Below are 41,025 nucleotides of genomic sequence, written 5' to 3' on the forward strand. Positions count from 1 at the left end.
GTCGTAATTCCAAATTTCCTCAGGAATTTCTACGATATCTGACCCATAAAGAAAGTTGAGGACATCTTGGTCCGGTAAAAGGAGCTCGTTTTGGTGTTCTTCGATCATCTTGGTGATGTCGTCTAACTTGATTTTGGCTCGTGCTTGGTCGAGGTCAATCACCAATACACCGGAATTAAAGTAGCTGGTCGTGGTCCCCAGTCGCAGCTGATTCACGCTGTCGACCAGGTTGGTGACGCCGCGATGGACAGCAGCTGCCAGCATATGGCCGTCCAGATCTAGCTCCCAGAGTGGTCGCAACGGGTTGATGACTAGCAAATCGGGGTCCAAATAGATGACCCGTTTGACCGTTGGTGGCAGAATCTGTCCGCTCAGTAACCGGAAGTACATTTCCTTCGGGTAGCGCTTGATCAGCGGCACCCCGGCGGCGAAATCCGTTTGTACCCGTTCGTTGCTGAACTGCCAGTCGAACGCGGCGGTCAGGTTCCGCACGTCGTCGACTTCGGCCGCCGTCAGACTGGCGTGTACCAACCACAAGTGAATCTGTTCATCCGGATTATTCGCGTGTACCGAGTAGAGCATCACCTTTAACGGCGCCAAATAGCCCGCGTTGAGGGTGACCAGGAGATTGATTTCATCAGACAAAATCTTCCACCGACTTTCGTTGTTATTTTGACTTCTCTTCTATAGTTAATCATTTTTGGTCGAAATAAACACGGATTGTGACCCAGACGGCCATTTTTCTTGGTGATGGTTTATTCCAGACGACTTGCCTAGGCGAAATATCCCTCACTAGGTATACTGAAAGCATTACAGCTAAGGAGTGTGTCTCGACTATGGAGTTAACGTTATTTTATGCGGCAAGTGCGAGTCCCATGGCGCCCCACATATTAACCAGCAGAACCAAACGAACAAAGAAGGAGTAAAACCAGATGTTTTCTGGCCTTACTCCTTCTTTTAATTAAACTACCAATTAGCTCCTAATCAGCTAGTGACGCTTACGAACAAACGGCGTTACCAACAATGACAGTAGCAACGCACCCAAAGCGGTCAAGAAGCTCTCGTCTTGCTGTCCCGTTTGTGGCAGTTCAGCTTGCTGTTGCTTCGTTAACTTCTGTTGAGACGGTGTCTGTCCAGTTGTAGCAATGTCCCGTGCCTGTCCCGCACTAACAAGTGCCGGTGACTGTGCACGACGTCGCTTCATGTCAGCCTTCAAGGTCGTTCTTTGTCCGTTCAGGCCTCTATGTTGACCTGCTCCGGCGTTCTTTTTCAGCGCCTTCTTCAAAGGCTGTTTCCGTGACGTGGCGTGGCGACTATTCGATGCGCCAGCAAGCTGACGCGTAAAGGTCGGTACCGTGCCAGACGCATCAAACTTAACGATGGTCTCACCACCCATGCCATCCGATAAAATTGCGAGTAAGGCACCGGGCGCAATCGTTCGCTGCTCGATAACGTGCCCATTTTTCAGCTCACTAATAATCCGTTTACCGGTGATTGGATCGTAAGTGTAGATGACGCCACTGCCATCTGGCCACTGCTTGGTGATCTTCACGGTCTTATCAGCATCATCTGTCGGTGCCACATCGTAGCTGGCTGGATAGTGCGTAAACGTTGGCATCGTGGCTGACTGACTGAACTCGATAACTGTTCTGCCACCAGCACCGTCCGGCAACGTGACTTCCGTATCGCCGGGCGCAAGCGTCCGTTGGTCAACTATTTTGCCGTTCTTTTGCTCACTGATTGTCCGTTTGCCAGTCGCTGGATCGTTGGTATAGGTTGTCTCACTGCCATCTGGCCACTGCTTGGTTACTTTGACGATGTTACCAGCGGCGTCCTTGGTCGTGGCCGTGACGTTACCCGCCTTGTCAGTCGTCTTCTGCGTCGTGTAGTGGTCAAACGTTGGCATCGTGGCTGGCGAACTAAACTTGGCAATCATTTCACCATCAGCATCATCCTTCAATGTCACTTCCGTCGTATCTGGCGCAAGCGTCTGTTCGTCGACTGTCTTGCCGTCCTTTTGCTCACTGATTGTCCGTTTGCCAGTCGCTGGATCGTTGGTATAGGTTGTCTCACTGCCATCTGGCCACTGCTTGGTTACTTTGACGATGTTACCAGCGGCGTCCTTGGTCGTGGCTGTGACAGTGCCCGCCTTGTCGGTCGTCTGCTGCGTCGTGTAGTGTTCAAACGTTGGCGCTGTTGCTGGTGAACTAATCTTGACAACCGTTTCACCCCCAACATCATCCGGCAACGTGACTTCCGTATCACCGGGCGCAAGTGTCCGCTGAGTAACGGTCTTGCCGTTCTTCTGCTCAGTGACCGTCTGCTTGCCGGTCGCTGGATCGTTGGTGTAAATCGTGGTACTGCCGTCATTCCAGTCTTTCACGACTTTGACGACATCACCCTTGGCGTCTTTCGTGGTCGTTGTGGCGTTACCCGCCTTGTCAACATCTTTCTTCGTTGTGTAGTGTTCAAACGTTGGGGCAGAACCCGGTTGCCCGGCATTGACAATGGTCTCACCACCATCGCCGCTTGGCAAAGTGGCCTTCCCGGAGTTCGGTTCAATCGTCTGTTCGGCGACTGTCTTACCGTCCTTCTGTTCAGTAACCGTTCGTTTGCCAGTAGCTGGATCGTTGGTGTAAATCGTGGTGCTGCCGTCATTCCAGTCTTTCACGACCTTAACGACATCGCCCTTAGCGTCTTTCGTGGTCGTCGTGGCGTTGCCCGACTTGTCGACATCTTTCTTGGTCGTGTAATGCTCAAACGTTGGATCAGATCCTGGTTGCCCAGCATCGACAGTGGTTTCACCGCCATCACCGCTTGGCAACGTGGCCTTCCCGGAGTTCGGTTCAATCGTCTGTTCGGCGACTGTCTTACCATCCTTCTGTTCAGTGACCGTTTGTTTACCAGTAGCCGGATCATTGGTGTAAGTCGTGGTGCTACCGTCATTCCAGTCTTTCACGACCTTAACGACATCGCCCTTAGCGTCTTTCGTAGTCGTCGTGGCGTTACCCGACTTGTCGACATCCTTATCAGTCGTAAAGTGGTCAAACGTTGGCTGCTTGGTTGTCGGGTCGAGATCAACAACGCTGACCGTATTGCCACCATCAGGTAACGTTGCCTTCGCAGATTCCGGCGTGATTGTTTGTTGACCAACAGTCTTACCATCCTTCTGCTCCTGCACGGTCCGATCGCCCGTTGTTGGACTATAGTGATAGATTGTCTCGCTACCATCCGTCCACTGTTGATCAACCTGGACCACGTTTCCATCCGGATCTTTTTCAGTGATCGTCACGTTGCCTTTAGCATCAGTATCCTTGCCCAAGACCTTCAGCTGACCAGGGACGACTGTTACCGCATAATTAGGATTACCGGCAACTCCGTCAATCGCATAAGTCCCGACTTCCTTGCTATCCGGTTCCACGTAATGCAGGTCTAATTTCGAGTTGTCACTGACTAGTGACCCCTTAACCAGTTCTGCCCGGTTCTCAGGATTCTGGTGGCCAGCGAACATCTCTTGGCTAGCCACACGAACCGTCACCGCCCGCTTAGCAACATTTAACTGACCCAGACTAAACGTCGTAAACTTATAGTTTGGATTCTTTTTGGCTAAGTTCTTCTGTGCTTGCTTCGTCAACTGAACCGTGTAGTCACCGGCCTGTAAGTCAGCCGGAGCAACGACTTGTTTCTGCTGGTTGATCAGTTCCAAGTCACTCAGAGCGAAGGCCGAGTCCATACGAAGAAAACTAAATCTCCCCATAAACCTTGGCATATAGCCATAAACAATGTTTGCCTCATTAATTGTGACCTTGGCCTCAGCCGGATTAATCGTGAACGTCCCAGGTAAAACAACCGTCGTATAATTCTGATTAGTTGCTGTTCCCGTAATCGCATACGTCCCAACCGTTTCACCGGCCTCACGCGTCAATTTGACACCTAAAGCGGATTCTTGGTCGCCTCTTACTAATTGTTCAGATGGGTCTACCAAAGTTAGCGTAGGGTCAGTCTCACCAAATTTCTTGGATTGATCAGCCGCGGTGACCGTAACCACTCGTTTCGCAATCTTTAACGCCCCGGGATTGACGGTTACCAGATAGTTCTTACTGTCCGCCGACCCGCTGATGACATAGGTGCCGGCATTTTCGCCAGCAACCCGCGTCAAGGTCACGCCCAGTGCGCTTTCGTCATCGTTATTGACTAAGACTTCATCACTGGCGGTCGTCAAAGTTAATGTCGGATCAGCTTCACCATAGGTTTTAAGCTGACTGTCAGCTGTCACCTTTACCGCACGCTTGTTGATGGTAAATGTCCCCGGCGTGACCGTGACCGCGTAGTTCTGGCTGGCCGCTGTCCCGTCGATGGCGTAGGTTCCGGTGTCTTCACCGGCTTTTCGCGTCAACGTGACGCCTAAATCAGCTTCGGTGTCGCCATTTACGACGACGTCTTTGCCATTGGTCAACGTCAACGGCTTGTCGGCATCGCCATAGGTCTTGCTCTGATCAGCAGCGATAACCGTGACGGGCCGTGGCGTAACGGTCAGCACACCATTTGTCACTGTGACTGCGAAGTTCGGATTAGTTGCGTTTCCGGAAATGGTATAGGTCCCAACATTAGCCGCCGTTCTACAGCTTAACTGCAGGTGTAGGTCAGCTGGCTGCTGCATAATTGTTAAGTGCGTAGCAGCAGATATTTTCCAAGTCAATTCAGGGTTGGCATCCCCATAAAGCTTCTGCTGATTGTCAATCAATACGTTGACTGGCCGTGGATCGATAAGGAGGTCGGCCTTAGTAAACGTGACCGCATAATCTTTGTTGTTACCGGTTCCGGTAATGTCATAACGGCCAATATTTTCGCCAGCAGTTCGTTTCAAAGCAACTTTCAAGCTACGCGAATTATCATTAAACCCTAACGGTGTCTCAGTAGCAACTTGCCACGTCTTTACCGGTTCGTTGTCCCCGTAGACTTTACGTTGATTATCAATGATGACTGTGATAGGCCGCGGCGTGATGGTCAATTCACCATCCGTCACAACCACTGTGTAGTTATTGTTCTTTGAAACGCCCTTAATCGTATAGGTGCCGACATCTTCACCAAGATCTCGCGTCAAAGTTACCAAGTCTGTCAGGCTTTGGCCAGCCGCAAGAGATGACCCATCACCGAGGTGACAACTCAAAGTCGGATCCGCCTCACCATACATTTTTTCTTGGGGATCAACTGTAACAGAAACTACACGTGAACTGATTGAAAAGTCCCCATCAACAAACTGAATATCGTAGTTACTATTATCGTAGGTCCCGGTAATTGCGTGGGACCCTACGTCTTCGCCCACTACTCGGCTCAGCCTTACATTTAACTTGTCACTACTGCTAGCTAACCCTTGTTCGGAAATAATCTTCCAAGTCAAAGCTGGGTCTGTTGAAACATCGTCATCATAAGTCTTACTCTGATTTTCGAGTTGAACCGTAATGGCTCGTTTGTTGATTGTGAATGTACCTGGTGTCACTTCAAAAGTGTAGTTTTTGTTCTCCGAAGTGCCATTGATTGTATACTCACCGACATTTTCGCCAGCATCACGGGTCAAAGTTACCAAGTCTGTCAGGCTTTGACCAGCCGCAAGAGATGAACCATCACCAAGGTGACAAGCCAAAGCTGGGTCTATCTCACCATACGTTTTTTCTTGAGGATCAACTATAACAGAAACCACACGTGGACTGATTGAAAAGTCCCCATCAACAAACTGAATATCATAGTTACTATTGTCGTAGGTCCCTGTAATTGCGTGGGACCCTGCATCTTCGCCGGCCTCGCGGGTCAGCTTTACATTTAACATCTCACGCGTATCGCTAGTGGCTAATCCTTGTTTGGAAATAATCTGCCAAGTCAAAGCTGGATCTGTCGAAGTAGTCGCATCATAAACTTTTTTCTGATTGTCGAGTTGAACCGTAATAGCTCGTTTGTTGATTGTGAATATGCCTGGTGTCACTTCAAAAGTGTAGTTCTTGTTCTCCGAAGCGCCATTGATTGTGTACTCACCGACATTTTCGCCAGCATCACGGGTCAAAGTTACCAAGTCTGTCAGGCTTTGACCAGCCGCAAGAGACGCCCCATCACCAAGGTGACAACTCAAAGTCGGGTCTGCCTCACCATATGTTTTTTTCTGGGGATCAACTATAACAGAAACCACACGTTGATTGATTGAAAAGTCCCCATCAACGAACTGAATTTCGTAGTTACCATTATCGTAGGTCTCTGTAATTGCGTGGGACCCTGCGTCTTCGCCGGCCTCGCGGGTCAGCTTTACATTTAACATCTCACGCGTATCAGTGCTAGCTATCCCTTGGTCGGAAATAATCTTCCAAGTTAAGGCTGGGTCTGTCGAAGCATCGTCATCATAAACTTTACTTTTATTTTCCACTTGAACCTTAATAGCTCGCTTGTTAATTGTGAGTGTACCTGGTGTCACTTCAAAAGTGTAGTTCTTGTTCTCCGAAGTGCCATTGATTGTGTAATCACCAACATTTTCGCCCGCATCACGTGTCAAAGTTACCAAGTCTGTCAGACTTTGGTCAGCCGCAAGAGATGACCCATCACCGAGGTGACAACTCAAAGTCGGATCCGCCTCACCATACGTTTTTTCTTGAGGGTCAACTATAACAGAAACTACACGTGAACTGATTGAAAAGTCGCCATCAACAAACTGAACATCGTAGTTACCATTGTCGTAGGTCCCGGTAATTGCGTGGGACCCTGCGTCTTCGCCCACTACTCGACTCAGCTTTACATTTAACTTGTCACTCGTATCAGCGTCAGCTAATCCTTGTTTGGAAATAATCTGCCAAGTCAACGCTGGATCTGTTGAAGCAGTAGCATCATAAGCCTTGCTTGGACTGTCAATCTGAACCCTAATGGCTCGTTTATTAATCGTGAACTTTCCCGGTACCACTGTCACAGCATAGTTCTTATTCCCCGTAGCCGTTCCAGTTATATCTTTATCATACGTACCAACATTTTCTTTATCGGTACGGCTCAGCTTTAGGCCCAAGGACAAAATTGTATCCGTCCCTATAAGCGGTGTGTTTGAATCAAGCGCAGCATCGAAATCAGGATTTTTATCCCCATACGTTTTCGAGGATTCTTTCACAACTAACGTAATCGGTCGTGCCTTAATTGTAAACGTCCCCGGTTTCACCGTCACAGCATAGTTCTTATTCCCTGTAGCCGTTCCAGTTATGTCATACGTATTAACGTTTCCCCCAGCGGTACGGCTCAGCTTTAGACCCAAGGACAAAATTGTATCCGTCCCTATAAGCGGTGTGTTGGCGTCAAGGTCAGCATCGAAATCAGGATCTTTATCTCCATATATTTTCGAGGCTGCTTTTACATTTAACGTAATTGGTCGTGCCGTAATCGTAAATGACCCCGGCGTCACCGTCACATTATAGTTAGACGTTGCAACATTCGACCCTGTAATTCCATACTCGCCAACATCCTCACCAGCAACTCGGCTCAGCTTGACATCATTAGTAGTCAGTTGATAGCCATCAGGTAACGTCGCATTATCCAATTTTAACGTTGGGTCATCGTCACCATAGATTTTTGACAGGTTACTTGCCTGGACCGTCACTGGCAACCGCGCAATGGTAAATTTTCCCTTGTTGACCGTAATATCGTAATTACTGTTCAAGGTCGAATTGGCTGTATCTTCCGTAATATCATAAACACCTGCATTGTCGCCAGTAGCACGATGTAGCTTAACGCCTAGTGACTCAATCGAATCGCCATTAACTAAACCATTCGCGGAGTCACTGGTCAAATCAAGAACTGGATCGGCTACCGCTGGCGTGTTGTACGTCTTACTGTGAATTTGAGCTGTTACTGTAATTTCACGTGGCTTCACAGTTAATTTAGCCGTACCAAATGATGTAAACGTGTAGTTTTTATCCTTAGCTAATTCATCTTGGGCTGCTTGTGTATAACGAATCGTGTAGGTGCCATTTACCTTTAGCTGCGTAATGTCAGTCACTACAGCATCGTTATTGTCGTCATCAACAACTTCAAAATAGCTTTGGTCAATCGTATGATCCGCAGCCGCACGACCTAAGCTCCCAACAAAGTCTGGTAAAGTGCCAACTGTACTAGAAGTTGCATTTTCACCACCATACTCGACAGTGGCCTTATCAACGGTGGCTGCTGTCGCTAACGGATTGATTGTCAACATCGCTGAAACGTATAACCCAATCTTATCGTTATTGGGGTTAAGGTTCTTTAAATAAGCCCGCCCAGCATCGGTGAGGTTAAAGAAGTACTTACCGACATTTTTCGGCGTAACTGGCGTACCATCTGCCGTATTCGTACTGTAGTAAGCGTAATAAGCTGGATTACTAAAATCAGCAGTTTTTTCTACCCCATTTGTCCAAAAATCGGGACCAAAATCAACAAAATTATTTGCTGGAATTTTAATTGAATCACCATAATTTTCAGACCAAGACGTAAAGGTTGCTAAGCTCTTTCCAGCATCCGTATTGTTATTCTGTAAATTCGTCAAGTCAGCATTAAATGACACCAACAAGTTTTTAACTTCCTCTAACGCCGCATAACCAGCCTGACCATCATTATAAATATCAGTCGCAGCAGTTGCTGCTTTGGCATTTTCAAAAGCTGTCTCCGCAAGTCCGTTAGTTTTAGAAACACTGGTATAGATATCACTGACTGATTGCAGTAATGTCTTCGCATCGTCCTGTTGTGCCTGTGTCAAACCCGTAATCCCCATAAACGTTTTGTACATTGCTTGGGCTTGGTCATTATAAGTATCCGCTTTGGTCTGGTTAGCCGTTGCTTGAGCTTCCCAGTACTGCAAAGTAGTTGCTGTTGGCAGTAGCAAGCTCCCACTCGTTTGTGGTTTCGTTTCATCCGTTGAATCTGTGGCTCCGGCATTACCAGTCGTTGACCAATAGTAATCATCACTACTGATGGTTTTACCACCACTGGAAATCGCATTCCCTTTTGCATCCACTAATGGTTGCTGGTTTAAGTCCGTCGAAATTGACTGCCCCGTACCGACCGTTGCTTTCGTTGTCACTGTTTGGCCGTCAACCGTTGTCCCAGTAGTCGTGTAGTAGTGACTGATTGGCGTAGCTGTGTTCGTGGTCGTTGTGCCGGATGTTTTACCTGTAGCCCCTTGGTCAATTGGCAACGTATCATCCGCCGTTTTAGCCCCATTTTTTGGCGCCGCTAAGGTTACTGTCGTTGGCGTATACCCCGGTATCTGGACCAAAGTTGGTTCACCATCAACCGCAATCACTGTCACGGGTTGTAAGCCGGGAATCGCCTCTTGCGTCTTCGCGTCAACCGGCGTCACTTTTGCCGTAAAGGCCAACCGTACAGGTACCGTTACCTCTTGGCTGCCACCATCCGTGACCGTATACGTATAGTATGTGTCATCAGCAACGCCCGAACCGTCAATTTGTTTGGCGGTTCCAATGCTGCTAGGCTTTTGTTTACCATCAATCACATAAACATTACCCGCACTATCTGTCGGCAAAACGGAGACTAAACTAGAGTCTACTAATCCCTTAGCAACAGCTCTTGCCGCCGCATCCTGCGTGGAGAAGACAGAAACAGTATCCCCGATATTTGCAATCGCATTTGCGCTTGTACCTGCAAGAGGCGCATTGTCATCGGCAGAATCAACTAAATTGACCGCTAGTGGAATTGTTTTTGGCGTATAAGTAAATTTATCAATCCGGGCAGAATAATCGTTCCAACTCCCACCAGTAGAGGCAGCCACAGAAATCGAATAACCCTGACTCGTATCCGAAATCTTCCGCACGAACTTTGCTGTCCCCAGTGTAGCCGTCAACGTCTGAGATTTTGCATTGTAGTCCATAACAAAATCATTTAAGGGATCAACACTACGGTCTTTCAAGCCAGCAGCACTGGCAGCCGTCCAATCTGAGTCAGCAGCTACTTGTAATTTACCATTAGCGTCCGTTGTTCGCCAACCAATGTATGGAGCAAATTCATAGCCACTTTTAGGGTCATTAAAACCATTATAGCCAGAATTATCGTATTGATCATAAACAAGGCCAAACGCATTCTCAAGCCCTTGTAGCCCAAGCATTCCACCCGAACCACCCTTCGTTGCTTCGGCTGGATTTCCTGGCGCAAAAATAAAGCCAACACTGTCGGCACCGTCTTTATCCCTATGTCCAATTCCTAACGCCCCAGATAATGAAAAATTATGGCTGAAGTCGACTTCATGTTCAAATGAAACATGTGCGACTTGGTGACCGGTTACGTCGGTTGAGTAATTTGGTGAAGTATAAACTTTATGCGAATCATTACTCGTCAGTGCAACGGAGCCATCCTTTCCAATCGTTACTACATGCGTATTGTCCTTAGTGTCGTCATCGCCATCACTGCTGTTACGGTTTTCGACTGTCGCCGTAAAATGGTCCGCAATCTGACTCGCAGTCAGGTTAACTTCTGAGGTATCAACCCCAATATTAGTTGGATTATTCTTGTCCTGCGAAAGAACCGGATACTTAGTGCTCGGCTCTGTAGCTGAATCTTGTGCCGTTGTGCCATCATCTGTCGTCAACGACGCACTCTCAGCAACTGGCTTTTGCTGCTGACTACCACCAGTTAGCTGGGCATCTTTATCTGTATTCGAAGCTGAACCTTCATTTGATAATTGGCCTGATTTATCACTCGTATCTGAATTTGCAGCTGGCTGTGATGTTGGTGCAGCTGGTTTCGTTGCTGCCGGCGTTGGTTCAACGCTCGGCTGGCTGTCAGACTTAGCCGTAACCAAGCTCGAGTCCGCCGCCGTTGCCGCGTGGACATCAACGACGCCGGTACCTTCGGCCAATGTTAACGCCGAAAAAGTGACGACTAGGCTCCCGAAAATCCGCGTCTTTACTTTCCAACCCGTATGTCCCTTATATAGAATAAAATTCTTTTTAATTTCCCGATTGCTTTCTCTTTGCCTCAAAATTGAAATCCCCTTCCCACGTTGTGTCAGGGCTCGCTCACCGCTGAATACCGCTTACTTCAATAACTTGGAAATCTTTTTAGATGGCTTCTCGCCACATTTTGTTGCACGCTGTTTTGCCAAATCGTAATAATCATCCGCAATAATTTCCCGTTCTAAGTACACTGGATTACCCATCAAACTCAGGGCGCTTTGCCACCAGTACAAGTCGCGTTTTTCGAAATAGTCACCGAGCTCATCGGACAGCGCGGCACATTGGTCGCGTTCGACGAAGAGCATCAACTCAATCAAGTAATCCAGATTAGCCTGCGATTCAACATAAGTATCAATTTCCTCGTTCACACTTGGCTTATTCGCCGATAGGTATGGCGAAATTCTGGCCCGGAGCGTATCCGAAACGTTCAATGTATTCTGCAACGACATAATCGTCTTACGTAAGTCCACGATACGATTGTTAATATTCGCAATCGTCTTAGAATAGGCTTCCCTGTAAGTAGTCATGGAAGTTCCTCCAATTATTTATGTATGTTTTTATAAATCATAAACTAGTCTTGAACCCAAACATTGCCGGTTTTAACGCTATCGTTCCAGCTAATTTATACGACTAACTCAGCCGTCCCTAATCCGGTCACGCCAGTCTTAGTTGAAATAAAAATCACGTTTTCAATCGTCATTTATGATACCGTTTTCATTTATGGCAAGTTCATTCGCTGACCAATTCATTCGATTCGTCAGTCACAACACCCGTTATTTTAACGATTTATAAGGTTTCCGTATCGTCCCCAGCAAGCGTCCATCTCGGTTTAAATTTACAACATTTGAACCCCGCCGTCCTTAGTGTAATCAGGCCTTTCATAAGTATCTTAGTAATACCTAATTATAGTAGGGGACAGCATTATATTCAAGGGGTATACATTTTCCTACGCGTTATTGTTACACCATTTACTTTTAGTGACATTACGTCAATTAAAGCGCTCTATAACGCCCGTTTCCCATGCGGAAAAAATTCCCGTTTTCTTCTCGTTTTCTGAAAACCAACTCCTTCTCAGCAGCACAATGCTCAGCAAATTCACAAGCCGTTACTAATAAAAAGTCAGAAAAAAGTTCGGGTCGCCGTTGGCACGGTCTTCTATACATAATAATTATTCGGTGCCCTGATTTTTTCTCAAACTCATCATTTGAAAACTATAAACGATTGCTGGTAATTGGGATGAATTGTACGGTATGTGCCAGCCGCTTAAAACTAATACAGTCGCCAGTTTTTATTCATTATCAATTAAATTATGCATAGTAAAAACCGTTATTTAAACGACTGGTGTCGTCATTAAAGCCATAGTTCTTTGGTAATTTTTTAAAGTTTATACAAGTTGTCTACTGATTTCATTGCCAACTTCACCCCACCATCACGGACGTCTGATTTTGGCCGTTTTGTTCGTTTATTACTATTATTTTTCCCAGCCATCGCGTCACTTTAGGTCATTCCCTATCGCCGTGTCTATTTTCCGCCAAATTGATAGTCATATTTACAAACCGATTTCATCCACGCAACCTGTCTGGATCGCCCGAACATCGGCTATTTCACCGCCATTTAACGGGTAATCCGCTTGTCGAATTACCAGATTACCCCATACTTTTACACAATCAACATCATCTCTTTACATCCACTGACTATCCTAGGGGCTGTACCAAATTCAGAGGAGGAAGTTCGCAAAATGAATAAAAGATGGAGTACTTTAGTCACGGCAATGCTGTTAGCAACGACTCTTGGTTGGCAGCAACCCCTGGCGACAGTCACCGCCGCCGCTAAGACGACAACTACGCAGACAACGAAGAAGCCTAAGGGGAAGACCGTTGTCTCAACGTCCACTCACATTAAACTACAAGGCGCATCCAACGCCCGGGACCTCGGCGGCTATGTCAATTCTAAGGGCCAAAAGATTAAGATTCACCGTCTGATTCGGTCCAACAGCCTGTCCTCATTGACCAAGGCGGACCAGACGAAGCTCGTGAAGACCTACCACGTGGCAACCGATGTCGACCTGCGAACAATCAGTGAACAGAAGCAGAGCCCAGACGTTCGCATGAAGGGCGTCAAGCTGGTCAAGGCCAACGTCTTCAAGGAATTCCCACCATTACCCGACTTCACCAAGAAGAACGCTGCGAATAAGATGATGGAAAAAACCTACCACGACGCGGTCACCACGGCTCAGGGCCGCAAAGCCTACAAATCACTATTTCATCAATTGCTGATCAACCCTAAGAACAAGGCCGTTCTCTGGCACTGCTCCGCTGGTAAGGACCGTGCCGGCATGGGAACGGCATTCATCCTCTCTGCCCTCGATTTCAGTAGAGCCGCCATCACCAAGGACTACTTGAAGTCCAACGCCTACCTCGTTCAAACGAACAAGGTAAATCTGCAAAAGGAAGAGGCCGGCTGGACAGCCCAAGGCAAGACCTTGACTCCTACCGTCATTGCCAACTTCAAGGATGAAAATGGCGTTCAAAAAGCCTACCTGAACACGATGTACAAAGCGATTGATACCAAGTACGGCAGCATGTCGAAATTCCTCCACAAGGGTCTCGGCTTAACCAACGCCCAATTGAAGCAGTTACAAGCCAACTACCTGACGCCAGCTAAATAAATTTTGATCTTAAATCTATAGAAAAATGCGACATCCTCCAAAATAGAAGATGTCGCATTTTTCTTGCATTGCATTTATGTCATTTAGCAGCCTGTAACGCCGCAATATCAATCTTCTTCATGCCCATCATCGCCTGAATCTGCGCCGGCGTTTGCGTCAGCTCACTCATGTTCTGCGGGACGATTTGCCAGGAAATACCGAAACGGTCCTTGGCCCAGCCACACTGCTCGCTATCCGGAATGTGCGATAATTTCTGCCAATAATAGTCGATCTCGGCCTGGTCGGCACATTCAATCGTAAACGAAATGGCCTCGTTGAACCGGAAGCTAGGGCCGCCATCAAGCGCTATGAATTTCTGCCCGTTCAGATGAAAAACTGCCGTCAAAATTTTACCCTGCATGCCTTCAAAATGCGCGTCCAGCTTAGCATCGGGATAGTACGTGACCTCGTCCAGCGTTGAATTCGGGAAAACATCCAGATAGTAATGGATGGCTTCCTCACAATTGTTATCAGCAAACCACAGACTTGGGACAATTTTAGTCATAGTAACCTCCTGCGAAATCCTGTTTTGCGTTAAGATTACCTGATTTGGAAAACGGATTCAAGCATAGGCGCCTTCTTCTCACTAATCGCCGCCCAGTATACTCTCCAACACCATTTTATAAACATCTACATAGCCGATTCATTTGGTGCCTGATACCTTTACACAATCAACACCTCTCCTTTACATCCGCTTAGTATTCTAGAAACTGTACCAAACACAGAGGAGGAATTCGCATTATGAACAAGAGATTAAGCACCTTAGTTACCGCCTTACTGTTGACCACCACTTTGGGTTGGCAACAACCTTTGTCGACCATCACGGCCGCTGCGAAGACGACCCAAACGACTAAAACCGCTAAGACCACTAAAAAGGCCAAGGCAACGAAACACGCTAAGGCTAAAACTATGGCTGGAAAGTCAACGCATATCAAACTTCAAGGCGCTTCCAACGCCCGTGATTTAGGTGGTTACATCAACCAAAATGGTCAAAAGATCAAGGTTCATCGCTTAATTCGTTCTAATGGCCTATCCACTCTGTCTAAGTCCGACCAACAAAAGCTGGTTAAGACTTATCACGTTGCCACCGACATTGACTTGCGGACGGTCGTTGAACAACAAAAGAGTCCTGACGTGAAGATCAAGGGTGTCAAGCTGGTTAAGGCCAACGTCTTCAAGGCCTTCCCAGCTTTCCCTGATTTTTCCAAGAAGAACGCCGGTGACAAGATGATGAGGAAATCTTACCACGACGCCATCACGACTGCTCAAGGTCGTAAGGCTTACAAGTCCCTGTTCCATCAATTACTGAAGAACCCTAAGAACAAGGCCGTTCTGTGGCACTGTTCAGCTGGTAAGGACCGTGCCGGGATGGGAACTGCCCTGGTACTTTCCGCCCTCAACTTTAATCGAAAAGCAATCACTAAGGACTACTTAAAGTCCAACACTTATTTGACTGCGACCAACGCCGAAAACCTACAGAAACAAGAAGCCGGCTGGAAGGCTCAAGGCAAAGCCCTGACGCCAACCGTCATCGCCAACTTCAAGGATCAAAACGGCGTGAAGAAGTCCTACATCGACACCATGTACAAGGCTATCAACACGAAGTACGGTAGCATGGATAACTTCCTCCACAAGGGCCTGGGCTTGTCCAACGCGCAATTGAAGCAACTGCGGGCAAACTACCTGACGCCTGCTAAGTAAGCAACATTGTAGTATGTAATTCAAAAAACGGCCATCTCCTAAAATCAGGAGTTTGGCCGTTTTCACTTTCCCACTCTAATCGCTTACTAAAAACACATACTTGCTCTCTCTGTGTCAGAAATAAAAGGTCCTTAAGGTGGTTAATTTTTCTAAAAGGCAATATAATTGTCCTATGTAAGCGTTTTTAACACAAGGAGGAGTTTTACTTGAAATCTGAAATATTTTTGAAGGAACAACTTTCCAACTATTTTACTGATGGACTATACTTAGCACCCCATATTCCAAGCAAAAAATTAGTTAACGCACATAAAAATATCGCTAATGATGTTGATTCAACTTATATTTTAGGACTAGTTGACACTACGATTTTTGGTAGTGGAAAAGAAGGTATGGTTTTTACCGGTGAAAACTTTTACTTACACGAAGGAGCCTTGGGAATTGACCAAACTTTAAAAATCCCATTTGATAAAATTCTATCTGCCACTCATGAATTAACAAAAACCGTTGATGACAATGAAAATGAACACGAACATTCTATTTTAACAATTACACTAGCCGAACAAGAAAAGCCTATCGTAATTGAGTCAAACACTTTACCTCTTGAACAAATTGCACAGCTCTTAACGGATATTCAAGAACAAGTTGACGAAACCGAGAGCACCAATCAACTTTTGTCATTGAAACAATTAGATCCAGATGCTATTTTAGCCTACTTCAAATTATTTATTAATTATCTGAAACGTGATAGTAAGATTGACAGAAAAGAATATGCCAATTTAGCCGGACTAATTTCAACAACCATTACTGAAAAAGAACTTACAGATAACCTCCGCTCATATCGTCTTGATCAAGATACAACTATGCCAACTGACTATCTAATTAACCAGCTAAAAGAAACCGTTCCTTTGGGTAGCCAGGAAACAATTTTTGGCTCATTGATCGATGATTTACTCATAGTAACTCCAAATAAAAATGAATATCAAGATATTCCCGAGTTCATGAATATTATGAATCAATTGAATATCACAAATGACCAAGTGAAATTCTTTATTCGTAACCAAGAAGTCCATAAATATATCATTGACCATCGTATAAATGATAAAGAAGCCCGCAAAGTACTGGATAATGTAGCCGCATTAGGGGTTGGCATAGGCGTATCCTTTGCGGCACTTGGAGTAACCGGCTTTACAATCGGTGCCCTAGGTGAAACCGGTCTTGGTATGCTAGCAGTAGCAACTATGTCAACTGGCGGAATGGCACTAGCAGCAGCTGGAGTAAGTGCAGCCGGAATAGCTAGTTATGCTGGAATAAAACATTTATCTTCTGGAACTCATGAAGATAATCTCGTGCTTCAGGAATTACTGCAGACCAATATCAAACGACAGTCTGCAGCCATTAGCTTTCTATTGGACGATATCAATTATATTTCTCACGACATCAACGAACTATTAAAAACTCAAGACGTCATCAACACGCAAAACGAAAAAATAAAGAGTCAAGTTGCAACTCTAATGCGCAAACTGGCTCCCCGTGTCCAGCAACTTCAATCCGCTACTAATGCTACAGCCACTGCTAAGTCTGATCAGCAAGAAGACCAACGCAACTTGATTATCTCTGAATTACCACACACACTGAACGTTCAAAAACTCGAGGAACTATTAAATCAAACACCTAATTCCACTAGATATGGTGAAGCCCTAGAACAAGCCTATCATTTTCAAAATGATGGCGACAACACTCTAAATGAGCAGCTAAGTGTACCTGAGTTAGAAGTTATCAACGCAGTACTTAAAAAGATCAATTATTACAAGATTACGACAATGGCAAATGCTAAAGATCTCGGAAAAAAAGGAAAAGATGCTGCCGTCTCAGGTGCTAAAGACCTTGGCAAAAAAGGTAAGGATGCTGCTGTTTCTGGCGCAAAGAGCCTTGGTAAAAAGGGACTTGGTTTTCTTTCTGATTTGACCAATAAATAAGCTGGCGAAAAAATGGCAACTATTGATAATAAGCTTTTAGATGAAAGTGCAAAAATACTAACTACTCACCATGATGAATTGACTACTGCCAATCAAAGAATTGATGATTTAAAGCAAGCTACTAGCAATATCCAAGAAAGTTTTTCGGAAAATATGAAGCTACAAGATGATCTTACCGCTACATTATCTCAGTTAAACGAAATTGACGTGAACGATTCAGATCTCACTGAAATTACGGATATTCTGAGTGATATCAACCAGACGTTAGACTCCCCTACTCCTAATACTCATTCGAAAAAATTCGAGGACTTAGATACCTTAGACTTCACAGATAACTGGCAGGAACTGTTATCTCAGAGCACAGACTACGCCAAGGAACATCAGCTCGACTTATCCAACCCTTACTATGCGATGATGTCTCCTTATGAATACCAGCAATTAAGCACACAGTTGGTTAGCAAATATGACCTATCACATTTAACCAAAGACGATTACGCTTTCAGTTCTGTTGTTGGACTTATCATGGGATTAGTCGATATCCTACTTGTTCGCCGAATTCACGCCGGAAGTCAAGCAGCTGGGTTGCAAAAAGTCGTTGATAACGCCTTTAATGACATCGTAGTGGCCGTAGGAAAGCACACTCGAGTGACTGAGTTAATAAGTCAAAAATTGAAACTCAAAGAAAGCATTTCTGGAACCCCAAATGCTACCCAACTAGCTAAGCTTAAAAAGCTTGACGAACGAATCAATGAGGTCAACCAGTTGGACCCACATAATTCTCAAGATAGATTGGCCGCTATTCGTAATCTCGAGAAGCACTTTAAAGTCAATTATGATGCTGCAAACAATGCTAGCATCACTGGAGCTCCAGTCAATGGTATGAGTGCTAACAATCACCATTTACTCTCGCTAGCTCACGATCCGGGCATATTGGGATTAATTGTCGGAATTGTTGATCAGGTAACTGGAAGGGCAACCTTCATTGATGAGAATGGAAAAATAATTCGGACGACTACTAAGAATATAAATGGTATCTCTGCTGACGGTCCACTGCCAGTAAGAATCGCGCAGGCCGCTCAAAACTGGTTGGGACATACTCTATCTGACATTGCTGGATCCAGTAGTTCAAAGGGACGTGGAGAAGGACTCCCTGCTCCTTTCTATGCCCTCCTTAAGAAACTACAATTTGGAGCCATTCCCATCAAGGGGCAAAAAATGACAATTGGTGACACCAGCGAATGGTTGTTTCGTAATGGACTTGATTTTCGTGCATTAACCGCGCAGGCCATTCCAGTTTTAATTGGTGAAGCCTTAGTAAGAGCCTATTGGTTTATAAAACAATGCTTTTACTATGGCGCTTCTTTAAAGGAAAGTATCGCTAGTAGTCCAGACCTGCATAAGCTTCTCTTGACCAATACAGCTGTCTTTAGCACCATAGATCTTACTGATGCCTCAATTCACGCCCTTTTATCTCCAAACAGAATATCTGAATTATTATTACGCCTAAATTATGTAAATCTCGTCAATCTTGGCTTTAAATCAATTCAAGCTATTCGCGATGCACATAAACATCAGCAAAAACTTGATAAATTAGATGATGATTTAGAACGAGAATGGGAACGATTATTAACTTAAATTGGCATAGTTCTAAGTTCTTTCGATAAATTCCCCCCTTGTTCATCCTCAAAATCCATAGTATTTTACAGCCAATTACTACGTTTTCCCAAACATTGTTCATGTCAAAAACAAATCATCCCCATCCATGTTATATTTAAAAAGTTCCAACTGGAACAAATCTGGGGAGGTTTTATTAATGAACAAAGCAGCATTGATTTTAGGAGTAGCCGGGATGGCAACAACGTTGGGGCTCGGCACAGTCGTTGGTTCCGCTAGTCCACTGACGGGCGCCGTTCAGTACCACAAGTATCACGGCACAACGACCATCAAGCAGAACTATCGCCATTTTAAACTGACCAGTCATCAGCCAAACAGTAACTATAAGATTATCAAGGTGACGAGCTGGAAAAATGCCAAGCTTAAGGCCGGCAGCAAGGTCAAAATTGATCTCATGGCGAACCAAGGAACGCAATACAACTGGTATCGCATTCAATCCACAGCCAAGCACACCACCCATCGATACTGGGTCTACGGTCAGGCTTTAAGTGGCAAATAATTAACGTAAAAATGGCTAGGTCCCATCACATCGGGACCTAGCCATTTCCAATCTTTAATTCAAAACACTCTTTTCCGACCTGGCCATGCCAATCGCGTAGAGCACAATCAATATTCCGGCGGCTATCACTAACAAAGCTAACGCCGTCAACATGATATGGTGCAGCCCCAAAAAGAAGATCTGCTTCATCTCCGGAACCAAGCTTTGCGGCAAGCTGCGCACGGTTTGGGAGTTGCTCAATCGATTCATCATCGCCATGGTAATCTTTCCCTGGCTACCTTTGACTCCCGCCAACAAGGCATGATTCAAGATAACCCCATAAATGGCAGACATAAAAGTCTGCGCCAATATCCGTATCAAGTACGCGAACGAAGTGGCAATCGGCATGTCACGGGGCTCTGCATCGGACTGCACCGCGACCTGTAAAATGTTAAAACTAAGGCCGATACCAAATCCTTCGAATGCTCCCATAACCAATAAGAAACCGTAACCTGTCCGTTGGCTGGCAAAACATAAGCCGATAAATGTGACTAGAAACGCTACCTCACCGATTGAAATAATATCGTAGCGCCATAATTTCCGCTGGACGATTGCCCCCCATTCTGACCCGCCAAAATTAGCAAACGCCCCCGGAATCTGGGTCATCCCACCAATCAACGCGCTCAATCCTAGGATGCCTTGCGCCCACATTGGAATATAGATATTAAAGGCAACGAATGCGCCCCAAAGTAGCGCAAATAAGACGAAATCGATCACAAGCTGGGGATTTTTAAACAATCGGCCAGGTACAATGGGATCTTCGGCGCGTCGTTCGGCAAAAACCATGACTACCAATAAGAGCAGACCACACCCAACGCAGCCAAGCGTGAATAACGTCGGTAGCACGCCTAGCTCCTGAATTCCAATTAACATAGCTGACAACCCCAACACCATCAGGATAATTCCGTGGTAGTCGATGCTCGCCTTATTTAATTGCTGAGGAACGTTGAACCAAATGGCCACAATCAGAATCGACAATAAGGCAATCGGCAAATTAACGTAGAACACCCAATGCCAACTAAACTGATCAACAATCCACCCACCTAAAAGGGGTCCAATAATCGAGGCGCCACTGAAACTAGCCGCAGCGATGCCAATCACTTGCCCCCGGCGTTTAAGACTAGCAAATAACTGGGCATAAATGATAAAGGGAATCGTATTGACCCCACCCGCACCGATTCCCATGAATCCGCGGGCGACAATGAACCAAATTACATTAGGCGCTACCCCTTGCAGTAGCGCGCCCACCATAAAGATAAGGGTCGCTAAAATATAAGCTCGCTTATTTCCATAACGTTCGCCAAACTTACTCCATAATGGCGTGGTCACGGCCATTCCCAAGAGAAAACTAGCCACGATCCACCCCATGTCTTGAATGGCGTGAAAATCACTGATAATCGCCGGCAATACGGTATTGACGATGGTTCCGTCTAATCCAGCCATCGCGTTAGACAAAACTAGCGCAAACGTCACCAGAATCTTCTCATTCCTACTCAAAATCAACTCTCCTAATCGAACCAAAACGGTTACGCAAATCAGGTCACAAAATTTCGATCCTGTTGACAATATCATAGGAGCAACTCATAATGATGTAAAATACTAATATCAAATGGATTTTCAGTCGATTTTTGCATGGTTAGGAGGACACTATGGACACGCGCTTACTACATGCTTTTGTGATGCTCACTCGCATCGGCAATATCACGAATACCGCGGAAACACTACATATCAGTCAGCCGACCCTTTCTCGCCAGCTGAAAGAATTAGAAGAGGAAGTCGGCACCCCACTCTTCATTCGGGGAAAACGGTTGATTACCCTGACCGACGCCGGTATTATTTTCGAACAACGCGCACAAACCATCCTGGATTATCTCTCGCAAACCAAGCTCGACCTGCGTAACCAGAGTACGGGCTTGGCTGGCAAGATTCGCATTGGGTGCGTTGAAAGTCATATTTCAACCTACGTTGCCAAGTGGCTAGCTGCCTTTCAACAGAAGCATCCCAACACGACCTTTTCCATCTACAGCGCCGACGGGAATTCAATTAGGACCCAGCTTGACCAGGGTAACTTAGACATCGGTTTCCTAATCGAACCCGTCGAATCCGCTAAGTACTGGGCCCACCACATTCCGGTCACAGAAACGTGGGGGTTAATGATGGCTAAAAAGGCCAAACTGGCGCAGCGTTCATCGATCACCGGTGCTGACTTGACCGGCCTCCCCTTACTAGGTGCCCGCCGGAGTATTGTCATCAACCAGGTCTCTAGCTGGCTAAAAATTGACCCAGATGGCTTGAACTTACGCGGGGAACGGAATCTGGGGAATAATATTCTGCCCTTAATCGCGGACTATGGCTACTACGATATTTCAATCAGCGGCATGCTTGATTTCTACCCTCAGGACCGCGTCACCTTTGTTCCCTTTCAGCCACTGAGTCAGACGCAGCACACGCTCATTTACCGTAAAAACCACCAACTGTCGCCCACCGCTCAAGCCTTCATTAACGACGTCACGGCACAGATTAAAAATATGACGATTCCTGCAGACGATTAAGATTCGCCGTTGAAGACTCGTGGCAAGCTCTCCTAATGACCTTGCCACGAGTCCTTTTTTTTGCCCAATACAACGTCACCACGACTGTTTCATCATACGCATAGTTTTGGCAATCACATTTAGATATGCGCTTTTCGTATCATAAGAATGTAAATTTAGCATTTTATTTTTGCCACCATGACGTGTAAGCTAGTCTCCAACTTCAAGTATTAACCGAAAGGAAGTTTTAGCTATGGAACACGTCACATTTAATAACGGGGTCACCATGCCTGTCTTGGGCTACGGCACCTTCCAAACGCCACCCAAAATCACCGAAAAAAACGTTACTCAAGCCATCGAATTGGGCTACCGCAGCATCGATACCGCTCAGGTCTATGGCACCGAACCCGGCGTTGGTGCCGCTATCGCCAATAGTAGCCTTAGTCGTGATAAATTTTTCATCACCACCAAGACGCAGACCGATGGCTATGCCGCGACCGCCAAGGGATTGGACGAATCGCTCCAGCATTTGGGCAGCGATTACGTCGACCTAGCAATCATTCACTGGCCAACTGCCAACAGCCTCGACACCTATCGCGCCTTAGAGGATGCCTATCGCGATGGTAAAGTCCGCGCCATTGGCCTGAGCAACTTTAACGGTGCTCAAATCGACCAAGTCTTGGCCAATGCGCACACGACACCCGTCATCGACCAGATTGAGACCCACCTATTCTGGCAGCAAGCCAAGATGCATCCCTACCTCCTACAGCACGATATTGTTCATGAATCATGGGCACCACTGGGTGAAAACTTTGGCCGCGAAATGATGGCCTTACCCGCCGTCACCGAATTGGGCCAAAAGTACCATGTCTCGGCCGCCCAAATTTTACTCCGCTGGTTGACCCAGCAGGGCATCGTCACCATTCCAAAATCAACTAACACGGACCATGTCGCAGCTAACTTTGCATCAACTAATTTCAAACTGACGGCTACTGAAATCGACAGCCTTCGTCAGTTTGACCGACACCACTCCATCAAGGATTGGCCACAGTCCATGCGCGAAGCCAATTATTAATCAATTTTCTTGTCCCAATTTCGCAGACACCTTGGCAATCATGCATCAGTCGGCTATGCTAAGCAGTAATGAATCCGTCAAAGGAGCCGATGCCATGTTTCGCCAAATCCAATGTTTCATTGCCGTTGTCAATAACCACAGTTATACTCAGGCCGCAATCGAGTGTCATCTTTCGCAGTCGTCCCTCTCGCAACGCATCAAGGAACTCCAAGCCAGTTTAGGTGTCACCCTGATTCAGCGTAAGGGCCTTAGCTTCGAGTTGACCGCGGCTGGCAACTATTTTTACCAGCACGCCCAAGTTCTCCTCGAACAAGTGGACCAGCTTGTCACCGAAACGCAGGCCATCGCGACCCATACGGCTGAGTCCTACACGCTCAAGCTTGGCTACCTGCGTAAGTTTGGCTCACAGGAATTTCTCCAAGCCGTCGCTGAATTCTCTCGTCAGTTCCCCCAGGTTAAAGTTCAAATTCACAGCGACTCCTACGCTGAATTGTTCACGCAGGTCCGCGATGGACAGATTGATTTGAACTTTTCTGACCAACGTTACGAACTATCGACTGCCTTTGAAAATGAATTTTTGACCGCCGCTGATTACATGGTCGTCGTGGCCCCACAGGCCTTTACGACCCATCAATCCGCCATCGATACCACGGAGCTCAAGGATCTCCCCTGTATCTTGATTGTCGGTGCCGACGAGTATGCTTCGGAACAAGCCTATTACCGCGACGTGCTGGGTATCCAAAGTCCCTTTCAAACCGCGGCCAGCTTTGGCGCGGCGCAAATGCTGGCTGCGACTGGCCAAGGGTATCTCGTTGTAAATAGCCGCACTGCTCGCCAAATCAATCCCAAGACCAATCGCGTTTTGAAATTGGTGGACCATGGCCGCGACCTGACGCAACATTACTATGCGTATTGGAAAAAGGATAATTCCGGTTACTACATCGAAACCTTTGCCCAAATTTTGAAAGACCAATTTGAATAAGCGTTCTGAGAGTGGGACAGAAGCATTGCGGTTAGTCAATGAGCATTAACGTCGATAGGCGACTAATCCCGGTTTTGGATTGTTTGTCTATCGGGGTTAAGCGGAGTTGACTGCCTTTTGGCGCACGTTTCCGCAATAGACGTTCGGAACGCACAATGGGTCTGAGACTTTTGTCTCAGACCCATTTTTTTGTCTCTAATCCCCGTCTCGCTTAAGCCCGATAACCGTGCGTGTCGGCCTTTGACAACATCAATCGTGTTTACCAATTTTTGATCTATCGGTTTAGCCGATTCGTTCCATCGCCAGACCATATTGGTTTTCTTCCCACCGCCAACTATGATAAGACTCGTTGCTACTACTAAGAAAGGAGGTCGTCTCATGCGCCAGTCACCCGCCACATTACTATCGTGCTGTCAGACCCTCACCGTTGCATTCACCCACAAAGATATTTGCCAGCTAAACAAATTGCTCACCGCCACCGCTGAACGACATCCCCAGCAAGCCCCCGTCCAGACCAAATATGATTGGATCGATGCCATCCAAAATGACGATTTGATTTATCACCACTTTGCGGCGCCCATCATTTCTCAAATCACCGCCGATCAAGGCCAAGTCTACGTGCTGGCCGACCTGCAATGGTCCCAGCACGCCCCCGCTCCAATTTGGCTTCAACTCACCTTCATTGCGACCGACCACCACTGGCAACTTTACCAGCAACGGGACCTATCGGAAAAACCGATTGATGGAATTCGATAGTGAAATTGGTCCCTGAGCTTCAGCACGGTAAGATAAGAATCGATTCAAAATTAAAGGAAGTGATTGCGTGCTACTCTTACTATTTCCAGTTGCGATGGGCGCCGGCTTAGCCATGCAAACAGCGGTCAACGCCAAATTACGTGGCTTTGTCCGCTCCCCCTACCTCTCATCCGGCTTCTCTTTTCTAATCGCATGGTTATTCCTGCTCATTCTCAGTTGGACGACCCATCAGCCCCTGCTTATCAGTGGCACTTTGCTTGCCAATAATCCCGGCTGGCTTTGGTTGGGCGGCCTGTTCGGGGCCATTGCACTGACCGGTAACGTCGTTTTATTTCAGAAAATCGGCAGCCTCCAGACAACGGTACTCCCCATCATGGGGCAAATTATGATGAGCGTCCTGATCGACCAATTTGCGCTCTTCAAATCACCGCTTAACCCGTTGACCCTCGCCAAAATCATTGGCCTTCTCTTAATCATCGGCGGCGTCATTCTCTCACTGGGCATCATTGGACCGCGGGACCCCCTCCTAAAAGTGGCCGAGCAGCAAGCGGGCCACGGCTCCCAACTATTCTATCAACTGTTCGCTGTTCTGGCTGGTATGCTGATGGCCATGCAAACCGCCATCAACGGTTACCTGGGGGCCGTCCTGCAGTCGCCCGTTCACGCCGCATTTATCTCATTTTCCATCGGGGTGCTGTGCCTCTTGCTGGTCAATCTGATCACTCGCGCGCACATCGCAAATATCAGCTTGGCCGTCAAACAAGGCCGCAAGTACTGGTGGGTATGGATTGGCGGCATCATCGGCGCCCTGTACGTGCTTTGCAGTTCCTGGCTGGTTCCCCTCATTGGAACCGGCCAAGTCGTTGTCCTCGCCCTGTTCGGTCAACTGGTCTTTAGTGCTTTGGTCGAACAATTTGGCCTCTTTGGCTCACAAACGACCCCGATGAGCCGTTCCAAAATCATCGGTCTCATCATCATGTTCATTGGCGTTTTAACCGTTAAATTCATCACATTCTAGGAGGAAATCACTTATGAAAAATGTCTTAATTCTTGGTGCATCCGGCTCCATTGCGACTCTGGTCACCCGTAACTTACTTGACGATTCACGCGTTCGGCTCACCCTGCTCGTTCGGCATCCCGACCGGTTGGCCGACGACATTCGCTATGACAGCCGTGTCACTATTGTCGTCGCTGACGTGGTGAAGGATACGGCAAAATTAACCGCCACCCTGCAAGGCCAAGACCTGGTCTACGCCAACCTCTACGGCGCAAACTTGAAGCAACAGGGTCAAGCCGTTGTCACCGCCATGACGGCCGCGGGCGTGTCCCGCATCATTTGGATCTCAGCAAACGGCATTTATAACGAAATCCCTGGTAAGTATGGGCAATGGAACGCGCAAATGTTAGGTTCCACGTTGACCGCCTATGCCGCGGGCGCCAAAACCATCGAGACCAGCAATCTGCAGTACACGATTGTTCGGCCAGCCTGGTTCTCTGACAAGGACGTTGTCAATTATGAGCTCACACAAAAGGGCCAACCATTTAAGGGGACCGAGGTTTCTCGCCAGAGCGTTGCGGCTTACCTGACAATGCTAATCTTGGACCCCAACCAGGCCATCAACCAATCCATCGGTATCAATGAGCCTGACACGGACGGCGCCAAGCCTAGTTTCTATTAGAAAAAAGAAGGTCTTAGTTTGAAAATTATGGTTATCGGAGCTTACGGTCGGCTGGGCCGGCTAGTGATGCGCGTGGCACTTAAACGCGGTCACCAGGTCATTGGCATTGCCCACCGGCAACACGCCAACCTGGCACGCCCACAAGTTATTATTAAGGATATGTTGGACTTAACCCGCGCCGACCTCGCAGGCGTTGACGCAATCGTCGACGCCGTGGGTGCTTGGACGCCCGCCACGGAACGAGTTCATTACGCAGGACTCGCCCACATCGTTTCCTTATTACATGGGTCACCGATTCACTATCTCAAGGTTGGCGCGGCGAGCACTCTGTTCATTAATCATGCGCATACGCACGTCCTCCAGGAACTGCCACTTTACTATCCCGATTACATGCAGGATCTCTGCGCCGCACACGCCGAGGGATTAGCCGTTCTTCAAGGCTGCACTGACGTCAACTGGACGTACGTCACCCCCACTTATAACTTTGACCCGGCCGGCCACAGTACCGGAACTTATCACGTTGCTGGCGAAGAGTTTCACCCCGCACCATCCAAGAATCCCGACGATGGTCAGCAAGACTACATCACCTATGCCGACTACGCTAAGGGCGTCTTGGATATCATTGAAAATAACCTGTACCCCCGCCAGCAGATTACCCTGTTTAGCGGCAACAATCCGCAGCCGAAGCAACGCTATTAGGAAACCTAGGTGTAAACTATAGTTGAACATGTTAGTATTGTTGTGACCTATTAGTTGTATCGCAACAGGACTGACTGGTTTAATTTTCGAGTGACTATGACTAATTCACTCGGCATCTAGGGGAGATTTTTACATGAAAAAGTTGTTACTAGGGGCAACGCTGGTCGCTGCCAGTGTCTTCGGGCTTACGGGTACCGCGCAGGCGGCTACCAAGAGTTCATCACCATATCTACCGGACACCAGCAAGCCGGGCGAGACGCAATACGTCCGGTTGAAGAAGACGATGGATGTCGGTTTCACCCAAAAGACCAATGGCCATTACAAGAAACTGCTGAAGAAGAAGGGGTCCTTGCTCGAAGTCATGGGCATCAACCGCAACGAGGTTAATGGCGAGTACGTGCCAACGGTGGCCCTCACCTCGGGCGCCGTTCACTACAATCGCGCGAAAAAGCTGAAATATTCGACGATGGATAACATGCACGCTAAGCTCATCCCTTATACCAAGGCTAATTTCACGCCGGTCAAATTAAAGGCACCAGACAGAACACTCCTATTTCAATCCGGAACTGGCTTTAAGCTAAATCCTAAAAAGGACGGCCTAGTCACGACCCCCGCTTTCTACCTAACACTAGACAACTATCTGCAATACTACAGCGCTTCGGACCTGGTCAAGGTTGCGCCTAGTGGCCTTTACAAAGACGTTCGCGGCATGAACGTCTGGAAGCCAACCGCTTCGGTCAAGGTCAGCAAGGTCACCGTCAAGGGCCGGACCACCACCGTTGATTACAAGAAGCCACTCAAGGGCATGCCCAACAAGAAGATCAGCAAGGGCCACTACCGCCTAAAAATCGTGCACAATACGAAGAAACACCACGCCACTTTCTTCCCTGATGGCTATACCGAAGAAGCCACGTGGACAACGTACAAGGTTAATGGAAAGAGCTATTATGTCGGTGAGTCGATTGAGGTTAAGGACTATCTCGACGAATAATCCCTTCTTTAATTGCTTAATACTCTACCGTATATCAAAAACAGCTAAGCCCGCTTAATGGGACCTAGCTGTTTTTTAGTTACCTCTGCTTAAAAGGATAATTCTTCTCCAGGGACTAAGAGAACAGTCATCTCTCAAGTCCACACTAAGCCACCATATACATGAAATAGGCGCCGCCCTCTGTTGCAAACCAAAAGACACCTACCCGGCTAACATCTGGCTGTAAGATATCAGCGTGCGCGTAATCTGGTTGCTGATTCCCCACGATCATGGCGGTATCGATACCAAATTGGGCTAAGCTCTGACTGTTCTTTAAATCATGCTTATCCTTCGTTTCCGAATCGGTCATCATTTGACTGCCCGTTGGTAAGCCCAACTTACCGGCAAGCTTATCGTAAGCTGTCCAGTCCGTTTTATAACGAGTACCAGACTTCTTCAGCCAACTCTCATGACCCTTAAGCACCGCCATGATTGCCGGATCCAATGCTACCGGATTCATCCCCTTGGCCGTCCGATATTGGTTGGTTTGCTTCACAAATTCTTGGGCCATCACTGCATTCATTGAATCGATAGACGGAGATACTTTCCCGTTCTTCAAATAACCGCGCCACATCCAGCCCTTGACCTGCTGGGTGTCCACGTAATAGAAGACTTTCTTCTTGCCATTCTGCTTCAACGTCGCGTGCTTGGTCACGTACAGGGTGACGTGCAGATAGCTCTTCGCCTTCCCCTGCACCTTGTTCAGCGCCGTGGACGTGTAAATCGGTCCCTTAGTCGCATGGTACGGGGCTTTCTTGACCTTAGAAATCTTGCCCAACTTAGCGGCCTGCGCGGTTGGTGCTTGGCTCAAACCCACACCGACTAAGCTCATGCCTAAAGCAACGAGTAACCCTTGCATTAATTTTTTCATTTAGTAAAACTCCCCACTAACTTTCAAATTGAATAACCGCGTTTGGTAAGAAATGTCGGGTTGATCCTCGACGCCCGAGATTTTAACGGTATAGGCATGGTTCACCTTTATCAGGCTCTTCTTGGGCAAAAAGTAGACGTTGGTCCCAAAGTAGCCATAACCACCCGAAGTTACCGAGACTTGAGACACGGGCACGGTCTTCTTCGCCGTCTTGTCGTAAACGTGAACGGTCGGCGTAGTATCGCCATAACCCGTATACCCATCACCAGAATACTCATCAGCAAAGGACACGGACCACGGTGCCTCATGACCCACCAGGTTATATGGCATCAAACCGGCCCGGGGATAGGCCACCGTTTTCGCGGCCGGGTGGTCATTGTAATGGTTCTCGTCATAGACCCGCAGATCATTGTAGCTGTCTGCTTGACCCACCCCAATCTTGTCGATGCCGCCCAGAATCCACATCCGGTGACCGGGTTCCAAATCGCTCAGGTCACCGTCATCGCTTAGATATCCGGTAACTACATCGTAAGGCGAGGACACGCCCTCAGATAAGTTACTTTGGTTCGTCGCGGCAGCTCCGGCCTGCCAGTCTTGCTTGGACACGATTGCTGGCCGCTTAAAACCAACCAGGCCATGAGACAGGCCCTTATCCGCCGCAGCCAAGGTGGCCGCACCCATTTGAGCAGAGGTGTTCCAGGCGCTGTCCGCCGTGACCTTGCTTAGGCCAAACATGCCGCGATAAAAGTTGACCCAGTTCACGGTACGATTGATGTAGCTGGTGCTCAGCTTGCCGGGGCGAAAGTTCTTTTTCACGCTCGGCTTCTGCGCGTACATTCCCTTGGTGCTCGTACCGATCTTCTTGGCCTGCTTACGGTAGTTGGTGATTTGTGACCATTGACTGGCCGTAAAATGCTTCTTCTCCTGCTGTAGCTTCTTGGCCTTTGCCGCCTTGGCTTTAGCCTTCTTTTGTGCCTTGGTCATTGCCGCCTGAGCGGTAGTTTGTGTGGGTTGGATAGCCGTGACGCCACCCGCCATGACCACCGTCAACGCACTGACGGCGAGAATTCGTTGCCATTTTGCCATTTGATTTACTCCTTTGCTTTCGCGAGCCGAAAAAGACAACCAAACCCACCTGGTGATTGACCGTTGGAGATTTGATTGTTTTTTCAGTTAGCCGTCTAATTAATCAGTGAAGTCTTCGGTGGCACCAGTTGGGTTGAAGGCTTTCGCTTGACCCTTGGTCTTGTAGTAATGTTGCAGGTGAACTTCGCCGTTTCCTACATTCCACATCGCGTAGACATACAGTGACTTGATGGTCTTGCCCTTGTAATGGCGGTTGACGATCTTGTAGCCTTCCGTTCCTGTTTCCCCCAGTGCTGATGACTTGGTATGGTTTACCCATGATTCATCAATCAGCCACCCCTTATTCATAAACAACAAAGTATTGTTCTTTCCCGTCTTGATACCCGTCATGTTTTTATTCAAGTCGGCAGCCTTTATCGGACTGTGACCAGTCACCCACTTTTTCCCATTAAAATTCCGATATGAAGTCTTATCGGCCGCAATCGTGTACCGATTATAGTGGCCATTCTGGTAATAGTACCAGGTTCCTTGAAACTTCTTCGGGGCACTCGCCAGACTCATCTTAGTGCTGGCCTGGGCATCAACTGTGGGATTAGCAACGGCCAAGACCGCCCCAAAGCTAACTGACGCCAAGAGCGCGCCCATCATGTTGGTAAATTTCATTGTCATATTCCTCCTTATTTTCCGAATGGCTTATTTGTGTAACGCACCAACTGGATTGAAGAATTTAGCTTGGGCCTTAGTTTGGTAATAGTGGTCCGCCAACTTCTTTTGACCGTAGCTGTTCACGATGTTCTTGTTGTACAGCACTTTGACGGACTTGCCCTTATACGTCTTGTGAATGACCTTATAAGTTCCGCCCCCATTGGTCGCAAACATCCCGTAAGCCACGACCTTGGTATAGCCGTCCTTAACGCTCTTGGCGCTCGTCCAATGAGACTTCTTATTGCCCCAACCTTGTCTAAACTCATCGTCTTGGTTCTTAGTCGTATGTAGTGTCCCGGTCCATTTGACCTGCTTCTTACCAAAGGCATCAAAGTAGTTCTTAACCGTCATCGTCTTGGCCCCAATAGTCATCGTCTTGTAGTAGTATCCGTCGTTTTCCTCATAGTGATACCAGGTTCCGCGGACACTCTGCGGGAACGCGGCCAAACTGACTTTCGCTGCTTGCGCTTGAACCGTGGCGGGACCGGTGACAGCCGCCGCAACACCAAGCGTGGTTGCCACCATAGCGGCTCCCAAAATATGGTTCATCTTCATTGCGATTTCCTCCTTAAATAAACTGCGTTAGTCCTTAATCGGCCATTAATTGCGATTAGCAAATGTTGGCCTGGCTAACTAAGATTCAGTATAGCAATTAAGGGTGTCATAATATGTCGTTTGGGACTGTGACAGCCTATATTTCTCCAAAAAAGTTTAACTGCTGGTCGTATATAAAAAAGGTGGCCACCCAACCACAGGCAGACCACCTTTACTCCTATCCAACCTAATTCCGGTCATACGCCCAAACCGCCAGCGGCGCAAAGACCGCCACAACGGCAACGTCAAAGACCACTACCAGCAAGGCCTCGTGCGTCCAACTGCCAGTCGCCAGAATCTGACGAATCGCGGTGATCACGTAGGTCACTGGATTCAAGTGCGCCACGAACTGGAGTGGCTTCGTCAATGAGTGTAACGGCACGAAGGCGTTTGACATGAAGGACAGCACCAGCATCGTCATCAATGATGCGCTTTGAACAGCGCCCGCACTCTTTGCCAGCAGGCCCAGGAGCGCGAAGATCCAGGACAACGCCCAGCCCGTGAAAATGGCCAGGAGTCCAATCGCCACGACCCAGCCAAAGCCAACGGCCGGACGCCACCCCATGAGATAGCCGGTGGTCAACGAGGTAATCGTCGCAATCAGCAAGCGTAAACTATCAGCAAATAGTTGCCCCGCCAACGGTGCGATGTGCGCCATCGGCAATGACTTGAAGCGGTCAAATACCCCGGAGTCGAGATCTTCTCTGATTTGCGCACCCGACCCGGAGCCCGCCGACAACATTGTTTGAATCAAAATACCAGGGACGATGGTCGGCAGATAGGCCTGAACACCACCGGCAATGGCGCCGCCGAATAAATAACCGAACATCAGCATGAACAGGACGGGCTGAATCACCACATCCATAAAGTTATCCGGGTTGTGAACCGTCTTGAGTAAGTTCCGATAGGCCATCGTGGCCGTATTCATAATGACGTTGCCGCCATGCATTTTTACATCCATCTTGCATCCCTCTTTCTTAGTTCTTGCCGACCGTGAGATCCATGAAGACATCGTCCAGCGATGGTTCTTGCACGGATAAATGGTCGATTGCGATTTTAGCTTGCTTCAATGACGCTAAGATTGGCGTTAACTCTGTGACTTGATTTAACCGCACGCTCAGTCGCTGCCCGGTTCGTTGAATGGTATTGGGCACCTGGGACGTCAGCAGGTTTACCGCTGCCGTTACCTGCGTGGCCTGGCCGACCGTGAAATTCAATTTGGTCCCGCCGACCTGCTGTTTAAGCTCGGCTGGCGTCCCCATCTTCACGACCTTGCCGTGGTCGATGATGGCCAGGTTGTCGGCCAATTGGTCGGCCTCGTCCAAGTACTGCGTGGTCAAAATCACCGTCGATCCCTGCTTCACCAGCTGACGAATCGTCGCCCACATCTGCGTCCGGGTCCGCGGGTCCAGCCCGGTCGTCGGTTCATCCAGGAAGATCAGGGTGGGCCGCGTGATCAGGCTCACAGCGAGGTCCAGTCGGCGCCGCATCCCCCCGGAAAAGTTTTTCAAAGCCTTATCGGCGGAGTTTTCGAGTGAAAATTCAGTCAGGAGCTCCGTTGTTCGTTGCTTGGCGTCCTGCCGTGAGAGGCCATTTAAGCGGGAAAAAATCATCAGGTTCTCACGTGCCGAAATGTCTTCGTCGACCGAGGCGTACTGTCCGGTGAGGCCAAACATCGACCGCGCCAGCCGCCCTTCCTTAACCGTGTCGTGGCCGAAGATCTTGACGTGGCCCGCGTCAGCCTTAAGCAACGTGGTCATCATGCGTAGTGTCGTGGTCTTCCCGGCGCCATTGGGTCCCAGCAACCCGAAGACCTCTCCTTGCCGCACGTTAAACGAAATATCATCCACGACCGTCTTCTGTCCAAACTTCTTAGTCAAATGGCTCACTTCAATTGCATTAATCGCTGACATGTTAATCCCCTCTTAGCTCTCTTTTTAATCAGGTCCCCCTGACTAAAATTATAATAAGGCCCCCTGATGAAATTGTCAAGAGGTAGCTCAAAATAGATAATGCCACTTCACCTGGTTGTCGGGTATAATGGCAATAGGGAGGCGGTTCTATGCCTGATTTGACGAAACAAAAAAATGCGGCTGGCAAGCTGATTGAATTCGGCATGGTCAGCCACACTGCGGAGGAGGTAGCCCACCGCAACCACTTGGATAAAGAGGACCATCCGCTACGCTTTCAGGGGCAGGGCAAGATTTTACTGGCCCTATCCCAAGACGATGGCCTCTCGCAAAAGGAGCTGGCGACGCGCCTAAATCTCGCGGTGCAATCGACAGCTGAATTTGTTAATAAACTGGTCAAAAAGGACTTAGTCACTAAGGAAAAGTCGACGACGGATCGGCGCAAAACGATTATTCGCCTAACGGATCTGGGTCGTGAAACCGCGGCAGCCGAAACGGCCAAGGTGCCAGCGTACTTAGAAACGTTGACGGACGCCGAGTTAGAGCAGCTTACCGCGATTTTAACGAAGATCAATAACAACCTTTACGACGAAATCGACACCATGACGCCCACACAGTCTAACAAGTTCAAGGCGACTGTGGCGGACCACCTGCGCGACTGGTTCCTCTAACGCCAAACGGTCTCCCATTCAGGGGTTGACCGTTTTTTTACGAGGTTAAATGCCCGTTCTAGCAACAACAGTGGGACCAGAACTAGGCAACCTGGTGGGTCCTTCGCCTTACCGGCCGGCAGATATGGGCTGGAACGGTGCGAACACAACTTGAAGCCTCGAAAGAGCCGAGTCTACAAGCTTGGTTTTCTACTAAGCCGGCAAGAATCGCCAACTAAGTAGAACGACGCGCCTGAGCCCATATCTGCCGACCTCTCGGCTTACATAGTGTGCTTAGACAACAAGGATAATGACTGTAACGGCCGTTATCAATTGAACCAAAGGCGCTAAGTTTTCACGTTTTCCGACCGCTGTCGTGGTAAACCACAATCGGAGCCGGAGGAGTACAGGGATGTAGCCAGCCGTGGAGGTGGTGTTAGCTGGCGATTCACCAGCCAGCTTACAGCACGGGCGACTTTGGAGACACGTGGTCTTCGTGGCTTCAAAGCGAGCGAGAAGACTGGCGTTCTTCCAGTCTGAAGCGTCCCCACAGCAGGCGGAATCCCTGTCAGCCGTAGCGCGGCAAATTCACACTAATTTACTGGCGAATTCTTACCGACTTTCAATCTAAAACCATACGCCAAAAAGCCGTCCCCCGATTCGAGGGACGGCCTTTTAGTCTAGCTATAGCGTTACTTATATCTTAAGTGACTCAAATTAATGTGAGCGCCGACGAACAAATGGTGTGATCAGCAGTGCTAAGAGGATTGCCCCTAATTGTGCCAAGAAACTCTCATTCTTTTGGCCCGTTTGTGGTAATTCTGTTTCCTGTTGACTTGCCTGTTGTTTGGTCGTCGTCTGTTGAGACTGATCACGTCCCGTTACAGCAGTGTCGCCCGCATGGCCTTCGTTAAGTGTTTGAGCAGAACGATGACCCGTTGCATTAAGCAGTGCCTTTGAAGCACCCGCTTGCTTAAGGTTCTTCCGCGTTGCACCGGCGTTCTTCAATGACTTCTTCGATGGCTTCTTCCGTGACGTTGCCTTGCGACTATTTATCTTGTCAGCAAGTTGACGCGTAAAGATTGGTTCCGTCCCGGATTCATCGAACTTAACGGTGGTCGTACCACCCATTCCGTCAGGTAAGATAGCATCCAAGTCACCGGAGGCCATCGTGCGTTGCGCAATGAGTTTACCCTTCTTCAGTTCCTGAACAGTCCGTTGACCGCTCATTGGGTCATACGTATAGATGACTTGAATACCGTCGGGCCATTGCTTGGTGACCTTCACGGGCTTCTTATCAGCATCGGTGTTCGTTGGGACACTAACGCCCGCACTGTGACTCGCTGGCGCCTGGGTAAACGTTGGCATGGCATCTGCCGACTGAGCAAATTTAACAGTCGCTGTACCGCCAGCACCATCTGACAACGTCACTGATGAAGCACCAGGAACGATTGTCTGCTGATCAACTGTCTTACCGTCTCGTTGCTCCGTTACCGTCCGTTGACCAGTCGTTGGATCGTAGGCATAGATTGTCTCGCTACCATCGGTCCACTGCTTGGCCACTTTGACGATATCGCCATCGGTGTCTGTCGTCGTGGCAGTCACGTTACCGGCAGCGTCTTTCGTGGTCTGCGTTGTATCGTGTTCAAACGTTGGCTGCGACCCTGGTTGCCCGGCATTAACGATGGTTGCGATACCTTCACCACTCGTCAATGTTGCCTTCGAGGAATCAGGTGCAATCGTCTTCTGGTCGACCGTCTTGCCGTCCTTTTGCTCCGTCACAGTCCGGTTACCAGTAGCTGGATCGTAGGTGTAAGTCGTCTCACTCCCATCAGTCCACTGCTTGGTGACTTTGATGACATTGCCGTTGGCGTCCTTCGTCGTGGCAGTCACGTTACCAGACTTATCAGTCGCGGTCTGCGTCGTGTCGTGTTCAAACGTCGGTTGTGACCCTGGTTGCCCAGCATTGACGATGGTCTTAACCCCTTCGCCAGCGGATAACGTTGCCGTCGTGTCATCAGGCGCAATCGTCTTCTGATCGACTGTCTTGCCGTCTTTTTGTTCCGTCACAGTCCGGTTACCAGTCGTTGGATCATATGCATAATCCGTTTCGCTGCCATCCGTCCAGTGCTTCGTCACCTTGACGACATTGCCATCGGCATCGGTCGTCGTATCAGTCACGTTACCAGACTTATCAGTTGCGGTCTGCGTTGTCTCATGAGCAAACGTTGGCGTTGCACCTGGCTTGTCCGCAGTAACGATGGTTTCAACGCCATCGCCACTCTTCAACGTAGCCTTTCCATCGGCCGCAATCGTCTTCTGGTCGACCGTCTTACCGTCCTTTTGTTCCGTCACTGATTGCTTACCGGTGGCTGGATCGTAGGTGTAAGCCGTTTCGCTGCCGTCCGTCCAGTGCTTGGTTACCTTAACGACATTGCCATCGGCATCGGTCGTCGTATCAGTAACGTTGCCAAACTTATCGGTTCCGGTCTGCGTCGTGTCATGGGTAAACGTTGGCGCTGCGCCTGGCGTCTCTGAATTAACGATGGTTTCAACGCCATCGCCACTCTTCAACGTGGCCTTCGGTGCATCTGCGGAAATCGTCTTCTGGTCGAGCGTCTTACCGGCTTTTTGTTCCGTAACCGTCTGCTTGCCAGTCGTTGGATCGTAAGTGTAATCCGTTTGACTGCCATCGGTCCACTGCTTAGTGACCTTGACGACATTGCCATCGGCGTCTTTCGTCGTGGCAGTAACGTTACCAGCATCATCTTTCGTGGTCTGCGTCGTGTCATGGTCAAACGTTGGTTCTGACCCTGGTTGCCCAGCATCAACAAGCGTGTCGACACCTTCACCAGCAGATAACGTTGCCTGCGTCTTATCGGGTGAGATCGTCTTTTGGTCGACCGTCTTACCGTCTTTTTCCTCAGTCACTGTCCGGTTACCCGTCGTTGGATCGTAGGTATAAGCTGTCTTACCGCCATCGGTCCACTGCTTGGTAACGTTGATGACATTGCCAACGGCGTCTTTCGTCGTGGTCGTGACGTTGCCAGCCTTATCAGTCGTGGTCTGCGTCGTGTTGTGGGCAAACGTTGGTTCTGACCCTGGTTGCCCAGCATCAACAAGCGTGTCGATACCATCACCGGCAGATAACGTTGCTTTAGGCGTAGCGGCATCAATGGTCTTTTGGTCGAGCGTCTTGCCGTCCTTTTCCTCCGTAACAGTCCCTTTACCAGTCGTTGGATCGTAGACGTAAGCTGTCTTACTGCCATCGGTCCACTGCTTGGTAACGTTGATAGCATTGCCATCGGCGTCTTTCGTCGTGGCAGTCACGTTACCAGCCTTATCAGTGGCCGTCTGCGTCGTGTTGTGGGTAAACGTTGGTACCGAACCTGGTGCCAACACAGCAACAAAGGTTTCAACAAGTGGTTCAACACCGCCACCATTCGTCAAGGTTTCACTCGTAGAACCCTTGTCGAATGTCTTCTGGGCAACTGTCTTGCCGCCCTTTTGTTCTGTCACCGTCTGTGTCTTCTCGACTGGATCATAAGTGTAAGCCGTTTGACTATCATCGGTCCATTGCTTAATGACCTTGATGACATTGCCAGCGTCATCTTTCGTTGTGGCAGTCACGTTACCAGCATCGTCCTTCGTGGTGGTCGTCGTATCATGTTCAAACGTTGGTTGTGACCCTGGTTGCCCAGCGTTAACGATGGTTTGAACACCATCACCAGTCTTCAACGTGGCCTTTGTAGGATCGAGACCGAATGTCTTCTGGTCAACTGTCTTACCGTCTTGTTGTTCCGTTACCGTCCGGCTCTTAGCAACTGGATCGTAAGTGTAAATCGTTTGGCTACTATCTGGCCATTGCTTAACGACCTTGATGACATTGCCATTGGCATCCATCGTCGTGGTCGTATCGCCATCGGTCTTTGTCGTGTCGTGCTTAAACGTTGGCTCTGCGCCTGGCGTTTCAGCATCAACAAGCGTTTCAACGCCGTCACCAGTAGACAACGTTACATTTGGCACATCAGGCGTGATTGTCTTAGTATCAACTGTCTTACCGTCTTTTTTCTCCGTCACCGTCTGCGTCTTCTTGTCTGGATCGTAGGTGTAAACTGTGCTACTACCATCGGTCCAGTTCTTGGTTACGTTGATGACATTGCCAGCGTCATCTTTTGTCGTGGCAGTAACGTTGCCAGCAGCATCAGTCACCGTCTTCGTTGTGTCATGTTCAAACGTTGGTTGTGCGCCTGGTTGCCCAGCGTTAACGATAGTTTGAACACCATCACCACTCTTCAAAGTTTCCTTTGTAGGATCGGTACCGAATGTCTTCTGATCGATTGTCTTACCGTCTTTTTGTTCCGTTACTGTCCGGTTCTCAGTAGCTGGAGCAGCTGGATCATAGGTGTAAGTCGTTTGACTATCATCTGGCCATTGCTTAACAACCTTGATGACATTGCCATTGGCATCCATCGTCGTAGTCGTATCGCCATCGGTCTTTGTCGTGTCATGTTTAAACGTTGGCTGTGCACCTGGTTTTTCTACATCAACAGTGGTTGCAATACCCTTACCGCTCGTCAATGTTGCTTCCGTAGAACCCTCAGCAATCGTCGTAGAATCAACCGGCTGACCGTCTTTTTGCTCCGTCACCGTCTGTTTGCCAGTAGCTGGATTGTAGGTGTAAACCGTGCTACCACCATCATTCCAGTTCTTGGTTACATTGATGACATTGCCAGCATTGTCTTTCGTCGTGACAGTAACGTTACCAGCATCGTCCTTCGTCGTCGCAGTTGTGTTATGTTCAAACGTTGGTAGTGACCCTGGTTGCCCAGCATCAACGATAGTTTCAACACCATTACCATCCGCTAACGTCGCCTTACCATCACCATCAGATGCAATCTTTTGCTGGCTGACTGTCTGACCGTCCTTTTGATCCGTTACTGTCCGGTCCCCAGAAATTGGGTCGTAGGTGTAGGTCGTTTGGCTGTCATCGGTCCATGGCTTAACTACTTTGACAACATTACCATTAGTATCTTTCGTCGTGATAGTACCATCGGCCGCGGTCTGCGTTGTGTCATGTTCAAATATTAGCTGGTTGGTTTTCGGGTCAAGCGCAACGACAGTGTTCGTATTGGTACCCTCACCATCAGATAGCGTGACCTTAGAACCAGGAGTAAGCGCGGTAATGTCCTGTTGGTCAACCTGTTTTCCACTCTTTAGCTCCGTAACGGTCTTCTTACCAGCGGCTAGATCATTGACGTAAGTCGTTTGGCTACCATCAGCCCACTTCTTATCAATCTTGACCACGTTACCGGCTGAGTCTTTTTCAGTGATCGTCGTACTGCCATCGGGATCATCAACCTTACCCAAAACCTTCAGCTGACCAGGAACAACAGTCAACGCATAATTTGAATTAGCGGATGTTGCATCAATTGTGTACGTTCCGACTTCCTTGCCATCTGGTTCTTCGTAGCTCAAATCCAACTGCGGTTGATCATGGACTGGTGAACCATCAACTACTACCTTTGACTGGTTTGCGGGAATTGACTCGCCTGCATTCATGTCCTGGTTGGCCACTGTAACGGTGACTGTCCGTTTTGCAACAGTCAGAGTCCCGGTACCAAATGCGTCTTTGAAATCATAGTTAGGATTATCTTGGGCCAAACGTGCTTGGGCAGCCTGACTCAATTGAATCGTGTAATTGCCGCCAGCTTGTAAGTCAGCCGCACCTACAGACTTACCGGTTGTATTGTCAATAATCTCAAAATCAGTTTGTGCGATTGTGTTGTTGGGAACATTAATTGTTGCTGATAACGTTGGCAACTCATCATCATAGATCATTTGGACATCCGCAACTGTTACCTTAGTCGATGCTGACGTAACCGTAAAGTTTCCTGGCGTTACGGTCACGGAGTAGTTCTTACTCGAGCTACTCCCCTTAATGGAGTCAGCATATGTGCCAATATTTTCTTCATTAGCATCACGCGTCAGAGTGACCTTCAAGTCAGACAACTGGTCATCGTTAACTAGCCCAGCTTTAGAGGCATCAGTTAACGTTAATTTAGGGTCAGTAGTGCCATAAACTTTCTGAGCATCATTTGCCGTCACGGTGATTTTCTTTGGCGTTACAGTCAATACGGCTGTTCCAAACGTCCCAAAGCTGTAATTCTTATCTGCCGTCAAAACAGCTTGTGCATCAGCTGTATAACGAATCGTGTAGTCGCCACCAGCTTGAAGTTGGTCAACGGAAACTACTTTTTCCGTAGTGTTATCGACAACTTCATAGTCCTTTTGAGCGAGTACATCGTCAGCTCCCGTTACCTTGGTACCTAAGCTTCCAGTGATTTCAGGTAACTGACCATCATTACCACCATAAACTACGGTCGCAGCTTGAATCGTAGGTGTAGCTACAGCTGGTGTAATCGCAAAGTCCCCTGGCGTTACGGTCACAGTGTAGTTCTTATTTGAACCACTTGCGCTCCCAGTAATAGCCTTGGTATACGTACCAACATTTTCTTTAGTAGTGTCGCGTGTCAAAGTAACATCAAGTACAGACAACTGATCACCATTAACCAATTCATCTTGAGATTTATCAGTTAACACTAATTTAGGGTCAGCCGTACCATAGGTCTTACCTGTACTTTGAGCCACCACTGTAACCGCCTTCGGCGTTACAGTCAGCTTAGCCGTTCCAAAATCACCAAAGGCATAGTTAGCATCTTTCTTCAAATCTGCTTGGGCATCTGCCGTATAACGAATCGTGTAGTCACCGCCAACTTGCAGTTGGTCAACGGAAACTACTTTTCCAGTAGTGTTATCAACAACTTCATAGTCCTTTTGAGCGAGTACATCGTCAGCTCCCGTTACCTTGGTACCTAAGCTTCCAGTGATTTCAGG

Annotated in this window: 26 protein-coding genes (1 of these 26 cut by a window edge); 14 read left to right on the forward strand and 12 right to left on the reverse strand. The window is 48.1% G+C overall.

Going from position 1 to position 41,025, the window contains the following annotated elements:
* From JUF10_RS00720 to JUF10_RS00730, 3 genes are all read right to left on the reverse strand, one after another.
* Positions 1 to 645, reverse strand: partial view of a glycosyltransferase family 8 protein gene (locus tag JUF10_RS00720; RefSeq protein WP_203640335.1) — the 5' portion only. 213 nt of this gene lie to the left of the window's left edge; 645 of the gene's 858 nt are visible here — the first part of the coding sequence; it begins with the start codon at positions 643 to 645; its stop codon lies beyond the left edge, outside the window.
* Between the two features lie 343 nt (positions 646 to 988).
* Complete coding sequence (locus tag JUF10_RS00725; protein WP_203640336.1) at positions 989 to 10,990, reverse strand: MBG domain-containing protein; 10,002 nt, start codon at positions 10,988 to 10,990, stop codon at positions 989 to 991.
* Positions 10,991 to 11,044: 54 nt separating this feature from the next.
* The gene (locus JUF10_RS00730; RefSeq protein WP_203640337.1) at positions 11,045 to 11,491 is read right to left on the reverse strand and encodes a hypothetical protein; all 447 of its coding nucleotides are present in this window, start codon (positions 11,489 to 11,491) and stop codon (positions 11,045 to 11,047) included.
* A 1,211-nt stretch (positions 11,492 to 12,702) separates the two neighbouring features.
* Between JUF10_RS00730 and JUF10_RS00735 the strand changes: the two genes are divergently transcribed.
* A complete protein-coding gene (locus JUF10_RS00735) occupies positions 12,703 to 13,632 on the forward strand; it encodes a tyrosine-protein phosphatase (RefSeq protein WP_203640338.1) in 930 nt (309 codons plus the stop codon).
* Positions 13,633 to 13,711: 79 nt separating this feature from the next.
* Here JUF10_RS00735 and JUF10_RS00740 read toward each other — a convergent pair whose 3' ends face one another.
* Positions 13,712 to 14,176, reverse strand: coding sequence for a VOC family protein (locus JUF10_RS00740; RefSeq protein ID WP_203640339.1), 465 nt, complete (start codon positions 14,174 to 14,176; stop codon positions 13,712 to 13,714).
* Between the two features lie 236 nt (positions 14,177 to 14,412).
* Between JUF10_RS00740 and JUF10_RS00745 the strand changes: the two genes are divergently transcribed.
* The 4 genes from JUF10_RS00745 to JUF10_RS00760 all read left to right on the forward strand — a co-directional run bounded on the left by JUF10_RS00745 (position 14,413) and on the right by JUF10_RS00760 (position 19,521).
* The gene (locus JUF10_RS00745; protein ID WP_203640340.1) at positions 14,413 to 15,372 is read left to right on the forward strand and encodes a tyrosine-protein phosphatase; all 960 of its coding nucleotides are present in this window, start codon (positions 14,413 to 14,415) and stop codon (positions 15,370 to 15,372) included.
* Positions 15,373 to 15,578: 206 nt separating this feature from the next.
* Positions 15,579 to 17,348 carry a hypothetical protein gene (locus JUF10_RS00750; RefSeq protein WP_203640341.1) on the forward strand — a complete coding sequence of 590 codons (1,770 nt, stop codon included), beginning with the start codon at positions 15,579 to 15,581 and terminating at the stop codon, positions 17,346 to 17,348.
* 12 nt (positions 17,349 to 17,360) lie between these two features.
* Positions 17,361 to 18,983: a hypothetical protein gene (locus tag JUF10_RS00755; protein ID WP_203640342.1), complete on the forward strand. Its 1,623-nt coding sequence runs from the start codon at positions 17,361 to 17,363 to the stop codon at positions 18,981 to 18,983.
* A 178-nt stretch (positions 18,984 to 19,161) separates the two neighbouring features.
* A complete protein-coding gene (locus JUF10_RS00760) occupies positions 19,162 to 19,521 on the forward strand; it encodes a hypothetical protein (RefSeq protein WP_203640343.1) in 360 nt (119 codons plus the stop codon).
* 54 nt (positions 19,522 to 19,575) lie between these two features.
* Here the strand turns inward: JUF10_RS00760 and JUF10_RS00765 are convergent, their stop codons facing one another.
* A complete protein-coding gene (locus tag JUF10_RS00765; protein WP_373301256.1) occupies positions 19,576 to 21,060 on the reverse strand; it encodes an MFS transporter in 1,485 nt (494 codons plus the stop codon).
* A 149-nt stretch (positions 21,061 to 21,209) separates the two neighbouring features.
* Between JUF10_RS00765 and JUF10_RS00770 the strand changes: the two genes are divergently transcribed.
* From JUF10_RS00770 to JUF10_RS00805, 8 genes are all read left to right on the forward strand, one after another.
* The gene (locus JUF10_RS00770) at positions 21,210 to 22,112 is read left to right on the forward strand and encodes a LysR family transcriptional regulator (protein ID WP_203640345.1); all 903 of its coding nucleotides are present in this window, start codon (positions 21,210 to 21,212) and stop codon (positions 22,110 to 22,112) included.
* Between the two features lie 232 nt (positions 22,113 to 22,344).
* Entirely contained in the window at positions 22,345 to 23,166 is an 822-nt protein-coding gene (locus tag JUF10_RS00775; protein ID WP_203640346.1) for an aldo/keto reductase, read from the forward strand.
* Positions 23,167 to 23,260: 94 nt separating this feature from the next.
* Positions 23,261 to 24,148, forward strand: coding sequence for a LysR family transcriptional regulator (locus JUF10_RS00780; protein WP_203640347.1), 888 nt, complete (start codon positions 23,261 to 23,263; stop codon positions 24,146 to 24,148).
* A gap of 378 nt (positions 24,149 to 24,526) precedes the next feature.
* The gene (locus JUF10_RS00785) at positions 24,527 to 24,904 is read left to right on the forward strand and encodes a hypothetical protein (RefSeq protein WP_203640348.1); all 378 of its coding nucleotides are present in this window, start codon (positions 24,527 to 24,529) and stop codon (positions 24,902 to 24,904) included.
* A 67-nt stretch (positions 24,905 to 24,971) separates the two neighbouring features.
* Positions 24,972 to 25,922 (forward strand): DMT family transporter, encoded by a 951-nt coding sequence (locus tag JUF10_RS00790; RefSeq protein ID WP_236008117.1) that lies wholly within the window; start codon positions 24,972 to 24,974, stop codon positions 25,920 to 25,922.
* 13 nt (positions 25,923 to 25,935) lie between these two features.
* A complete protein-coding gene (locus JUF10_RS00795; protein WP_203640349.1) occupies positions 25,936 to 26,583 on the forward strand; it encodes an NAD(P)H-binding protein in 648 nt (215 codons plus the stop codon).
* Between the two features lie 27 nt (positions 26,584 to 26,610).
* Complete coding sequence (locus tag JUF10_RS00800) at positions 26,611 to 27,282, forward strand: NAD(P)-dependent oxidoreductase (RefSeq protein WP_236008120.1); 672 nt, start codon at positions 26,611 to 26,613, stop codon at positions 27,280 to 27,282.
* 133 nt (positions 27,283 to 27,415) lie between these two features.
* Positions 27,416 to 28,273 carry a hypothetical protein gene (locus tag JUF10_RS00805; RefSeq protein ID WP_203640351.1) on the forward strand — a complete coding sequence of 286 codons (858 nt, stop codon included), beginning with the start codon at positions 27,416 to 27,418 and terminating at the stop codon, positions 28,271 to 28,273.
* Positions 28,274 to 28,418: 145 nt separating this feature from the next.
* On the opposite strand, the gene JUF10_RS00810 is transcribed toward JUF10_RS00805, so the two are convergent.
* The 6 genes from JUF10_RS00810 to JUF10_RS00835 form a co-directional block, all read right to left on the reverse strand.
* A complete protein-coding gene (locus tag JUF10_RS00810; RefSeq protein ID WP_203640352.1) occupies positions 28,419 to 29,183 on the reverse strand; it encodes a spore germination YkwD domain-containing protein in 765 nt (254 codons plus the stop codon).
* The gene (locus JUF10_RS00815; protein ID WP_203640353.1) at positions 29,184 to 30,269 is read right to left on the reverse strand and encodes a CAP domain-containing protein; all 1,086 of its coding nucleotides are present in this window, start codon (positions 30,267 to 30,269) and stop codon (positions 29,184 to 29,186) included.
* Positions 30,270 to 30,368: 99 nt separating this feature from the next.
* Positions 30,369 to 30,932, reverse strand: a complete 564-nt coding sequence (locus JUF10_RS00820) for a hypothetical protein (RefSeq protein WP_203640354.1) — start codon at positions 30,930 to 30,932, stop codon at positions 30,369 to 30,371.
* Between the two features lie 30 nt (positions 30,933 to 30,962).
* Positions 30,963 to 31,529: a hypothetical protein gene (locus tag JUF10_RS00825; RefSeq protein WP_203640355.1), complete on the reverse strand. Its 567-nt coding sequence runs from the start codon at positions 31,527 to 31,529 to the stop codon at positions 30,963 to 30,965.
* A 226-nt stretch (positions 31,530 to 31,755) separates the two neighbouring features.
* Positions 31,756 to 32,529 (reverse strand): ABC transporter permease, encoded by a 774-nt coding sequence (locus JUF10_RS00830; protein ID WP_203640356.1) that lies wholly within the window; start codon positions 32,527 to 32,529, stop codon positions 31,756 to 31,758.
* 16 nt (positions 32,530 to 32,545) lie between these two features.
* On the reverse strand, positions 32,546 to 33,481 hold the full coding sequence (locus tag JUF10_RS00835) for an ATP-binding cassette domain-containing protein (RefSeq protein WP_203640357.1): 936 nt from the start codon (positions 33,479 to 33,481) through the stop codon (positions 32,546 to 32,548).
* A gap of 149 nt (positions 33,482 to 33,630) precedes the next feature.
* Here JUF10_RS00835 and JUF10_RS00840 point away from each other — a divergent pair, with 149 nt between their 5' ends.
* Positions 33,631 to 34,149: a MarR family winged helix-turn-helix transcriptional regulator gene (locus JUF10_RS00840; RefSeq protein WP_203640358.1), complete on the forward strand. Its 519-nt coding sequence runs from the start codon at positions 33,631 to 33,633 to the stop codon at positions 34,147 to 34,149.
* A gap of 696 nt (positions 34,150 to 34,845) precedes the next feature.
* Here the strand turns inward: JUF10_RS00840 and JUF10_RS00845 are convergent.
* Positions 34,846 to 41,025: MBG domain-containing protein (locus JUF10_RS00845; protein ID WP_203640359.1), on the reverse strand; the 6,180-nt coding region annotated here is incomplete at its 5' end.

This window comes from Levilactobacillus andaensis, from assembly GCF_016861695.1.
Lineage (GTDB): Bacteria > Bacillota > Bacilli > Lactobacillales > Lactobacillaceae > Levilactobacillus > Levilactobacillus andaensis.

What these genes read in the sequence shown, in the direction of transcription:
- JUF10_RS00730 (WP_203640337.1), bottom strand. Translation starts at nt 11,491, where the DNA reads ATGACTACTTACAGGGAAGCCTATTCTAAGACGATTGCGAATATTAAC.
- JUF10_RS00735 (WP_203640338.1), top strand. Translation starts at nt 12,703, where the DNA reads ATGAATAAAAGATGGAGTACTTTAGTCACGGCAATGCTGTTAGCAACG.
- JUF10_RS00740 (WP_203640339.1), bottom strand. Translation starts at nt 14,176, where the DNA reads ATGACTAAAATTGTCCCAAGTCTGTGGTTTGCTGATAACAATTGTGAG.
- JUF10_RS00745 (WP_203640340.1), top strand. Translation starts at nt 14,413, where the DNA reads ATGAACAAGAGATTAAGCACCTTAGTTACCGCCTTACTGTTGACCACC.
- JUF10_RS00755 (WP_203640342.1), top strand. Translation starts at nt 17,361, where the DNA reads ATGGCAACTATTGATAATAAGCTTTTAGATGAAAGTGCAAAAATACTA.
- JUF10_RS00760 (WP_203640343.1), top strand. Translation starts at nt 19,162, where the DNA reads ATGAACAAAGCAGCATTGATTTTAGGAGTAGCCGGGATGGCAACAACG.
- JUF10_RS00770 (WP_203640345.1), top strand. Translation starts at nt 21,210, where the DNA reads ATGGACACGCGCTTACTACATGCTTTTGTGATGCTCACTCGCATCGGC.
- JUF10_RS00775 (WP_203640346.1), top strand. Translation starts at nt 22,345, where the DNA reads ATGGAACACGTCACATTTAATAACGGGGTCACCATGCCTGTCTTGGGC.
- JUF10_RS00780 (WP_203640347.1), top strand. Translation starts at nt 23,261, where the DNA reads ATGTTTCGCCAAATCCAATGTTTCATTGCCGTTGTCAATAACCACAGT.
- JUF10_RS00785 (WP_203640348.1), top strand. Translation starts at nt 24,527, where the DNA reads ATGCGCCAGTCACCCGCCACATTACTATCGTGCTGTCAGACCCTCACC.
- JUF10_RS00795 (WP_203640349.1), top strand. Translation starts at nt 25,936, where the DNA reads ATGAAAAATGTCTTAATTCTTGGTGCATCCGGCTCCATTGCGACTCTG.
- JUF10_RS00800 (WP_236008120.1), top strand. Translation starts at nt 26,611, where the DNA reads ATGGTTATCGGAGCTTACGGTCGGCTGGGCCGGCTAGTGATGCGCGTG.
- JUF10_RS00805 (WP_203640351.1), top strand. Translation starts at nt 27,416, where the DNA reads ATGAAAAAGTTGTTACTAGGGGCAACGCTGGTCGCTGCCAGTGTCTTC.
- JUF10_RS00810 (WP_203640352.1), bottom strand. Translation starts at nt 29,183, where the DNA reads ATGAAAAAATTAATGCAAGGGTTACTCGTTGCTTTAGGCATGAGCTTA.
- JUF10_RS00815 (WP_203640353.1), bottom strand. Translation starts at nt 30,269, where the DNA reads ATGGCAAAATGGCAACGAATTCTCGCCGTCAGTGCGTTGACGGTGGTC.
- JUF10_RS00820 (WP_203640354.1), bottom strand. Translation starts at nt 30,932, where the DNA reads ATGAAATTTACCAACATGATGGGCGCGCTCTTGGCGTCAGTTAGCTTT.
- JUF10_RS00825 (WP_203640355.1), bottom strand. Translation starts at nt 31,529, where the DNA reads ATGAAGATGAACCATATTTTGGGAGCCGCTATGGTGGCAACCACGCTT.
- JUF10_RS00830 (WP_203640356.1), bottom strand. Translation starts at nt 32,529, where the DNA reads ATGGATGTAAAAATGCATGGCGGCAACGTCATTATGAATACGGCCACG.
- JUF10_RS00835 (WP_203640357.1), bottom strand. Translation starts at nt 33,481, where the DNA reads ATGTCAGCGATTAATGCAATTGAAGTGAGCCATTTGACTAAGAAGTTT.
- JUF10_RS00840 (WP_203640358.1), top strand. Translation starts at nt 33,631, where the DNA reads ATGCCTGATTTGACGAAACAAAAAAATGCGGCTGGCAAGCTGATTGAA.